The 57,671-nt window shown below is 72.6% G+C and carries 45 protein-coding genes, 1 tRNA gene and 17 pseudogenes (1 of these 63 only partly in view); 45 read left to right on the top strand and 18 right to left on the bottom strand.

All coding sequences use genetic code 11. The annotated features are described in order from the left end of the window. The 9 genes and pseudogenes from HUN58_RS11645 to HUN58_RS11605 form a co-directional block, all read left to right on the top strand. On the top strand, positions 1-296 hold the final stretch of the coding sequence (locus HUN58_RS11645; protein WP_180225607.1) for a hypothetical protein. 625 nt of this gene lie to the left of the window's left edge; the window shows 296 of its 921 coding nt (coding positions 626-921); its start codon lies off the left edge, out of view; the stop codon is at positions 294-296. Between the two features lie 96 nt (positions 297-392). Then, the gene (locus tag HUN58_RS11640; RefSeq protein WP_180225606.1) at positions 393-1,595 is read left to right on the top strand and encodes a sensor histidine kinase; all 1,203 of its coding nucleotides are present in this window, start codon (positions 393-395) and stop codon (positions 1,593-1,595) included. Further along, a complete protein-coding gene (locus HUN58_RS11635; RefSeq protein ID WP_114848895.1) occupies positions 1,592-2,248 on the top strand; it encodes a response regulator transcription factor in 657 nt (218 codons plus the stop codon). Before HUN58_RS11640 ends, HUN58_RS11635 begins: the two co-directional genes overlap by 4 nt. Before the next feature lie 9 nt (positions 2,249-2,257). Continuing rightward, positions 2,258-3,214 carry a hypothetical protein gene (locus HUN58_RS11630; protein WP_180225605.1) on the top strand — a complete coding sequence of 319 codons (957 nt, stop codon included), beginning with the start codon at positions 2,258-2,260 and terminating at the stop codon, positions 3,212-3,214. Between the two features lie 355 nt (positions 3,215-3,569). Then, the gene (locus HUN58_RS11625; RefSeq protein WP_114848897.1) at positions 3,570-4,211 is read left to right on the top strand and encodes a 50S ribosomal protein L25/general stress protein Ctc; all 642 of its coding nucleotides are present in this window, start codon (positions 3,570-3,572) and stop codon (positions 4,209-4,211) included. 31 nt (positions 4,212-4,242) lie between these two features. Continuing rightward, positions 4,243-4,768: pseudogene (locus HUN58_RS11620) on the top strand (aminoacyl-tRNA hydrolase). Beyond that, positions 4,765-4,947: a hypothetical protein gene (locus HUN58_RS11615; RefSeq protein WP_114848898.1), complete on the top strand. Its 183-nt coding sequence runs from the start codon at positions 4,765-4,767 to the stop codon at positions 4,945-4,947. Before HUN58_RS11620 ends, HUN58_RS11615 begins: the two are co-directional and overlap by 4 nt. A gap of 616 nt (positions 4,948-5,563) precedes the next feature. Continuing rightward, positions 5,564-6,319, top strand: a complete 756-nt coding sequence (locus HUN58_RS11610) for a hypothetical protein (RefSeq protein WP_208745515.1) — start codon at positions 5,564-5,566, stop codon at positions 6,317-6,319. Between the two features lie 99 nt (positions 6,320-6,418). After that, positions 6,419-9,645, top strand: a pseudogene (locus tag HUN58_RS11605) (transcription-repair coupling factor). 149 nt (positions 9,646-9,794) lie between these two features. On the opposite strand, the gene nhaA reads toward HUN58_RS11605, so the two are convergent. Next, on the bottom strand, positions 9,795-10,973 hold the full coding sequence (gene nhaA / locus HUN58_RS11600) for a Na+/H+ antiporter NhaA (protein WP_180225602.1): 1,179 nt from the start codon (positions 10,971-10,973) through the stop codon (positions 9,795-9,797). 57 nt (positions 10,974-11,030) lie between these two features. Here nhaA and HUN58_RS11595 point away from each other — a divergent pair, with 57 nt between their 5' ends. From HUN58_RS11595 to HUN58_RS20260, 9 genes and pseudogenes are all read left to right on the top strand, one after another. Next, on the top strand, positions 11,031-11,666 hold the full coding sequence (locus tag HUN58_RS11595; RefSeq protein ID WP_208745514.1) for a MazG family protein: 636 nt from the start codon (positions 11,031-11,033) through the stop codon (positions 11,664-11,666). A 412-nt stretch (positions 11,667-12,078) separates the two neighbouring features. Beyond that, positions 12,079-13,269, top strand: a pseudogene (gene hisS, locus HUN58_RS11590) (histidine--tRNA ligase); the annotation flags it as partial. A 93-nt stretch (positions 13,270-13,362) separates the two neighbouring features. Then, positions 13,363-14,571, top strand: a complete 1,209-nt coding sequence (eno, locus tag HUN58_RS11585) for a phosphopyruvate hydratase (protein WP_208745729.1) — start codon at positions 13,363-13,365, stop codon at positions 14,569-14,571. A gap of 396 nt (positions 14,572-14,967) precedes the next feature. Further along, complete coding sequence (locus HUN58_RS11580) at positions 14,968-15,525, top strand: septum formation initiator family protein (RefSeq protein WP_058743366.1); 558 nt, start codon at positions 14,968-14,970, stop codon at positions 15,523-15,525. A gap of 35 nt (positions 15,526-15,560) precedes the next feature. Beyond that, positions 15,561-16,109 (top strand): DUF501 domain-containing protein, encoded by a 549-nt coding sequence (locus HUN58_RS11575; protein ID WP_058743368.1) that lies wholly within the window; start codon positions 15,561-15,563, stop codon positions 16,107-16,109. A gap of 43 nt (positions 16,110-16,152) precedes the next feature. Continuing rightward, positions 16,153-17,628 (top strand): NAD(P)/FAD-dependent oxidoreductase, encoded by a 1,476-nt coding sequence (locus tag HUN58_RS11570; protein ID WP_114848905.1) that lies wholly within the window; start codon positions 16,153-16,155, stop codon positions 17,626-17,628. An 87-nt stretch (positions 17,629-17,715) separates the two neighbouring features. Beyond that, positions 17,716-17,789: transfer RNA gene (locus tag HUN58_RS11565), tRNA-Leu, on the top strand. A gap of 597 nt (positions 17,790-18,386) precedes the next feature. Beyond that, complete coding sequence (locus tag HUN58_RS20265) at positions 18,387-18,785, top strand: hypothetical protein (RefSeq protein WP_217488520.1); 399 nt, start codon at positions 18,387-18,389, stop codon at positions 18,783-18,785. Beyond that, positions 18,782-19,003 carry a hypothetical protein gene (locus tag HUN58_RS20260; RefSeq protein WP_217488519.1) on the top strand — a complete coding sequence of 74 codons (222 nt, stop codon included), beginning with the start codon at positions 18,782-18,784 and terminating at the stop codon, positions 19,001-19,003. The genes HUN58_RS20265 and HUN58_RS20260 overlap by 4 nt, the downstream gene beginning before the upstream one ends. Before the next feature lie 374 nt (positions 19,004-19,377). Here HUN58_RS20260 and HUN58_RS20545 read toward each other — a convergent pair whose 3' ends face one another. Continuing rightward, the gene (locus tag HUN58_RS20545; RefSeq protein WP_254631461.1) at positions 19,378-19,977 is read right to left on the bottom strand and encodes a hypothetical protein; all 600 of its coding nucleotides are present in this window, start codon (positions 19,975-19,977) and stop codon (positions 19,378-19,380) included. Between the two features lie 293 nt (positions 19,978-20,270). Next, positions 20,271-20,555, bottom strand: a pseudogene (locus HUN58_RS21065) (hypothetical protein); the annotation flags it as partial. Here HUN58_RS21065 and HUN58_RS20535 point away from each other — a divergent pair. Continuing rightward, positions 20,530-21,474: a hypothetical protein gene (locus HUN58_RS20535; RefSeq protein WP_254631459.1), complete on the top strand. Its 945-nt coding sequence runs from the start codon at positions 20,530-20,532 to the stop codon at positions 21,472-21,474. The pseudogene HUN58_RS21065 and the gene HUN58_RS20535 overlap by 26 nt on opposite strands. A gap of 190 nt (positions 21,475-21,664) precedes the next feature. Further along, positions 21,665-22,246 (top strand): LemA family protein, encoded by a 582-nt coding sequence (locus HUN58_RS11550; protein WP_174778750.1) that lies wholly within the window; start codon positions 21,665-21,667, stop codon positions 22,244-22,246. Between the two features lie 41 nt (positions 22,247-22,287). On the opposite strand, the gene HUN58_RS21060 is transcribed toward HUN58_RS11550, so the two are convergent. Both HUN58_RS21060 and HUN58_RS21055 read right to left on the bottom strand, forming a co-directional pair. Continuing rightward, the gene (locus tag HUN58_RS21060; RefSeq protein ID WP_368075742.1) at positions 22,288-22,821 is read right to left on the bottom strand and encodes a crosslink repair DNA glycosylase YcaQ family protein; all 534 of its coding nucleotides are present in this window, start codon (positions 22,819-22,821) and stop codon (positions 22,288-22,290) included. Further along, positions 22,818-23,480, bottom strand: a complete 663-nt coding sequence (locus HUN58_RS21055; protein WP_368075741.1) for a crosslink repair DNA glycosylase YcaQ family protein — start codon at positions 23,478-23,480, stop codon at positions 22,818-22,820. The genes HUN58_RS21060 and HUN58_RS21055 overlap by 4 nt, the downstream gene beginning before the upstream one ends. Before the next feature lie 275 nt (positions 23,481-23,755). On the opposite strand from HUN58_RS21055, the gene HUN58_RS11540 reads away from it, so the two are divergent. The 4 genes and pseudogenes from HUN58_RS11540 to HUN58_RS11530 all read left to right on the top strand — a co-directional run bounded on the left by HUN58_RS11540 (position 23,756) and on the right by HUN58_RS11530 (position 26,450). Continuing rightward, positions 23,756-24,706: an AI-2E family transporter gene (locus HUN58_RS11540; RefSeq protein ID WP_208745512.1), complete on the top strand. Its 951-nt coding sequence runs from the start codon at positions 23,756-23,758 to the stop codon at positions 24,704-24,706. 168 nt (positions 24,707-24,874) lie between these two features. Then, a pseudogene (locus tag HUN58_RS21050) lies at positions 24,875-25,526 on the top strand (threonine/serine dehydratase); the annotation flags it as partial. After that, entirely contained in the window at positions 25,489-25,863 is a 375-nt protein-coding gene (locus HUN58_RS21045) for an ACT domain-containing protein (RefSeq protein WP_368075804.1), read from the top strand. The pseudogene HUN58_RS21050 and the gene HUN58_RS21045, both read left to right, overlap by 38 nt. A 95-nt stretch (positions 25,864-25,958) precedes the next feature. Beyond that, the gene (locus HUN58_RS11530; RefSeq protein ID WP_058742778.1) at positions 25,959-26,450 is read left to right on the top strand and encodes a hypothetical protein; all 492 of its coding nucleotides are present in this window, start codon (positions 25,959-25,961) and stop codon (positions 26,448-26,450) included. 152 nt (positions 26,451-26,602) lie between these two features. On the opposite strand, the pseudogene greA reads toward HUN58_RS11530, so the two are convergent. Together greA and HUN58_RS11520 are read right to left on the bottom strand one after the other, a co-directional pair. After that, positions 26,603-27,042, bottom strand: a pseudogene (gene greA, locus HUN58_RS11525) (transcription elongation factor GreA). Between the two features lie 67 nt (positions 27,043-27,109). Next, entirely contained in the window at positions 27,110-27,433 is a 324-nt protein-coding gene (locus HUN58_RS11520) for a DUF4307 domain-containing protein (protein ID WP_167510018.1), read from the bottom strand. Positions 27,434-27,657: 224 nt separating this feature from the next. Here HUN58_RS11520 and HUN58_RS11515 point away from each other — a divergent pair, with 224 nt between their 5' ends. From HUN58_RS11515 to HUN58_RS11510, 3 genes are read left to right on the top strand one after another with little or no spacing between them, the layout of a single operon-like run. After that, positions 27,658-28,317, top strand: a complete 660-nt coding sequence (locus HUN58_RS11515) for a PIG-L family deacetylase (RefSeq protein ID WP_368075740.1) — start codon at positions 27,658-27,660, stop codon at positions 28,315-28,317. A 28-nt stretch (positions 28,318-28,345) separates the two neighbouring features. Then, on the top strand, positions 28,346-28,504 hold the full coding sequence (locus HUN58_RS21040; RefSeq protein ID WP_368075739.1) for a hypothetical protein: 159 nt from the start codon (positions 28,346-28,348) through the stop codon (positions 28,502-28,504). Then, complete coding sequence (locus tag HUN58_RS11510; RefSeq protein WP_141860508.1) at positions 28,501-28,797, top strand: hypothetical protein; 297 nt, start codon at positions 28,501-28,503, stop codon at positions 28,795-28,797. The genes HUN58_RS21040 and HUN58_RS11510 overlap by 4 nt, the downstream gene beginning before the upstream one ends. Before the next feature lie 136 nt (positions 28,798-28,933). On the opposite strand, the gene HUN58_RS11505 is transcribed toward HUN58_RS11510, so the two are convergent. Further along, on the bottom strand, positions 28,934-29,509 hold the full coding sequence (locus HUN58_RS11505) for a hemolysin III family protein (RefSeq protein WP_208745511.1): 576 nt from the start codon (positions 29,507-29,509) through the stop codon (positions 28,934-28,936). Between the two features lie 143 nt (positions 29,510-29,652). Between HUN58_RS11505 and uppS the strand changes: the two are divergent. The 3 genes and pseudogenes from uppS to HUN58_RS11490 all read left to right on the top strand — a co-directional run bounded on the left by uppS (position 29,653) and on the right by HUN58_RS11490 (position 33,025). After that, a pseudogene (gene uppS, locus HUN58_RS11500) lies at positions 29,653-30,392 on the top strand (polyprenyl diphosphate synthase). A gap of 214 nt (positions 30,393-30,606) precedes the next feature. Beyond that, a complete protein-coding gene (locus HUN58_RS11495) occupies positions 30,607-31,590 on the top strand; it encodes an aminotransferase class V-fold PLP-dependent enzyme (protein WP_208745728.1) in 984 nt (327 codons plus the stop codon). 334 nt (positions 31,591-31,924) lie between these two features. Next, positions 31,925-33,025 (top strand): annotated as a pseudogene (locus HUN58_RS11490) (PhoH family protein). 86 nt (positions 33,026-33,111) lie between these two features. Here the strand turns inward: HUN58_RS11490 and HUN58_RS11485 are convergent. The 5 genes and pseudogenes from HUN58_RS11485 to HUN58_RS11470 all read right to left on the bottom strand — a co-directional run bounded on the left by HUN58_RS11485 (position 33,112) and on the right by HUN58_RS11470 (position 37,211). Next, a pseudogene (locus HUN58_RS11485) lies at positions 33,112-34,304 on the bottom strand (class II fumarate hydratase). Between the two features lie 167 nt (positions 34,305-34,471). Then, positions 34,472-35,086, bottom strand: coding sequence for a carbonic anhydrase (locus HUN58_RS21035; protein WP_141860512.1), 615 nt, complete (start codon positions 35,084-35,086; stop codon positions 34,472-34,474). Positions 35,087-35,124: 38 nt separating this feature from the next. Continuing rightward, a pseudogene (locus HUN58_RS21030) lies at positions 35,125-35,563 on the bottom strand (DUF4245 family protein). A 104-nt stretch (positions 35,564-35,667) separates the two neighbouring features. After that, positions 35,668-35,894 (bottom strand): annotated as a pseudogene (locus HUN58_RS20530) (exodeoxyribonuclease VII small subunit). A gap of 128 nt (positions 35,895-36,022) precedes the next feature. Beyond that, positions 36,023-37,211 (bottom strand): annotated as a pseudogene (locus HUN58_RS11470) (exodeoxyribonuclease VII large subunit). Positions 37,212-37,359: 148 nt separating this feature from the next. Between HUN58_RS11470 and HUN58_RS11465 the strand changes: the two are divergent. Then, the gene (locus HUN58_RS11465; RefSeq protein ID WP_180225597.1) at positions 37,360-38,424 is read left to right on the top strand and encodes a 4-hydroxy-3-methylbut-2-enyl diphosphate reductase; all 1,065 of its coding nucleotides are present in this window, start codon (positions 37,360-37,362) and stop codon (positions 38,422-38,424) included. Then, entirely contained in the window at positions 38,421-39,089 is a 669-nt protein-coding gene (locus HUN58_RS11460) for a DUF6264 family protein (RefSeq protein WP_058741755.1), read from the top strand. Before HUN58_RS11465 ends, HUN58_RS11460 begins: the two co-directional genes overlap by 4 nt. 29 nt (positions 39,090-39,118) lie before the next feature. Here the strand turns inward: HUN58_RS11460 and HUN58_RS11455 are convergent, their stop codons facing one another. Together HUN58_RS11455 and HUN58_RS11450 are read right to left on the bottom strand one after the other, a co-directional pair. Continuing rightward, positions 39,119-40,300, bottom strand: a complete 1,182-nt coding sequence (locus HUN58_RS11455) for a M18 family aminopeptidase (protein ID WP_368075737.1) — start codon at positions 40,298-40,300, stop codon at positions 39,119-39,121. Positions 40,301-40,388: 88 nt separating this feature from the next. Further along, positions 40,389-41,307, bottom strand: a pseudogene (locus HUN58_RS11450) (class II fructose-bisphosphate aldolase). A gap of 211 nt (positions 41,308-41,518) precedes the next feature. Here HUN58_RS11450 and HUN58_RS11445 point away from each other — a divergent pair. After that, a pseudogene (locus HUN58_RS11445) lies at positions 41,519-42,375 on the top strand (fructose-bisphosphatase class II family protein). Positions 42,376-42,476: 101 nt separating this feature from the next. Here the strand turns inward: HUN58_RS11445 and HUN58_RS11440 are convergent. Beyond that, positions 42,477-43,694: a DNA recombination protein RmuC gene (locus tag HUN58_RS11440; RefSeq protein WP_208745510.1), complete on the bottom strand. Its 1,218-nt coding sequence runs from the start codon at positions 43,692-43,694 to the stop codon at positions 42,477-42,479. Between the two features lie 154 nt (positions 43,695-43,848). Here HUN58_RS11440 and iolC point away from each other — a divergent pair, with 154 nt between their 5' ends. The 11 genes and pseudogenes from iolC (at position 43,849) to HUN58_RS11385 (ending at position 55,708) form a co-directional block, all read left to right on the top strand. After that, complete coding sequence (gene iolC / locus HUN58_RS11435) at positions 43,849-44,850, top strand: 5-dehydro-2-deoxygluconokinase (protein WP_180225594.1); 1,002 nt, start codon at positions 43,849-43,851, stop codon at positions 44,848-44,850. Beyond that, positions 44,843-45,838 (top strand): class I fructose-bisphosphate aldolase, encoded by a 996-nt coding sequence (locus tag HUN58_RS11430; RefSeq protein WP_058741750.1) that lies wholly within the window; start codon positions 44,843-44,845, stop codon positions 45,836-45,838. Before iolC ends, HUN58_RS11430 begins: the two co-directional genes overlap by 8 nt. Continuing rightward, entirely contained in the window at positions 45,835-47,379 is a 1,545-nt protein-coding gene (locus HUN58_RS11425; protein ID WP_114848924.1) for a CoA-acylating methylmalonate-semialdehyde dehydrogenase, read from the top strand. The genes HUN58_RS11430 and HUN58_RS11425 overlap by 4 nt, the downstream gene beginning before the upstream one ends. A gap of 8 nt (positions 47,380-47,387) precedes the next feature. Then, positions 47,388-48,290, top strand: a complete 903-nt coding sequence (gene iolB / locus HUN58_RS11420) for a 5-deoxy-glucuronate isomerase (RefSeq protein ID WP_180225593.1) — start codon at positions 47,388-47,390, stop codon at positions 48,288-48,290. Next, positions 48,287-50,182, top strand: coding sequence for a 3D-(3,5/4)-trihydroxycyclohexane-1,2-dione acylhydrolase (decyclizing) (gene iolD, locus HUN58_RS11415; RefSeq protein WP_180225592.1), 1,896 nt, complete (start codon positions 48,287-48,289; stop codon positions 50,180-50,182). Before iolB ends, iolD begins: the two co-directional genes overlap by 4 nt. Before the next feature lie 37 nt (positions 50,183-50,219). Then, complete coding sequence (locus HUN58_RS11410) at positions 50,220-51,140, top strand: sugar phosphate isomerase/epimerase (protein WP_114848926.1); 921 nt, start codon at positions 50,220-50,222, stop codon at positions 51,138-51,140. After that, positions 51,137-52,195: a Gfo/Idh/MocA family protein gene (locus HUN58_RS11405; protein WP_302694873.1), complete on the top strand. Its 1,059-nt coding sequence runs from the start codon at positions 51,137-51,139 to the stop codon at positions 52,193-52,195. Before HUN58_RS11410 ends, HUN58_RS11405 begins: the two co-directional genes overlap by 4 nt. Beyond that, positions 52,195-53,002, top strand: a pseudogene (locus HUN58_RS11400) (sugar phosphate isomerase/epimerase family protein). The gene HUN58_RS11405 and the pseudogene HUN58_RS11400 overlap by 1 nt, the downstream one beginning before the upstream one ends. A 318-nt stretch (positions 53,003-53,320) precedes the next feature. Further along, the gene (locus HUN58_RS11395; protein ID WP_254631458.1) at positions 53,321-54,073 is read left to right on the top strand and encodes a transaldolase family protein; all 753 of its coding nucleotides are present in this window, start codon (positions 53,321-53,323) and stop codon (positions 54,071-54,073) included. After that, positions 54,070-55,290 (top strand): Gfo/Idh/MocA family protein, encoded by a 1,221-nt coding sequence (locus HUN58_RS11390; protein ID WP_180225590.1) that lies wholly within the window; start codon positions 54,070-54,072, stop codon positions 55,288-55,290. The genes HUN58_RS11395 and HUN58_RS11390 overlap by 4 nt, the downstream gene beginning before the upstream one ends. 75 nt (positions 55,291-55,365) lie before the next feature. Continuing rightward, positions 55,366-55,708: pseudogene (locus HUN58_RS11385) on the top strand (tautomerase family protein). A 33-nt stretch (positions 55,709-55,741) separates the two neighbouring features. On the opposite strand, the gene HUN58_RS11380 reads toward HUN58_RS11385, so the two are convergent. After that, a complete protein-coding gene (locus HUN58_RS11380; protein ID WP_114848932.1) occupies positions 55,742-56,500 on the bottom strand; it encodes a GntR family transcriptional regulator in 759 nt (252 codons plus the stop codon). Continuing rightward, positions 56,497-57,139, bottom strand: a pseudogene (locus HUN58_RS11375) (exonuclease domain-containing protein). The gene HUN58_RS11380 and the pseudogene HUN58_RS11375 overlap by 4 nt, the downstream one beginning before the upstream one ends. Before the next feature lie 81 nt (positions 57,140-57,220). On the opposite strand from HUN58_RS11375, the gene HUN58_RS20250 reads away from it, so the two are divergent. Continuing rightward, on the top strand, positions 57,221-57,671 hold a 451-nt coding region (locus tag HUN58_RS20250), incomplete at its 3' end, for a hypothetical protein (RefSeq protein ID WP_217488517.1).

Below are 57,671 nucleotides of genomic sequence, written 5' to 3'. Positions count from 1 at the left end.
AGTCCGAGCCGGAGCCCGAACCACGCGTCGACCCGGCGGCGGAACGCCGGGCGGCCCGCGAGGCGGAGCCCCTCGCCCGCACGGAGCCCCGCGACGCGGACGCCGCGCTCGACGCCGCCGAGACGGACCTGGAGCGCGCGGAGGACCACCGCGCCGACCTCGAGCGGCAGCTCGCCGACGCCACGGCCGAGGTCGAGCGCGCCACCCGTGCCCGCGACGACGCCGAGGCGGCGAGCGACCGCGCACGTGAGCTCCTGCGCGCCGCACAGCGCCACCGCCGCGACGTCGGGCACTGAACCCCGACGACGGCCGGGATCGACCACTCATCCCCTCGGATGAAAGCCACCGCTCCCGCTCGCTCCCGCGCCGGAGCCCGCCCTACGCTCGCCGACATGACCTCCTTCCTCCGCCGCCGGGCACGGCACCTCCTGGCACCCGCCGCGGGCGCCGTGTACCTCGTGCTCTGGATCGTCGCCGAGGCCGGACGCGCCGACCTGACCGGCCACGTGCTCGTCGTCAGTGCGTTCGCCGTCGCGATCGCCCTGGCGTCCTGGATGCCCGCGACGGCCCTCGGCCTCGTGGTGGTCGTCCCGCTGCTGCAGGCGCTCCACCTGCTCGCCCGCCCGCGGGACACGACGTGGCCGGAGTACCTGGCGATCGCGATCGTCGTCGGGGTCGTCGGTGCCGGCCGGTCCGGGCTGCTGCGGTGGCTCGCGGTCCCGGTCCTCGGTGTCGCGAGCGTCGCGGCGGCCTGGGCGATGGCCGTGCCGACCGTGGCCGACCCGGACGTCTGGTCGAACTGGACCGCCTCGGGCGAGGGGACGCGCGGCAGCCTCGTCCTGCTCTCCCTCGCCATCGCGGGTGCGAGCGGCATCGCCTGGGCGGTGGGCGTCGCGATCGGTGCCGCGTGGCGGATCGGGCTCGCCCGCACCAGGGCCGCCGTCGCGGAGCGCGAGACCGCGGTGACGACCGCTGAACTGCGCGCCGAGCAGGACCGCGCCCGGATCGCCCGCGACGTCCACGACTCCCTGGCGCACTCGCTCGCGGTCGTGGTCTCGCAGGCCCAGGGCGCCGCGGCGGTCGCGGGGTCGGACGGCCCGACGGCGACGGCACTGCGCGACATCGCCGACGTCAGCCGCAGCGCGCTCGGGGACGTCCGGTCGCTCGTCGAGCGGATCCAGGGCACCGGTCCGGCCGCGGCGCACGGGCTCGCCGACGTGCCGGACCTCGTCGAGGACATGCGCGAACTCGGCATGCGGGCAACGCTCGAACAGCACGGGGACCCCGTCCGGCTCGGGACCGCGACGGACGGTGCCGTGCACCGGATCGTGCAGGAGAGCCTGACGAACGTCCTCAAGCACCAGGGGCGCACGGCCGAGGCGCGGGTCGTCCTGGACTGGCGCGGGCCGGGACTCGGCGTCGTCGTGACCTCACGCGGGGACGCGCCGCTCGTCGCCCTCGACGGCCCGGGATCCGGGGTCGACGGCATGCGTGAGCGCGCCCGGCTCGCCGGCGGCTGGCTCCGCGCGGGGGACGGCGACGACCCCGACGAGTTCGTCGTGACGGGCTGGCTCCCGACCGAGGCCGGCCGGTGAGCGCGATCCGCGTCGCGGTCGTCGACGACCAGCGCCTGTTCGCGTCCGGCATGCGGATGCTCGTCGACGCGCAGGACGACATGTCCTGCGTCGGCACCGCGGGCGACGGCCAGGCGGCCCTCGACCTCTGTGCCGCCGAGGACCCCGACGTGCTCCTCCTGGACCTCCGGATGCCGGTGCTGAACGGCATCGAGACCACGGCCCGGCTCGCCGAGCGCGGTGGGGAACGCCCGCGGGTGGTCGCCCTCACGACGATCCGGCGTGACGAAGCGGTGCTCGCAGCGCTGCGCGCCGGAGCCGCCGCGTTCCTGACGAAGGACGCGCTGCCGGAGGTCGTGCTCGCGACGATCCGAGACGTGCACGAGGGGCGCCCGGCGCCGACCGAGGCCGAGGCTCTCGACCTGCTCCGCACCGACGGGACCCTCGTCGAGACACCCCGTCCGGACGCAGTGCTCGACGCCCTGAGCGCCCGCGAGCGCGAGGTGTTCCTGCTCGTCGCCAAGGGCCTGAGCAACCAGGAGATCGCGTCCGCCGTGTTCCTCAGCGAGGCCACGGTCAAGACGCACGTCCGCGCGGTGCTGACGAAGCTCGGGCTCCGGAACCGGATCCAGGTCGTCATCACCGCACACGAACGCGGCCTCGTCCGCGCCTAGGGGGAAACCATGCGTCCGACCCAGCGTGCCGCGAAGACCGGCACCCTGCTCCTCGTCGTCGCCGGGCTCGGCGCGGCCGTCCTGCACCAGCTGCCCGAGCCGGCCGACCAGGCGATCCGACCCACCGCCGAGCGGGACCTGGAGACCTGGTCGATGCCGCTCGACGGCTACGTCCAACCCGGGTCCTCCGAGGAGACGTACGCCGTCAACCTGCTCGTGCAGCCGTGCCTGGTCGACCAGGGCATCGACTCCCCGATGCCCTGGGCGACGCTCGACGGTCTGCGAGCCCAGTCCGTCGTCGACGAGACGCCCGAGCGTGGCAACCCGTCGCCGGCGCTCGCCTGGTCACGACCACTGAGCGCTGATGATGCCGCTCGCCGCGGCTACCACGCGCCGTCGACGGACGGTGCGAACGCCTCTGGCATCCTGGCGTGGGGGCAGGACCCTGAGCGCAATGCCGCGTACACCGCGGCTGCCGGGGCGGAGGTCGACCGCTGCTACCGAGCATCTCGCCGGACGCTCGGCACGGGCAACGGTGCGGCACAGAGCGCCTCGCAGACCGCGAAGCGCCTGACGTACCTCGCGGCCGAGGACGCCCGCCGCACGCCCGAGGTCCGCGCCGCGGCGACGCGCTGGCGGCAGTGCCTCGCGCGGACGGCGACGCATGAGCTCCCCGACGACCCGCACGGCATGCCGACGACGGCGATGCGGCAGGCCTTCGCACTCGAGGCGCGGACGGTCGCGGGCGACGACGAGATCGCCCTCGCCGAGCACGACGTGGCCTGCCAGACCTCGTCCGGGTACCGCGCCGCGCTGTACGACGCGCAGTGGAACCGCCTCCTGCACGTGACGGCGACCGACGCCGCCGTGCTCCGGTCGGCGGACGGCGACCAGGCCGCGCTCGCGGACCGCGTCGCCGCGACGATCGAGCGGCTCGCGCCGCCGGCACCCGAGGGCGTCGACTGACGCGTCGCGCCGACGGACCGGCGGACGTGGGCAGGTGGTCCTGGGGGGACCGGCCCGCGTCCGCCGGGTGGGGAGCACCGGACGGGAGGATCGTGGCGGCGCCGCCACGATCCTCCCGTCCGGTCGTGGGCACCCGCGGACCGCAGCCCGGTCCTGGTGCGACACGCCCGGCTGCTCCTGCTAGACTCGCAAACCGACTTCGGCGAGGGCCGCGTACGCGCGGCCGTGATCGACGCGGTAGGGAGACCCGGCCCAGTCCTGGGAGCGTTCCTCACGCGTGCACGCGTTCGAGTTGCAACACCACAGACCCCCCGATGCCGGCACCCCGGCGTCGACCCCGACACCAGGAGGCACCATGGCCGACTACACCAAGCTCGCAGCGGAGAACCGCACCAAGTTCGGCAAGGGCGCTGCGCGCAAGCTCCGCGCTGCCGACAAGATCCCCGCGGTCGTCTACGGCCACGGCACCGAGCCGCAGCACATCACCCTCCCGGGCCACGAGACGATGCTGCTCGTCCGTACCGCCAACGCGGTCGTCGACCTCGACATCGAGGGTGCGGCCCAGCTCGCCCTCGTCAAGGACGTCCAGCGTGACCCGGTGCGCCAGATCATCGAGCACATCGACCTCGTCGTCGTGCGCCGTGGCGAGAAGGTCACGGTCGACGTGCCCGTCGTCGTCACCGGTGAGTCCTTCTCCGGCACCATCCACGTGCAGGACCTCTCCTCGGTCTCCCTCCTCGTCGAGGCGACCGCGATCCCCGAGCACGTGACGGTCGACGTCGAGGGCCTCGAGGACGGCACGCAGGTCCTCGCCTCGCAGCTCGAGCTGCCGGCCGGTGCCGAGCTCGAGACCGACGCCGAGGCGCTCGTCGTCCAGATCGTCACCCCGCGTGCGACCGCCGACGACATCGCCGCCGACGAGGAGTCCGCCGAGGCGGGTGCCGAGGCCGGTGCCGAGGGCGAGGCCGCCGAGTCGACCGACGCCGACTCCGAGTAGTCACTCCTCGCAGGACGTCTGGCCGACGCTGATGACAGGAACGACCCTCGTCGTGGTCGGGCTCGGGAACCCCGGGCCCGGCTACGCGGGGAACCGGCACAACGTCGGCCAGATGGTCCTCGATGAACTCGCCGCCCGCATGGGTGCGACGTTCAAGAAGCACAAGACCCCGAACCAGGTCGCCGAGGGGCGCCTGGTGCCGGGCGGCCCGAAGCTCGTCCTCGCGAAGCCCGGGTCGTTCATGAACACCTCCGGTGGTCCGGTCTCGAGCGTGCTCGGGTTCTACAGCGCCACCCCGGCCGACCTCGTCGTCGTGCACGACGAGCGGCCTCCGCGACATCATCAAGGCGACCGGCACGAACGAGTTCACCCGGGTGCGGATCGGCATCGGCCGGCCCCCGGGACGCCAGGACCCCGCCGACTACGTGCTCCGCGACTTCTCGCCGACCGAGAAGAAGACGCTGCCGAACCTGCTCGCCGACGGCGCCGACGCGGTCGAGGCGATCGCTGAGCTCGGGCTCCTCGCCGCGCAGCAGCGCGTCCACGCTCCTTCGTGACCCCGGTCCTGCTGGCGGCGAACGGGCTCGTGCAGACGATCACGATCGTGGTCGTCGCCGTGGTCGGCCTGACCTTCGTGCTCACGGCCCGAGTCCTCACGCGAGGCGCGGTGCAGCCCCCGGACGACCACACGCGGCTCCCGGAACAGCCCGCGGACCTCGAACCCGGCAAGGACTGACCGCTGCGCCTCGGTCCCCGAACTGGGGGACCACGCCGTCCCCCGCCGATCAGTACGGTCGGCGCCGGGGGAAGGTCCTCCACGAGGGGGCCACCATGCACCGCACCGTCCGCGAGCCCGAGGGCGACGCGACCGTACGACCCAGCACCAGCGGAGGCCATCCCGCCCGTCGCGGTTCCGCCCGTCGCGGTCCGGGCATCCTCCTCGCAGCCGGTGCCGCGGCGGTCGCCGTGGTCCTCGCCGGGGCCGGCGTCGCGCTGGCGGACCCGGGCGCGACCGTCGTCGAGCGCTGGACGCCGCTCCGTGCGGACTCCTCCGCACCGCCCGTCGCGTCGACCTTCGCCGCGCCGAACGACGTCCACGTCGACGCCGACGGCTCCGTCCTGGTCGCGGACTTCGCCGGGAACGGCGTCCTCCGTCGATCGGCCGACGGTGTGTGGAGCGTCGGCACCGGGCCGCGAGACATGTGGAACCCGTCCGCCCTGGCGACGACCGCGTCGCGGAGGCCGGTCGACCCGCCCTGGCGACGGTGGACCCGGGAACAGGGGCCGTCACACGACAGGATGCCCCGCCGGTCCGAGGGCAGGTCAGCGGCCTCGCCGTCGACGGTGCGACCGTGTTCGCCGCGGTGCCCGGCAGCGGTGCCCTGTGGACGGCGCCGCTCGGCTCGGACACGTGGACGACGGTGGACGGCCCGTGGCGGGACCCGTCCGGCGTCGCCCTCTCGGACGACGGCACGGTGCTCACGGTGGCGGACGCCGGTGTCGACGACGTCTGGCAGGTCGACCGCGAGACCGGGTCCGCGGTGGCGCTCGGGTTCCCGGGCGAGCCGGGCAGCACCCTGCGCGGCGTCGCCGTCGACCACGGCGACGTGTTCGTCGTGGACAACGGCGAGGGCAGTGTGTGGGCGAGGGTGCAGGGCTCGTGGCGGGTCGCCGTCTCTACCGCGCCGGACGGGTCGCCGCTCGTCGACCCGACCGGCGTCGCCGTCGGAGCGGACCGCTCGCTCGTCGTCGCCGACTACAACCGGCAGCGGATCGTGACGGCGGCGTCCTCGGGACGGGTGGCCCCCGCGCCGACCGCGGTCCCGACGTCCTCACCCACCGGCACCCCGACCACCACCGTGCCGGACGGTGACCCGACGACCGCGCCGCCCGTCGGTGCGACGAGCCGTCCGACGGGTGACGCGGGACGGGCCGGTCCCGTGCCTCCCGGCTCCGGCCCGTCGCGGCCGGCACCCACCGACGGGCCGGACCACGCGCGTGCCCTGGCCTGGACCGGCAGTGCACCGGTGGTCCCCGTTCTCGTGGTCTCCGGGCTCCTGCTGCTGCTCGGGGCGGCCGGCGTCGTGATCCGCCGCCGCCGGGCATGAGGCGCGGCCGGCCCATCGCGACGTGGGTCGGACGCGCTCCGTGTTCGCCGATCGCGCACGCCCCGACGCCTGTCGGAGGGCGCCGCTACCATCGTCTGAGTGACGATCTCGGGCATCATCCCTGCGCTCTCGCGCGCCTCCGCGTTCGATCGCGTCCTCCGCGCCGCCGGGCGTGACGCCGACTTCTCCGTCGTCGACGGCCTCCGCGTGCCGCTGCTCGCGGCGCTCCTGGCCGAGCGCGACGGCCCCCAGTGCCTCTTCGTGATCACGGCGACCGGGCGCGAGGCCGAGGCGGTCCGCGGTGCCTTCACGTGCACCGTGCCCGACGCCGAGGTCCTCGAGTTCCCGGCGTGGGAGACCCTGCCGCACGAGCGGCTCAGCCCGAGCGCGCAGACCGTCGGCACGCGCATCGCCACCCTCCGGAAGCTCGCCGCGTGGCAGGACGCCGCGCCGGCCGAGCGCCGCACGACCGTGGTCGTCGCGAGCGTCCGCGCGGCGCTGCAGCCCATCGCCGGCAACCTCACGTCGCTCGCACCCGTCGCGCTCCGCAGCGGTTCCCGCGGCAACGACCTCGGGCAGATCGCGTCGCAGCTCGTCGACCTGGCCTACGCCCGCGTCGACCTCGTGACCCGTCGGGGTGAGTTCGCCGTGCGCGGTGGCATCCTCGACGTCTTCCCCCCGGGGGCCGACCACCCGGTGCGCGTCGACTTCTTCGGCGACGAGATCGAGGCGATCAAGGCCTTCTCCGTGGCCGACCAGCGCACGACCGACGACCGACGACGTGCGGCAGCGGGCGCGCGAGATGCTGCACGAGTTCCCGAACCTGTCCCAGATGCTCGCGAAGATCGCGGAGGCACCGGCGCTCGTGCAGGACCTCGTCCCCGTCACGAGCTACCTGCCGGACGCCGCGACCGTGGCCGTGCTCTCCCCGGAGCGGGTCGCCGGGCGCGCGCACAGCCTGGCCGAGACGAACACCGAGTTCCTGCAGGCCGCGTGGAGCGCCGCGGTCGCCGGGGCACAGGCGCCGATCGACCTCGACGCGGGCAACTTCCTCACCGTGCAGCAGCTCAAGAACGGCCGCGGGGAGCGCACCTGGTGGACGGTCACGCCCTTCGACTCCGGGCTCGACGAGGGCGACCGCGACCGCGTGCTCACCGACGCCGAGGCCGCGGCCGAGGCGGGGGAGTACATCCGCGTGCGCCGTCAAACACCTGGTCGACGACGGCTGGGCGGTCGTCGTCACGGCGCAGGGCAAGGGGCTCGTCGAGCGCGCGGTGCAGGTCCTGGCGGACGCCGGGGTCGCCGCCCGTGCCGGCGAGCTCACCGCCCCGCCGGAGCCGGGCGTCGCCGTCGTCACGACCGCCTCGGTCGAGGCCGGCTTCGCCACGCCGGACCCCCGGATCGCGCTCCTCAGCGAAGCCGAGTTCTACGGCCGCAGCGTCCAGCAGGGCGCCCGCACCGTCAAGAAGCTCGCGGCCCGCCGCAAGAACGTCGTCGACCCGCTGCAGCTCAAGGCCGGCGACGTCGTCGTGCACGCCACGCACGGCATCGGCAAGTTCGTGGAACTCGTCAGTCGCGAGGTCTCGAGCGGCGGCCGGAACGCCGTGAAGACGCAGCGCGAGTACCTCGTGCTCGAGTACGCGCCGTCGAAGCGCGGCTACCCGGGCGCGGCGAGAGCCCGACGCTGTCGAAGATGGGCGGCTCGGACTGGGCGGCCGCGAAGTCGAAGGCGCGCAAGGCCGTCCGCGACATCGCGGTCGACCTGGTCAAGCTGTACTCCGCGCGCATGGCGTCGAAGGGGCACGCGTTCGGCCCCGACACCCCGTGGCAGCGCGAGCTGGAAGAGGCGTTCCCGTTCGCCGAGACCGCCGACCAGCTGGACCGCCTGCTGTCCGGCGACGTCGGCTACGGCAAGACCGAGGTCGCGATCCGCGCCGCGTTCAAGGCCGTGCAGGACGGCAAGCAGGTCGCCGTGCTCGTCCCGACGACCCTGCTCGTCCGCCAGCACATGGAGACGTTCCAGGAGCGCTTCGCCGGGTTCCCGGTGCACCTCCGCGCACTGAGCCTCTCGCCGACGGCACCGTCGACATCGTCATCGGCACGCACCGGATCCTGTCGCAGAGCATTCAGTTCAAGGACGTCGGCCTCGTCATCATCGACGAGGAGCAGCGGTTCGGCGTCGAGCACAAGGACCAGCTCAAGAAGCTCAAGACCAACGTCGACGTCCTGGCGATGTCCGCGACGCCGATCCCGCGCTCGCTCGAGATGGCGGTCACGGGCATCCGCGAGATGTCCACGCTCGCCACCCCGCCGGAGGACCGCCACCCGATCCTGACCTTCGTCGGACCCCAGTCCGACCTGCAGGTCGCCGCGGCGATCCGGCGCGAACTGCTGCGCGAGGGCCAGGTGTTCTACCCGACGCCCGCATCCAGGTCGCCCACGGGCAGATGTCCGAGGGCGCCCTCGAGCAGGTCATGGTCGACTTCTGGGAGCGGAAGTTCGACGTCCTCGTGTCGACCACGATCGTCGAGACCGGCCTGGACATCGCGAACGCGAACACGCTCATCATCGACAAGGCGGACAAGTACGGCCTGTCCCAGCTGCACCAGCTGCGCGGTCGCGTCGGTCGTGGGCGGGAGCGCGGCTACGCGTACTTCCTCTACGACGCCGACAAGCCGCTGTCCGAGACCGCGCAGGACCGCCTCGAGACCATCGCCGCGAACAACGAGCTCGGCGCGGGCATGCAGGTCGCCATGGCGGGCGTCGGGTTCGACCTCTACCTGCGGATGATCGGCGAGGCGGTGTCGCAGTTCCGCGGGGACGTCGCCGAGGGGCAGACAGAGCTCCGGCTCGAGATCCCGGTCGACGCGCACATCCCCGAGGACTACGTCGAGTCCGAGCGGCTCCGGCTCGAGGCGTACCAGAAGCTCTCAGCGGCCTCGGCCCCGACGGCGCAGCCCGAGGCGATCGACATGGTGCTCGACGAGCTCACCGACCGCTACGGTCAGCCGCCGCAGGCCGTGCTCACGCTGGTCGAGGTCTCCCGGCTCCGCCGCATGGCGCAGCAGGTCGGGCTGTCCGACGTCGTCGTGATGGGCTCGAACCTCCGGGTCGCCGGCAAGGAGCTCGCTGACTCGGCACAGGTCCGGCTCAAGCGGATGTTCCCGGGTGCGCGCTGGTTCCCGCAGCAGAACGCGTCGAGCATCCCGCTCCCCAAGCCGCACGGCGAGTCCCTGCCCGACGACGGCCTCATCCAGTGGGTGGAGAGCATCCTCACCGCCGTCTACGGGGCGTCGAAGACGCCGGCCGAGGCACCGGCCGCCTGAGCGGCGACCTCTGGACGACCGGGAGGCACGGTGCCAGCTGGCACCCCTTCCTCGCAGGCTCGGTCGGCGCGCCCCGCGCAACGCTTCGCGTTGCCGCTGAGCGGGGCGCGCCCGTCCGTCAGTGGGTCACCACCCGTGGGTCGTGACCGCTACTCGGTCGCCTCCGCCTCGAACAGTTCGCGCCGAGCGCGGTACCGCCGCGCACGCAGGCTGACGACGACCGCGGAGGCGACCATCGCGATGCCCGAGCCGACGAGGACGGCGAGCACGCCCTCGTCCAGGACCTCCTCGCTCCGCGCGAAGGCCAGTTCGTTCATGAGCAGCGAGACCGTGAAGCCGATGCCCCCGAGCACCCCGACGGTGACGATCGAGCCGAACGACAGCGTCGAGCGGCCGGGCGCGCGGAAGACCCGCGTCGCGGTGGCGCCGAAGACGGTGATGCCGATCAGCTTGCCCACCGGCAGGGCCAGGACGACCGCCCAGAACGTGGGGGAGAGCTCGCCGAGGCCGACGCTCGGCACCACGACCGCAGCCGAGGCGAACGCGAAGAGCGGCAGCACGACCGCGTTCGACCACGGCTCCACGCGCTCGTGCAGCACGTGGCCGGGCCGACGCGGGAGCACCAGGCCGAGGGCGACGCCGGCGATCGTCGCGTGCACGCCGGAGTGGTACACGAGCCACCACGTGACGACGCCGACCGCGACCATCGCGACGATGATCCACGACTGACCGGTGCGTCCCGGGCGGAGCAGCCGCCCGAGCAGGGCGAACACGAGGAGTGCGACGACCGCGCCCCCGAGGGCGGCGAAGTCAGTGCCGTGTGCGAACACCACGGCGATGATGACGATCGCGATGAGGTCGTCGAGCACCGCCAGCGCGAGCAGGAACACCCGGACGGTCGAGGGGAGCCCGCGGCCGAACATCGCGAGGACACCGAGGGCGAACGCGATGTCCGTCGCGGTGGGGATCGGCCAGCCGTGCTGGTACGACGTGCCCGTGGTCACGGCGAGGTACACCAGGGCCGGGACGACCACGCCGCCGACCGCTGCGATCGCCGGGATCACCGCCGTCCTCGGGTTCGAGAGCTCACCCTCGAGCAGTTCGTGCTTCAGCTCGATCGCGACGAGCAGGAAGAACACGGCGAGCAGGCCATCGCTGATCCAGTGCGACACCGACAGGTCGAGACCGACCACACCCCACGGCGAGTGGGCGTCGAGCAGTCGTTCGAGGCCTGGACCGAGCGCGGTGTTCGCGACGACGAGGCCGAGGACGGCGGCGGTCAGGAGCGCGATCGCGCTGAAGCGGGGGGAGCGGACGAGTGCCAGCATGGATCTCCGGGTTCGGGGTACGGGTCGACGACCGTCGACCAGACTTCCCGACACACCATGGCCAGGCTACCGGACCTCGACCGACTGCTCGCGCCAGAGGGTGGGTGCGTCTGGAACCGGGCGCAGACCCACGCCTCGCTCGCGCGGTACGTCGTCGAGGAGTCGTACGAGCTGGTCGACGCGATCGACGCCGACGACCGCGATGAACTCCGGGAGGAGCTCGGCGACGTGCTGTACCAGGTGGTGTTGCACGCGGGGCTGTCGGCGGCCGCCGGGGGCTTCGACCTCGAGGAGGTGGCCGCCGGGGTCCGGGACAAGATGGTCCGCCGGCACCCGCACGTGTTCGGGGACGAGCGCGCCGACACCGAGGACGAGGTCGTCCGCGTCTGGCGAGCGGCGAAGGCGGCGGAGAAGGCCGGGCGACGGAGCGCGTTCGACGGGGTGCCGCGTGCGATGCCGCCGCTCGAGCGGGCCGTGAAGCTGCTCGAGCGGTTGGACGAGCGGGGGGACGCGGGGGCGGTGGTCGAGCGGGTCGGAGCCGGCGGTTCTGCTGCTCACCCCGGCCCGGACGAGCGGTGGGGGATCGAGATGCTCGCGCAGGTCGCGGCGGCACGGGCTGCAGGGGTGGACCCGGTGGCGGGACTCCGTGCTGCGGTGGCGCGGCTCGAGGAGGTCGGGCGCGAGGGGGAGTGACGGGCGTGTGCAGGCCAGGGCGATGCTCGCGACCGGGCGTCGCGCCGGCGACTGACGCGTCCGGGAACGACGGGCCCGGGAACGACGTGCTCGGGAACGACGCGTCCGGGAACGACGTGCTCGGGAACGACGCGTCCGGGAACGACGCGTCCGGGAACGACGCGTCCGGGAACGGAGAAGCGGGCGTCCTCCCAACCCGAAAAAGGAGGACGCCCGCGAGCGGGCCACGGCGCGCCAGGGAACGCGCCGACAGGGACACCCGCTCGAACCGCGGGGCCTGTTGCAGCACATCGGCCCCGCGAACGGCCCGGTGATCGGATCAGGAGACCACCGGACCGAGGTTCTGCATGCAGAGTATCAGTGGGTCGGCACTCGTGCAAGCGCGGCGTCGGACTCTGGCAGGATTGCGGGCATGGCGACGACCGTGACGGCTCCCCGTGGCATGCGTGACTTCCTCCCCGCGGAGAAGGCCCGTCGGGAGCACGTCCTCGGCGTGATCCGGGGCGTGTACGCGCGACACGGGTTCGACGAGATCGAGACGCCCGTGGTCGAGGACGCCGCACGCCTGCACTCCGGTCTCGGCGGCGACAACGAGAAGCTCGCGTTCGCGGTCATGAAGCGCGGACTGTCCACCGAGGACCTGCAGCAGGCTGAGGCGCCGCTCGACCTCGCCGACCTCGGGCTGCGGTTCGACCTCACGGTCCCGCTCGCCCGCTTCTACGCCTCCCACCGTTCGGAGCTGCCCACGGTCTTCCGCTCGGTGCAGATCGCGCCCGTCTGGCGTGCCGAGCGCCCCCAGAAAGGCCGCTACCGCCAGTTCGTGCAGTGCGACATCGACGTGCTCGGCGAGCCCGGGCAGCTCGCCGAGATCGAACTGATCCGTGCGACCACGGCGGCGCTCGACGCCCTCGGGATCGCGGGCACGACGATCCGGATCAACGACCGTCGGATCCTGCTCGGGCTCCTCGCCTCGTGGGGCATCACCGAGCCGGCGACGGCGGACCGGGCCCTCATCACGATCGACAAGCTCGACAAGATCGGAGCCGACGGCGTCGCAGCCGAACTGCGCGAGGTCGTCGGGGCCGAGCTGCCCGGGCTCGAGGACACGATCCGTGCGCTCGAGTCCGCCGACTGGGACGCGGTCCGGGGTGCTGCCTGGCTGGAGCCGGACGCGTTCGCCGACCTCCTCCGCCTGCGGGAGGCCCTGCCGGGGGTCGACCTGCGCTTCGACCCGACGCTCGTGCGCGGCATGGGGTACTACACGGGGACGATCTTCGAGGTCGCGCACCCGGACTTCGGCTACAGCCTCGGCGGCGGCGGCCGGTACGACGGCATGATCGGCCGGTTCCTCGGCCAGGACGTCCCGGCGGTGGGCTTCTCGCTCGGCTTCGAGCGGCTCGTCGACCTCGTGACGCTCCCGGAGTCCGCCGAGTCCGACGCCGTCGTGCTCGTGCACGACAAGGACGTCGACCCGGTCCGGCTCGCCGCGCTCAAGGCCGAGGCGCTCGGGTCGCACCGTCGGGTCCGCCTGGAGCGCCGGACGAAGAACACCAAGAACCTGCTGGCCGGACTCGCCGCCCAGGGCTTCGACGCCTTCGCCACGGTGCGCGCCGACACCGAGACGCTCGACGGCGTCGAGTTCCGTCCACTGGCCTGGACCCGCAAACACCACCACCGAACTCGTAGGGAGTACCCCGTGGCCCAGATCGATGCCGTAGGAGCACGCGAAGTCCTCGATTCCCGAGGCACCGGCGCGTTTGAGGCGTACGAGCTCCGTGACGGCGACGCGAACCGCTACGGCGGCAAGGGCGTCCTGAAGGCCGTCGACGCCGTCCTCGACGAGATCGGCCCGGCGCTCGAGGGCTTCGACGCCACCGACCAGCGCCTCGTCGACGCCGCGCTCATCGAGCTCGACGGGACCGAGAACAAGTCGCGCCTCGGTGCGAACGCGATCCTCGGTGCCTCGCTCGCCGTCGCCCGCGCCGCCGCCGACTCGGCCGACCTGCCGCTGTTCCGCTACCTCGGCGGCCCGAACGCGCACACGCTGCCGGTCCCGCTGATGAACGTCGTCAACGGTGGTGCCCACGCGGACACCAACGTCGACATCCAGGAGTTCTTCCTCGTGCCCTACGGCGCCGAGAGCTTCTCCGAGGCGCTCCGCTGGGGCGTCGAGACGTACCACGCCCTCAAGGGCGAGCTGAAGAAGCAGGGCCTCGCGACCGGCCTGGGCGACGAGGGCGGCTTCGCCCCCGAGCTCGCCTCGAACCGCGCCGCGCTCGACTTCCTGCTCGCCGCGATCGAGAAGGCGGGCTTCACCCCGGGCAAGGACATCGCGCTCGGCCTCGACGTCGCCGCGACCGAGTTCTTCCACGACGGCAAGTACGCGTTCGAGGGCAAGCAGCTCTCGAGCGAGGAGTTCACCGGGTACTTCTCGGACCTCGTCGCGAACTACCCGCTCGTCACCATCGAGGACGCCCTGGCCGAGGACGACTGGGAGGGCTGGAAGCACCTCACGGCCGAGCTCGGCTCGAAGCTCCAGCTCGTCGGCGACGACCTGTACGTCACGAACCCGAAGCGCCTCCAGCGCGGCATCGACGAGCAGGCCGGCAACTCGATCCTGGTCAAGGTGAACCAGATCGGCACGCTGACCGAGACCCTCGACGCCGTCTCCCTGGCGCACCGCCACGGCATGACCGCGATCCTGTCGCACCGCTCGGGCGAGACCGAGGACACCACGATCGCGGACATCGCGGTCGCCGTCGACGGTGGGCAGATCAAGACCGGTGCCCCGGCCCGTTCGGACCGTGTCGCGAAGTACAACCAGCTCCTCCGCATCGAAGAGGAGCTCGGCGACGCCGCGGTCTACGCCGGCCGCACGGCGTTCCCGCGTGCAGCCGCGCTGTAACCCACGACACCACCGAGACGCCGTCCTCCTCCGGGAGGGCGGCGTCTCGTCGTTCCCGGGCTCCGCCCCCGCCCGTCGCGCGGGCCACATCTGGCACGCTCGGCCCCGAGCGGCGACAGGTTTCGCCCGCTCGACGGACCACCGGCGGCGTGTTGTGCCCGCTCGGGCCGACGGGGGTGACGGGGGCGACGGCGCGGCGGGGAGCACGGGCGGGAGCACGGGCCACGGAGCGACAGGGTGACAGGACGATGGCGAACGCGGTCGGCGGAAGCGACCACACGCCGGGACGGGACCGGCGGGGCGGGCCGGCACCGCGCCTCCAGGCCGGCTGGGAGGCGACCCCACGCCCGCGTGCCGGTCCCGGTCCGACCCGCCCAATCGGGTTATCGTCGTGACGTGCCCAGCCAGAAGCCCCGCGTCCGCCGCGTCCCCGTGGCCATGCCGGCGTCCGGTGGCCACGAACAGCCCTGGTACCGGACCATCCGGTTCTCCGGCTTCAGCCTGCTCATGCTCGCGATCATCGTGCTGTTCGTCGTGGTGCTCGCACCCTCGCTCCGGACGCTCGTGCAGCAGCAGGAGCAGATCGCCCAGCAGCAGCGCGAGGTCGCCGCTCAGAAGGCCGACGTCGCGCAGAAGAAGCAGGACGTGGCCCGCTGGGACGACCCGGCGTACATCGAGGCGCAGGCCCGCGACCGGCTGCTCTACGTCTACCCGGGCGAGGAGAGCTACCTCGTGATGGGGTCTGGCGAGGGCTCCGGGGACACGAAGGCCCGCACCGACTCGGGCAGCCCGGTGAGCTCGACCGTGCAGACGCCGAAGGTCGACTGGGTGCAGGCGATGCTGTCCTCGGTGCTCGAGTCCGGGCTGACGAAGAAGACCACCGACCAGCTCGTCGCACCGGACGTCTCGGGCACCGGCGACCCCACGGGCGCGGCCACCAGCGACACGAAGTAGGCCGAGCGCCGCGACTCGGGTAGGCTCACGTGCCCGTGACGACCCCTCCCTTCGACCCGCCCTCCGAGCACGACGTCCTGGTCGTGTCGGCGCAGCTCGGCCGACCGGCGCGCGACGTCATCGGGATCGCGGCACGCTGCGTCTGCGGCAACCCCACCGTCGTGTCCACGAAGCCGCGGCTGGGCAACGGCACCCCGTTCCCGACGCTCTACTACCTGTGCCACCCGGCGGCCACCGCCGCCGTGAGCACCCTCGAGGCGAACCAGGTCATGCCGGAACTGGCGGCCCTGCTCGAGGACGAGACCGTGGCGGCGCAGTACCGTGCCGCGCACGAGTCCTACCTGGCCGACCGCGAGTCGATCGAGCACGTCGACGAGATCGACGGCATCAGCGCCGGTGGCATGCCCACCCGCGTGAAGTGCCTGCACGCGCTCGTCGGCCACGCCCTCGCTGCCGGACCCGGCGTCAACCCCATCGGCGACCTCGCGCTCGAGCGCATCGAGTGGTCGCCCTCCCGGTGTGAGTGCCGGGCGTATGATGGCATGGCAGACGCTGGAGTCGGGGCGGGTGGCGGCGAACTCTGACCAGCCTCCCGGCAACCACCCCACTCCAAGGAGATCATCCCCCGTGCCCAAGATCCTCGTCGTCGGCGGCGGTTACGCCGGTTTCTACACCGCCTGGAAGCTCGAGAAGCACCTTCGTCAGGGCGAAGCCGAGGTCACCATGGTGGACCCGCTGCCCTACATGACGTACCAGCCGTTCCTGCCCGAGGTGGCCGCCGGCTCGATCGAGCCGCGTCACGCGGTCGTCTCGCACCGTCGTCACCTCAAGAAGACCCGCGTCGTCACGGCGAAGGTCACGAAGGTCGACCACGCCACCAAGACCGCGACGATCACCCCGGCCGAGGGCGAGGCGTGGGAGGAGTCCTACGACCAGATCGTCATGACCGCCGGTGCCGTCTCCCGCACCTTCCCGATCCCGGGCGTCGCGGACGAGGCCATCGGGCTGAAGACCATCGAGGAGGCCGCGGCGATCCGCGACAAGATCCTCGTGAACTTCCACAAGGCAGCGACCCTGCCGGCCGGTCCCGAGCGTGACCGCCTGCTCACGGTCGTCGTCGTCGGTGGTGGCTTCGCCGGCATCGAGGTGTTCGCCGAGCTCCGCTCCTTCGCGTCCGACCTGCTCAAGAGCTACCCCGAGCTGTCCTTCGACGACACGCACTTCCACCTCGTCGAGGCGATGGGCCGCATCATGCCCGAGGTGTCGCTCGAGACCTCGCACTGGGTGCTCGAGAACCTCGCGTCCCGCGGCGCCACCGTGCACCTCGAGACGCAGCTCGCCTCGGCCGAGGGCGGCGTCTGCCAGCTCAAGGCGAAGGACGACTCGATCGAGACCATCGAGTCCGACCTCATCATCTGGACCGCCGGCGTCATGGCGAACCCGATGGTCAAGGGCACCGACTTCCCGCTCGAGCAGCGCGGCCGCATCCGCGTCCAGCCCGACCTGCGGGTCGTGGACGACGAGGGTGTCGTCGCCGACGCGTGGGCCTGCGGCGATGTCGCGGCCGTGCCGGACCTCACCGGCGGCGGCGTGGGCGGCTTCTGCGTCCCGAACGCCCAGCACGCGGTCCGTCAGGCCAAGCAGCTCGCGAAGAACCTCGTCGCCGTGCTCCGTGGCGAGGCGACGAACGACTACAAGCACGAGAACCTCGGCGCCGTCGCGGGCCTCGGTCTCGGCATCGGTGTCTTCCAGTCCGGCAAGTTCGCGATGAAGGGCTTCCTCGCCTGGGGCGCCCACCGCGGCTACCACGGCCTGGCGATGCCGTCGTGGGAGCGCAAGTGGCGCGTCATCGGCGACTGGGTGGGTGGCTTCTTCCTCGGCCGCGACATCGCGTCGCTCGACGACCGCGAGACCCCTCGTGCTTCGTTCGAGGCCTGGGCCTCGCGGCCGAAGCCCGCGGTCGAGGCGTCGGCTCCGGCCGCCGCGGCGCCGGCCCCGGAGGAGGGCAAGCCCGCCGACGCGGCCGGCCCCGCGTACGCGACGCCCGCCGAGGACGTCTCGAAGGACGCGCAGCCGGTCGAGGCCGCTGCCGACGCCAAGTAGGCGTCGCACCGCACGCACGCACGACACGACGGCCGTCGCCCCGGTGGGGCGGCGGCCGTCGTCGCGTCGGTAGGCTGTTGCGGCTGCGCCCCCGTGGCCCAACCGGTAGAGGCATGCGACTTAAAATCGCCGAGTTGTGGGTTCGAGTCCCACCGGGGGTACGGAACGTCGCCACTGCGAGGACCACCTAGCATCGTGTCCGTGGTCGGACTCGGAAGCGCCCTCGCGAACCTGCGCAACGCCCTCGGACGCCCCGAGGCCCACGTCGAGGTCGTCGACGGCGAGACCGTCCCCACCGGCATGCTCCTCGGCACGCTCGGCGCCCTGCTCCTCGACGCCGGCAGCTCCGTCACCGACGTCCGCTCGGCGCTCGAGAAGGCCCGCGACGCCGCCGGGGTGGGGCCGACCCTCGCCGTGGGGGTCCTGCCCGCGCTCGTGATGGTGAGCGAGGTCGCGACGGGCGCCGCCACGATCGTGAACGCCGAGGGCATCGAGCTCTCCTCGCGCCAGGCAGCCCGCGCGAACCGGCTCGTGCTCGGCCTGGAGAGCGGGTCGATCGGCCTCGCCGAGATCCCCGCCCGCGTCCGGGCCATCCGCGCGGGCACCGTGCCGCCCCCGGCCCTGCCGTGGATCGTCGGCAACGCCCTGAGCGGTCCTGCTCGCGCTCGGCGTCGGCGCCCTCGTCGGGGTGATCAGCTTCGTGCTGCGCCGCTTCCGCGAGGCCGTCGCGATCATCCCGTTCCTCCGGCTTCGACCACGTGCCCCTGTTCGCCGTGTGCGCGCCCGTCGCGGTGTTCGTCCCGGGTGCGCTCATCACGAACGCGCTGCTCGAGCTCACCGCGGCGGACATCGTCACCGGGTTGGCCGCGGGCATCGCCGCCGGCAGCGCGCTCACCGGACTGCGGGTCGACCCGGCCTCCGCGGCGCTCGTGGGGGAGGTCGCCGGCGTCGGCACGGACCGCGGCGGGTGGGAGGCCGTGCCGTCCTACTGGGTGTCGTGGGTGGCGGTCGTCGGGCTCGCGGTCGGCCTCGGCCTGGTCTTCCGGTCCGGGTGGCGGCTGACACGACGCCGGTGTGGGGAAGCGTCGTCGCGACGGGAGCGGCGGCGGCCCTGCTGTTCGTCGCGACCCGACTGCTCGAGCGGCTCGTGCCCGTGATCCCGGCGACCGTGTCGTTCTTCCCCGCGTTCCTGCTCCTCGTCCCCGGGACGGTCGGGCTGGTGGCGGTCGCGACGTTCGACCCGCAGGCGCTCGGCGTCCCCCTCGCGACGTTCGTGTCGCTGTGCATCGGGACGAAGATCGGCGGCCTCCTGCCCGGGCTCTTCGCACGTAACGCACCACACCCGCGCGCGGACGCGACCGACGCGGCCCGCTGAGTGCGGCGGTCGCCGGGACGGGACGGACGACGGACGGGAGGCGCGTGACGGGCCCGCCCCGTGCCTCCCGTCCGGTGTCCACGCACCACGTGACGGACGTCGCGGTTCAGCGTGCCGTGTCGCCGCCGACGGCGGCGCCGGGTCGGCGACCCCGGGACCCGTCGGCCGGATCGCCGAGCCGGCGTAGACCGCGGCCGCCAGGGCGAGGGACGCGACCGCGAGACCGACGTACCGGCCCCGGGCCGCGTCGAGCAGCGTGGCACCCGCGGAGCCGGCGAGCGGGACGAGCGAGACGACCAGCGCACCGATGCCGCCGACGCAGAGCGTGGTGGTGAACTCGGAGCCGAGCGCGGTCCAGAAGCCGGTGTCCGGGGTCACGGAGTGCAGCACCCAGCCGCCCGCGGCCAGACCGGACCCGAGACGGAGTGCGCCGGTGTCGGCTCCCGGGCGGCCGACCGGGACGAGGACGGCGCCCACGACCAGGGCGGGGGAGACGTCCGTCGTCCGGGTGAGCGCGCAGGCGACGAGCGCGGCGAGGACGAGCCACGGCGAGACGCGGAAGCCGACCGTGCCGCGGTCGCGCCCCGCAGCCCAGTGGGTCGCGGGGTCGCGACCACCACGGCCGCGGTGAGCACGGCCGAGCAGCCGGCGAGCACGGCGACGGCGAGGCGGACGTAGCGGGCCTCGAGACCGACCCCGACGCCGAGCAGCGTCGCGACCGTGACGATCCCGACACCGAGCGCGACGGCTGCCCAGGTGGGCAGCACGTCGTCGCCGAGGCGACGCTCGGCGCGCGTGCGGTTCCGGCCGAGGACGCCGGCGAAGGGGTTGCGGAGCCACGCGGTCCGGAGGCGTCCCCGCGCCGCCGCACCGACGAGGGCGAGCGGCGTCGTGACGAGGACCAGGAACCCGGCGGCGACCGCGGTCGCCACGAGGACGGTGCCCCACGAGAACGACGCTGCCAGCGACGGCACCCCGCGGTCGGGTCGCCCGCGGTGCCGCTGCCACCCGTCGTGCCGCCGGGGCCGCTGCTCGCGCTGCCCGGCGCGCCGACGCCGCCCGCGGTCGGCGTCGTGCCGGGCGTGGCGCCCGCGGTCCGGCCCGGGGGACCGGTCGGCGATGCGTCCGACGCCGTGCCCGACGGGGTGCCCGGTGCCGTGCTCGGGGACGTGGTGGAGCCGCTCGCCCGGACACGGATCGCGGGGGAGGACGGGGACACGTTGCCCGCGGCGTCCTGCTGCAGGGCGGTGACCGCGTGCGTGCCCCCGCTCAGGACCGAACCCTCGGTCGAGCAGCGCCAGCGGCCGTCGTCGCCGACCCGGGTGCGGCAGACCGGAGCGCGGTCGACGTACGCCGTGACGGTGGCGCCCGGCTCGCCCGAGCCCGCGATCGTGGTCCCCGCGGCGTCGATCGTCGACCCGGACCGCGGCGTCTCGATGCGCGGGGCGGACGGCGGCGTGCGGTCGAGCGTGACGGTGCGCGGCGTGGACGCGGCACTGCGGAGGTCCGATCGGTAGCCGCCCGCGGTGCTCGCCGTCTGCGAGCCCGTCACGGTGAGGCGGCCGTCCTGCGCGGCGACCGACCCGAGCGCCACGGTCCAGGTGCCGTCGGCGCGCACGGTGGCGACCGCCTCGCCGCGGGCGCCGACGACGCCGACGGTGACCGTCGCGCCGGGCAGGCCCGTGCCCGAGAGCGGACCCGCGGTCGGACCGGCGGTGGTGACGGACGGCGGGACGACGACGTCCGAGGCGGGGGCGCTCGACGAGCCCAGTGCGGTGTCGTCGCGGTCCGTGACGCTGAACACCTGCTGCGGACCCGAGCGGACCGTCGCCATGCAGGCCCAGGAACCGTCGGTGCCCACCGTGGTCGTGCAGCCCGTCCCGCCCGGACCGGTGATCCGGACGGTGTGTCCGGGGGTGCCCGTCCCGTGCAGGCGGACGGTCGCGGTCGTGACGTCGCCCGGGTCGGCGATGGTCGGGCGGACGGCGGGGCGGTCGGTGGGGGTCGGTGTCGGGGAGCCGGAGCCCGAGCCGCCGGCGTCGGGTGGGAGCGAGCCGAGCAGGGGCGCCGGGGTGCCCGTGGGGGCGGGTGTGGCGGTGCGCTGCGCGGGTGTGGCGGCTGCTGCGGCTGTCGTGTCGGCTGTGCCGTCGGTCTCGGTGGTGGTGGCTGCGGGTCTGGTGGCGTCCGGCGTGGCTCCGTCGGGCGTCGCGGTGCTGGTCGTGGACGTGGACGTGGACGTGGTCGTGGTGGCGGCCGTCGCCTCGGCCGGGGTGCCCAGCACGAGTGCGCCGGACAGGGCCAGCGCCGCCGCCGCGGACAGGGCGGCGACCGTGCCGACGAGTCGCCGGGCGCGGGGTCGACGGACGCGGCCGTCGCCCCCGACGGCCGTCTCGTCCACGTTGTCCCCGAGCGTGTTCACCGCCTCCATCAGACGTGATCCGCGCGCCGTGGTCAATCCGCCGCACGGATGATGTGTCCGACGGTGCACGAGCCCGCACGGCGCCCGGGCGCCCGGTGGACGCCACTCGGGAATCACCCGTGAACCGTGGCCGCGGTCGGTCCTCCCGGGAGCGCCTCGGTAGGATCGTGGGCGGCCCTCGCACGGCCACGCACCGCCCGCGGCACGCCGCGCGGTACCCGACGCGCAAAGGAGTACGCCCGATGGACACCGGACTCGTCACGACGCTCATCGTCGTCGCCGTGGTGGTGGTCCTGCTCGTCGTGGTCGGGATCGCCCTCTGGTCGAGCTACCGGTCGCTGATGTCCCTCACGGGACGGGTCGACGCCTCGTGGAACGACGTCGCCACCCACCTGCAGCGTCGCGCGGACCTCATCCCCACGATCGTCGAGACCGTGCAGGGCTACGCCACGCACGAGAAGGCCGTCTTCGCGGACGTCACGAAGGCCCGGGCGGAGACGCTCAGTGCCGCGGACGCCCCGAGCGCCTCGGTGGCCGAGGGCCACATGCAGAAGGCCCTGAAGAGCGTGTTCTCCGTCGCCGAGGGCTACCCGCAGCTCCAGTCGAGCCAGGCGTTCCTGCAGCTGCAGTCCGAGCTCGTCGAGACCGAGGACCGCATCCAGGCCGCGCGACGCTCGTACAACGGCGGCGTCCGCGAGCTGAACACCAAGATCAAGCACTTCCCCACGTCGACGTTCGCGAAGAGCAAGGGCGTGCAGGAGGCGTCGTTCTTCGAGACCGCCGAGCCCTCGGCCATCGCCGAACCCCCGCGCGTCCAGTTCTGACCGGGTCGGTCCCGGTCGCCCCGCAGCGCGACCGGTGACCGTCAGGCCGCGTCGTCCGTCGGCGTCGACTCGGGAGCGTCGGCGTCGTCCGCTGCGACGTGCGGCACGAGCGGCAGACCGAGCGCCCCGGCAACGGCTGCCGCAGCGGTGCCGCGGTCGGTGACCTCGACGCCGTCGAGTCCCTGCCACGCCGCGGTCCGCCGCAGGGTCTCCGCGAGCCGCTCGGCGTCCAGGTGCTCCCCGGGCTCCTGCCACGCCGTCCGGACCCGGAGCACCCCGCGTTGCCGGTCGCTCTTCAGGTCGATCCGCCCGGTCAGCCGGTCGTCCTGCAGGACCGGCAGCACGTAGTATCCGAACACCCGCTTCGGCGCCGGCGTGTAGATCTCGATCCGGTAGTGGAAGCCGTACATCCGCTCGGCCCGGCGACGGAACCACACGACCGGGTCGAAGGGGCTCAGCACGGCGTCCGCGGCCGCGCGCCGCGGGACCCGGGCATCGGCGTGCAGCCAGGCCCGATCCTTCCACCCCTCGACCGTCACCGGCACGAGCTCGCCGCGTTCGACGAGCTCGGTCACGGCCGCGGCAGTGTCGTCCGAGCGCAGTCGGAAGTAGTCGGCGAGGTCCGCGCGCGTCGCGACCCCGAGCGCACGGCCCGCGCGCCGCACGAGCTCGGTGACGGCGGAGGTCCGGTCGGGGGCGGTCTCGAGGGCCCGAAACCGGACCGTCCGGCGCTCACGACCTCGCCCCAGCGGAACAGCTGCTCGAGCCCGGTCTTCACGTCGCTCCACCCCCACCACGGGCCTCGGCGGACGTTCGCCTCGTGCTCGAGCAGGGCGAGCAGCTCGCGTCGGACACCGGCGGTCCGCTCGACGCCCTCGACCCGGTTCGGCCGAGCGTCGCGCTCCCGGAACGCGTCCATGCGCCAGCGGAACAGCGGCAGGTCGGTGCGGGCGACGAACGCCGCCTCGTGCGCCCAGTACTCGGCGTACGGACCGCGACGGGTCATGGTCAGACGGTCCAGCGTGGCCCGGTCGTACGACCCGAGCCTGGCGAAGAGCGGCAGGTAGTGGCTCCGCTCGAACACGTTCACAGAGTCGATCTGCAACAGCCCGAGCCGCGCGAACCCGGCCGTGAGCGTCCGGGTCGACACGGTGTCGGCGGGGGCGGCGCCGAAACCCTGCGCCGCGAGCGCGACCCGTCGTGCCTCGGCGGCGGAGAGCGTCGTCCTGACCATGAGGACGACGCTACCGAGCCGCGCCGACACGGCCCACTGACGGGTATGCCGCATCTGGAACGTCCGATGTGCCGCGTCGGTACACTCGCTGGCATGGCCTGGGGCAAGAAGACGCATCCTGATCCCGTCGTCGAGGACTCGGTGCCCACCGGCATGCGGATCGCCGGCGGTGGTCATCTACCTCGTCACGCTGTTCAGCGAGGTGCTCATCCCGTTCCTCATCGGCATCGTCGTGGCGGCGGCAGCGGCACCACGTCCCGAAGTGGATCGCGGTCGTGGTCAGCCTGGTCGGCGGGCTCGCGGCGGTCGCTGGTCTGATCTTGCGCGACCGGACGCTGTCGCAGTACGACACCATCCGCGAGTTCGTCACCAACTCCGGACTCGGGATCAGCCAGGGCGACCTCAACAAGTACCTCAGCCAGGCCACCGACTGGCTCTCGAGCAACTCGGGGTCGATCCTGTCCGGCGTCGCCAGTGCCGGGTCGTCGCTGACGCACCTGCTCGCCGGGCTCTTCGTCGTGATCTTCACCGTGATCTTCCTGCTGATCGACGGCAAGAACGTCTGGCGCTGGACCGTCCGGCTCTTCCCGAAGAAGGCGCGCGCGGCCATCGACGGCGCCGGGGTCGCGGGGTGGACCACCCTGACGAGCTTCATCCGCGTGCAGATCTTCGTGGCGTTCGTCGACGCCGTCGGCATCGGCATCGGTGCGGCCGCTCTGCAGCTGCCGCTCGTCATCCCGATCGCGGTGTTCGTGTTCCTCGGCGCGTTCATCCCGGTCGTCGGCGCGATCGTCACCGGCTTCCTCGCCGTCTTCATCGCGCTCATCTTCAACGGCTGGGTCGCCGCGGTGATCATGCTCGGCGTGATCCTCGTCGTGCAGCAGGTCGAGGGGCACATCCTGCAGCCGCTCGTGATGGGCAGCGCGGTCAAGGTGCACCCGCTGGCCGTCGTGCTCGGTGTGACGGCGGCGTCCGGGCTCGCGGGCATCGCGGGGGCGTTCTTCGCGGTGCCGCTCATCGCGACCGTCAACTCCATGGTGACGACGATCGCGAGCGGGCGGTGGAAGGGCCTCGACTCGGACCACGTGCTCGAGGCGAAGCAGCGCGACCACCACGCGAGTGTCGAGGCGAAGCGGAAGCGGCGCTGGCGGAAGCGGCACCCCGACGGCGTGCCCGCTCCCGGCAGCGACGAGCAGCCGACCGCGGCGAAGGGCACCGCGGGCTGAGCGCCTCCACAGGCCGCTCGTCACGAGTTCGCCGTGCGGCCCGGGAGCGACGATGATGGTCCCGTGACCGACACCACCACGCCCCGACCGCAGACCGCCGCGTACCCGACGCTCGCGGACATCGAGGCAGCGCGGGAGACCATCGCCGGGGTCGCACGCGTCACGCCGATGGAGACGTCGCAGTTCCTCGCCGAGCTGCTCGGCTCACCGGTGCACCTGAAGTGCGAGAACCTGCAGCGCACCGGCGCGTACAAGGTCCGCGGCGCGTACAACCGCCTCTCCGCGCTCAGCCCCGAGCAGCGTGCAGCGGGCGTCGTCGCCGCCAGCGCCGGCAACCACGCGCAGGGCGTCGCGCTCGCCGCCCGGGAGCTCGGCATCCCCGCCACCATCTTCACGCCGGTCGGCGTCGCCCTGCCGAAGCTGCAGGCGACCAGGCACTACGGCGCCGAGGTCGTCCTGCGCGGGCACTCCCCGGCGCCGTGTTCATCCCGCCGTTCGACCACCCCGCCGTGATCGCGGGCCAGGGCACGCTCGGCCTCGAGATCATCGACCAGGTGCCGGACGTCGACACCGTGGTCGTGCCGATCGGCGGCGGCGGCGTGATCGCCGGCATCGCCCTGGCCGTGAAGGGCACGGCGGAGCGGCTCGGCCGCGAGATCAAGGTCATCGGCGTGCAGGCCGAGAACGCCGCCGGATCGCCGACGGCATCGCCGTGGCCCGCCCGGGCGACCTCAACTTCCCGATCATCCGCGACCACGTCGACGAGATCGTCACGGTCTCCGATGACGACACCGCCCGCGCGCTGCTCGTGCTGCTCGAGCGGGCGAAGCTCGTCGTCGAGGCAGCGGGCGCGGTCGGCGTCGCGGCGATCATGTCCGGCGCGGTCAGGGACACCGGCCGTCGTCGCGGCGTCGCGGTACATCGGCATCCGGATCATGCTGCCGGACCGTCCGGGACAGCTCGCCCGTGTCGCGCAGGTCATCTCCGAGGCCGGCGCGAACGTCGTCGAGGTGCTGCACACCCGGCACGGCCAGGGCCTCGTCATCAACGAGGTCGCGCTCGACCTGTCGATCGAGGCCCGCGGCCCCGAGCACGCGCAAGAGGTCATCAAGCGCCTGCACGAGGTCGGGTTCCGCCCCGAGCTCCTCGAGCACTAGAGAACCCGTCAGCGGTCCGCACGGACCGCGCGCGTGGCCGTCAGCGTTCCGTCTGCGACGGGGCGGACGGCCGGGAGGCGCGTGATGCTGCCGTCATGACCCTCACGTCGATCCTCCCCTCGCTCCGCGCTTCGCTCCCCGATCCCCTCGACCCGGTGCTCTGGCCGGCGAGCACCGAGGCGACGACCGACGACGTCCGGGTGCGTGCGGTGTCCATGCAGCGACTCGCGGCGGTCGCGGGGACACCCTGCGTACACACCGCGGAGCAGGCACCGCCGCGGTACCGCCCGCGCGACTGGGTGCCGCGCGACGTCTGCGTCGCCGTGGCCGCCGTCACCCGGGTCCGGCGGCCCTGGGGCGTGCTGCTCGTCGAGCTCGACGCGGTGCTGCCCGACTGCGCCGTGCTCACCGAGGCCCGGCTGATCGGCCGCCGGTCGGTGGCCCCGGCCGCGGCGGTCACCGTGACGACGAACCCGACGGGGACCGCCGGCCGGGACGCGGTGCTGCCCGGGGACGTCGCGGTGGGGGACCTGGTGTGCTTCCCGTGCGCCCGAGCGCTGACGCACCGCGAGGTCGCGACGCTCTGACGCGCGCGCCGGGCGCCGACGCTCCCGCGTCGATGCCCGTCGAACCGGAGATGCCCGTCGAACCAGAGAACCGACGTGGAACCAGGGCGGGTGCCCGGTTCGACGTCGGTTCTGTGGTTCGTCACGTCCCGCACGGTGCGGGGCCGATCGGGCTACGGCTCGTAGCGCTCGACCTTCGTGACCGTGACGGCGATCTCCTTGCCGTTGGGCGCCGTGTACGTGGTCTCGTCGCCGGCACGCATGCCCACGATGCCGCGACGATCTCGCGGTTGCCGACGAGGAACGTCGACTCGTCGCCGGCGATCACGGCGGTGACGACCGTGCCGGGTTCGACGGTGCCGTCGAAGTCCGCTTCGCCGACCGTGGCGTGCTTGAGGAGCTCGGTGAGCTGGCGGATGCGCGCCTCGATCTTGCCCTGCTCGTCCTTCGCGGCGTGGTAGCCGCCGTTCTCCTTGAGGTCGCCCTCTTCACGTGCCGCCTCGATGCGGTCCGCGATCTCCTTGCGGGCGGGGCCGGAGAGCTGCTCGAGCTCGGCCGTCAAGCGGTCGTGCGCCTCCTGGGTCAGCCAGGTGACCTGGGGGTCGTTGCTCATGTGGGTTCCCTTCGACAGAGAACGAGACCGGCCGGTGTGGCCGGTCTCGCTCGCGAATCAGACGAGTCTAGGGAACCCAGCAGTCGTGGATCAAGCCGGTCACGCCGCGCGTCGTGGTGTTCACAGGCGTCGTGATGCTGCGGGTGCGTTCGTTCGACGGCGGCAGCGTGACGACCTTCCACCCGACGATCGAGTACGACTTGTCGAGGGCCTGCACGGCGCACTTCGCCTCGGTCCCGGGGTCGACGGACACCTGGGAGTGCACGACGGTCTCGTGGTCGGAGACGACCTGGTAACCGACGTCCGTGCTGTCGAGCCCGTGCGAGCTCTGGTCGAGCCCGGCCCAGACCACCCAGGCGGCGAACACCACGACCACGGCGGCGGCGGCCACGATCGCGAGCAGTCGGGAGCGCTTCCGGTTGCCCGCGGTGCGACCGTAGCGGTCGTCCAGGGTCGCCGCGGTGGCGCCGGCCGGAGCGGTGCGGGTGGCGTCGGGGGCGACGGGGGGAAGCGGTTCGGACAGTTCGGGGCTCCTGGGGTGATTATCCTGGTCCCAGGGTAGGCCACGCCCCGCTGTGCACCGCCCGAATCCCACTCGTCTCCGAAGGGACCCCCGTGCCGTTCCGCCTGCTGGCCGTCCACGCCCACCCCGACGACGAGTCGAGCAAGGGAGCGGCCACCGCGGCGAAGTACGTCGCCGAGGGCCACCAGGTCATGGTCGTCTCGTGCACGGGCGGCGAGGCCGGGGACATCCTCAACGACCAGCTCGGCGAGCCGGCGACGAGCCGCGCGCACCGCGACATGGCCGGGTACCGCCGCACCGAGATGGCCGCCGCGCAGGCCGCGCTCGGGATCGAGCACGTCTGGCTCGGGTACCACGACTCCGGGTTGCCCGACGCCGAGCAGGGCGAGACGGTCCGTCCGGGCACGTTCTCCACCGTCCCGCTCGAGTACTCGACCGAGACGCTCGTCCGCGTGGTCCGTCGGTTCCGTCCGCACGTGCTCGTCACCTACGACGAGAACGGCGGCTACCCGCACCCGGACCACATCCGCACGCACGAGGTCTCGGTCGCCGCCTGGCGCGACGCCGCGGACCCGACGAGGTACCCGGCGGCCGGCCCGGCGTGGGCGGTGTCCGATCTACGACGCCATGCGGGAGCGGAACCCGGAGGACACGGCGCTCGTGCAGCTCGGCGAGTGGGTCGAGCGCTTCGCGGACCGACCGGACCTGTCCACGTCGCACGTCGACGTCCGCGACCACTTCGACGCCCGTGACGCCGCGCTCCGTGCGCACGCGAGCCAGGTGCCGCCGGACAGCGCCTTCTTCTCCTGGCCGAACGACCTCCTCGCGACGGTGTGGCCCACCGAGGACTACCAGCTCGTCGAGGCACGCGTGCCCACCGACCTGCCGGAGTCCGACCTGTTCGCGGGGATCCCCGAGGACGAGGACACCACCGCGTGAGCACCATCACGGCGACGATCATCGCCGCCACGAACCCCAGCCCGAGCCCGTCGACCGTCCCGGACGTCGACGTCACCCCCGGCGTCGCGGGCTTCATCGCCATCGCGGTCGTCGCCGTGGTGACGATCCTGCTCGTGGTCGACATGACCCGTCGCATCCGGCGGACGCGCTACCGCGCCGAGATCCGGGAGCGCCTGGAGCAGGGCGACGCCGGGACCGCGACGGACGAGCCGGAGCGGCGGTCGGCCGAGGACGGCCGCACCGACGTGGGCGACGACACCGAACGCGGGTAGAAGGCACCACCGACGGACTGGCGCGGCCCGCTCAGCGGTGACGCGCCAGCGGCACGCGGGCCGCGCCGACCGAGCTTGCGAGGGAGGCGTGGCGGGACCGCCACGCGCCTCCCGTCCGTGACGCGCCCCGGAACGGTCAGCGCACCGGGTGCAGCGCCACGATGAGCACACCCACCCACTGTGCGGCGAACGCCACGACCGTCAGGGCGTGGAAGACCTCGTGGAACCCGAACACCGTCGGGGCGGGGTCGGGACGCTTGAAGCCGTACACGAGCGCCCCGAGGATGTAGGCGAGCCCGCCGGAGAGCACCAGGACCGTCATCGGGACGCTCGCGGCGAAGAACTGCGGCAGCAGGCCGAGCGCGGCGCACCCGAGCACGAGGTAGATCGGGACGTACAGCCAGCGCGGCGCACCGATCCACAGGACGCGGAACGCGATGCCCAGCGCCGCGCCGGACCACATCACCCAGAGCACGACGACCATCAGCGTGTGCGGCAGGGCGCAGATCGCGATCGGCGTGTACGTCCCGGCGATGAGCAGCAGGATGTTCGTGTGGTCGATCCGCTTGAGGACCTTCTTGACCGTCGGCCCCCACGGGAACCGGTGGTACGTCGCGGAGACGCCGAACATCAGCAGGGACGACGCCATGAAGACGGCGCTGCCGGCCTTGGCGGCCGCGCTGTCGGCGAGGGTGATGAGCACGACGCCCATGCCGGGCGGGGCGGCTCGGTGGCGGCTTCCTCGGTGAACGGGACGTGGGGGAGGGTTGCGGTCTCGTCCTGCATGGGACGACAGTAGGAGGCCTGCCCGAACGGGAGCCGAACATCCGAAGATCGGTGCACTACAGTCGTGCCGTGAGCGGCAGGGTGCAGTGGGCCGGGCGCGGGATCCTCTACCGCGCCTACCAGCGTCGTATCCGTCGCCAGATCGACGGACAGGCGATGCCGAAGCACGTCGCCATGATCGTCGACGGGAACCGCCGCTGGGCGAAGCAGCTCGGACTGGAGTCCGCGGCGCACGGGCACCGGGCCGGCGCGGCGAAGATCCCCGAGTTCCTGGACTGGTGCGACGACCTCGGCATCGAGGTCGTGACGCTGTACCTGCTGTCGTCGGACAACCTGACCGGCCGTGGCGGCGAGGAACTCGAGCAGCTCATCGGCATCATCGCCGACCTGGCCGGCACGCTCGCCGACCACCGCGACTGGCGCGTGCAGCACGTCGGGGCGGACGAGGGGCTGCCCACGGCGCTCGTCGACGCACTCGAGACCGCCGAGGCGGAGACCGCGGAGCACGCCGGCCTGCACGTCAACCTGGCCGTCGGGTACGGCGGCCGCCGTGAGATCGCCGACGCCATGCGGAGCATCGTGCGGGCGCACGGCGAGGGTGGCGGCACGCTCGACACCCTGGCCGAGGTGCTGACCCCGGAGCTCATCGGCGACCACCTGTACACGCAGGGGCAGCCGGACCCGGACCTCGTGATCCGGACGTCGGCGAGTTCTACTTCGTCGAGGCCTTCTACCCGGACCTGCGCGAGGTGGACTTCCTCCGCGCCGTCCGCGACTTCGGTCTGCGGTCCCGACGCTTCGGCGGCTGAGGGCGCGCCGGAGCCGTCCTGCGGTCGCCGCTCGTGCCGCGTCCTCCGGTGCGTCCGGTGGCCTGCGTTCGCCCGCGCCCGGGCATCCCAGTACACTCACAGGGTTCTCCACCCACGGAAGGTTGCGCCCGGCTACCTCGACCACGCCGCGTTCGGTCCCGTGCAGACCGCGGTGCTCGAGGAGCAGCGCGTGCTCGGGACGATCCAGGAGCACATGCGCTTCGGCGCCATGGAGACGCTCGACGAGCAGGACGCCCGTGTCCGGACGGTCGCCGCGCGGCTGGTCGGCCGGCGTGAGGACCAGGTCGTCTCCCAGACCGCGACGACCCCGGGGCTGCTGCACACCGCGTTCGGCCTGACCGGTGGCGTGCTCGTCGCCGCGGACGAGTACCCGTCGCTGCCCCTCGCCCTCGCGAGCGCCGCCTCGGCCACGGGCGGCCGCGTGCAGCCCGTCGTCGTCGAGTCCGGCGCCGGGTGGATGACGCCGTCGCTCATCGCGTCGCGGCTCTCGGACGACGTCACCGCGGTCGCGGTGTCCCTCGTGGACTGGCAGACCGGGTACCTCGCCGACCTCGCCGCGATCCGCGAGGTCATCGGCGACCGGCTCCTGATCGTCGACGCGATCCAGGGCTTCGGCGTCGTGGACGCCCCGTACGAGCTCGCGGACGTCGTCGCGACCGGCGGGCAGAAGTGGCTGCACGCCGGCTGGGGCACGGGCTTCACGGCCTTCAGCGACCGCGCCCTGAACCGCCTGCGCCCGGCGCTGTCCGGCCCGCAGGGCACCACCGGCTGGCCGACCGAGGTGCCCTCGGTGAAGCCCGGGGCCGCCGGGTTCCAGATGACCAGGACCGACCCGGTCGCCCAGGCCCGCACGGCCGTCGCGCTCGAACGGCTCGTGTCCGTCGGCGTGGCCGCGGTGCAGGAGCGGGTCGCCGAGCGGGTCGAGCGGGTCTTCGACATCGCCGACGAGTTCGGGCTGTCCGTCGAGTCGAGCCGCGACCCGCGCGAGCGCGCCGGGATCGTCGTGCTCCGGCCGCCGCAGGGCCGCCTCACCGCGCTGTCCGCCGCCTTCCACAACCACGGGGTCACCGCCACGACGCGGCTCGGGGTCGCCCGGGTGTCGGTGTTCGCGTCCACGACGGACGAGACGCTCGACATGTTCCGCGACGCCTGCCTGTCCTACGCGACCATGCAGTGACGCCGGTCGCGCAGGTGCGCGCGGACCGACGCGAGCCGCGCGGCGGCGTCGCCACGAGCCTCCAGGCCGGAACTGTCCCGTTCACGTGACCGTAACCTGCCGAACAGCGTGTCGGGATGCCGCTGTCGGAGGGCGGACGTAGCTTGGCCCCATCGGGCACCGCGCCCGATCGAAGCGGCCACAGTCGGTGCTTCGGGACCCGCTCCACGGCCGCGTCGAGGACAGTGACCGGGCCGCGCGCGGCCCGGGGATGGAGTGGTCGTGACCTCTCAGAACGTCTCTCGCGGAACTCAGCAGCACCACACCGCGGACTCGCCTCAGCGATCCGCGGGCGTTGTTCCGCTTCGCCGAGCACGCGGTCGTCCTGCCCGTCGTCGTCGTCAGCGAACTGGAGGCCAAGCGGAACGACCCGGAGATCGGGTACTTCGCGCGGCAGGCCCTCCGGCTCCTCGACGAACTGCGCATCGAACACGAACGACTCGACTTCCCGATCGCCCTCGCTGACGGCGGGTCGTTCCGGGTCGAGCTGAACCACTCCAACCAGTCCGGTCGCGATGAACCTGGCGAACGATGGGCTCGACGTCGTCGTCGTGTCGAAGGACCTGCCGCTCCGGGTCAAGGCGTCGTCGATCGGCATGGCGGCCGAGGAGTACCGCGCCGAGCTCGCCGTCGACTCGGGCTACACCGGCATCACCGACCTGCAGGTGTCCGGCGAGCAGATGGCCGACCTGTACGAGCGCGAGGAGATCCCGTCGTCGCAGCTCGCCGGCGTCCCGGTCAACACCGGGGTCGTCATCCACTCGGAGCGCGGGTCCGCCCTCGGTCGCGTGCACACCGCCGGGTCCGTCGCCCTGGTGCGCGGGGACCGCGAGGTCTTCGGGCTCCGCGGGCGCTCGGCGGAGCAGCGGCTCGCGATCGACGCCCTGCTCGATCCGGAGATCGGCAGCACAAGAAGATCATGGTGTTCCGGCCGCTCTACGCGGTGGGCGGCCAGGAGCTCGGCTTCCTGCCGGGCGACGCCAACGAGAAGATGAACCCGTGGGCGCAAGCGGTGTTCGACACCCTCGGCGCGCTGGTGTCCGACAACGTCCTGGACGAGGTCGTCGAGCGCGGCATGCTCGAGGTGCTCCCGCTGACGCACATCCGCGGGCGCTCCCTGCACGACGCGTTCGTGATCGTCGACGAGGCACAGTCCCTGGAGCGCAACGTCCTGCTCACCATGCTCTCGCGCATCGGGCAGAACTCGCGGGTGGTCCTGACGCACGACGTGGCGCAGCGGGACAACCTGCGGGTCGGGCGGCACGACGGGGTCGCGTCGGTCATCGAGCGGCTGAAGGGGCACCCGCTGTTCGCGCACGTCACGCTGACGCGCTCCGAGCGCTCGGCGATCGCAGCGCTCGTGACGGACCTGCTCGACTCGCCGGACCTGGTGTAGCGCGCGGGGCGGACGCGACCCCGGGACGGACGGGAGGCACGGTGCCAGCCGGCACCGTGCCTCCCGTCCGTCGGTGGGTGCGCCCGTCAGTTCGGGTGCGTCATCGACAGCACGTCCAGAGCGCTGTCGAGCTGCTCCTCGGTGACCTCGCCCCGCGACCTTCGCGGCGGCCTCGTAGCCGATGACCCGGTTGAGCGGCGTCACGATCGACGGCGAGGACTCGGCGAAGGCCCGCGCGCGCTCGAGGTTCGCCTGGAGCCCGTCGATCGTCTTGTCGGCGAGGACCCGCGAGCTGTTCGCGAGCAGGCGGATCGACTCGGCGCCCGAGGCGCCGGCCCACGCGATGGTGGCGTCGTTGCCGATCACGCGCGCGGCGACCATGAGCGTGGCCTCGGGGATGACCGGGTTGACCTTGCCGGGCATGATCGACGACCCCGGCTGCAGGTCGGGGATGTGCAGCTCGCCCAGGCCGGTGTTCGGGCCGGAGCCCATCCAGCGCAGGTCGTTGTTGATCTTCGTCAGGCTGACCGCGATGACCTTGAGCGCGCCGGACGCCTCGACCAGGGCGTCACGCGCGCCCTGCGCCTCGAAGTGGTCGAGCGCCTCGGTGATCGGCAGCCCGGTGTCGGACGCCAGCTGCGCGATGACGCGCTGCGGGAAGCCCTTCGGGGTGTTGATGCCCGTGCCGACCGCGGTGCCGCCGAGCGGGACCTCGGCGACGCGGGGGAGCGTCGCCTGCACCCGCTCGACCCCGAGCCGGACCTGGCGCGCGTACCCGCCGAACTCCTGGCCGACAGAGCGTCGCCTTGGCCTCGAACGACTCGGCGAGGTGCTCGAGCGCCGGGACGAGGGTGCGGATGAGCGCCTCGGTCACGGCGACGTGCACGGAGGTCGGGAACACGTCGTTCGAGGACTGCGACGCGTTGACGTGGTCGTTCGGGTGCACGTCCGACCCGGCGATCCGGGTGGCGAGCGTCGCGAGGACCTCGTTCATGTTCATGTTCGACGAGGTGCCGCTGCCGGTCTGGTAGACGTCGACCGGGAACTGGTCGTGGTGCTGCCCGCCGATGATCGCGTCCGCAGCCTGCGCGATCGCGTCCGATACGGCCGGGTCGACGATGCCGAGCTCGCCGTTGACGACCGCGGCGGCGCGCTTGATCCGGGCGAGCGCGACGATCTGCGCCGACTCGAGGCCGGCACCGGAGATCGGGAAGTTCTCGACGGCACGCTGGGTCTGGGCGCGGTAGAGCGCCGACGCCGGCACCCGGACCTCGCCCATGGTGTCGTGCTCGATGCGGTAGTCGCCCTCGGGGATGCTGTCCGGGGCGGTGGTCGCGGTGGTGTCGGTCACGTCGTCGTGGTCCTTCCTGTCGTGCTCGCCGGCGCGGTCGCGTCGACGCGGTCGTACGGTCCCGTCGGTGTCGGGGCCTGCGTCGTCGGGGCCGGTCAGGCCTGCCCGACGACGGTGTCGATGGAGACCTCGCCGGTCCCCAGGTCGTAGGTCGCGCCGACGACCGCGAGCCGTCCCTCGGCGATCGCGTCCGAGACGGCGCCGGAGCGCTCGATCACCTGGCGGAGCGTGGCCTCGAGGTGGGCGGCGCCGACGGCTTCCTGCGGCAGGTCGGCGTCGGTGGTGCGGACCTGCTCGACGCTCGGCGCGATGGCGTCGACGAGGGCCTGCAGGTGCGGCGCGGGCACCGGCTCACCGGACCGGGCGGCGGCGACCGCTCCGCAGCGGGTGTGGCGGAGGACGACGACGAGCGGCGTGCCGAGCGCCACGACCGCGAACTCGATCGAGCCGAGGACGACGTCGTCGACGATCTGCCCGGCGTTGCGGATCGCGAAGAGGTCGCCGATGCCGGCGTCGAAGACGTGCTCGAACGGCACGCGCGAGTCGGAGCACCCGAGGACGGTGGCGAACGGTGCCTGCGAGCCGGTGAGCTCGCCGCGGCGGTCCGGGTCGATCCGGCCGGTGCGGCGCTTGTCGGCGGCGAAGCGGGCGTTGCCCTCCACGAGCAGGCGGAGGGCCTCGGACGGGGTGGCGGCGGCGCGGTCGGGCATGGGCTTCCTCGGGGTCGGGTCGGGCTGCGTCGGGTGGGTCACTGCTGCGTGAACTGCTTCGACACGGCCGCGGCGACGGTCGTGAAGGACGCGTCGTCGGCGGTGCCGGACAGGACGATGGTGTTCCGGTCGAAGGTACCGACCAGCGAGTACGCGTGGTTGCCCGCGTTCTTGCCCTCGGCTCGCCGGTCGTACACGGTCCACTTCGTGCCCGCGATGGTGCGGTGCGTTCGCGTCGATGCCCTGCTGCAGGCCGATGTACTGCTTGTCGGGCGTGATCAGGCCGACCGTCCAGACCTTGACCCCGTCGGAGGTCTTGTCCTGGAAGTCGGCGCGGTTGGCGCTGTAGTCCTTCGGCAGGTCCGGGGCGGCGAGGGTCACGCCGGGGACGTTCGCCTGCGACGCGATCTGCTGGTAGTCGACGGTCCGGTCCACGGTCTGGTCGGGGCGGACCACGACGAGCACCAGGAACAGCACGATGCCGAGCGAGGCGATGAGGGCGAGCACGAGGTTGAACGCCGTCTGGTGCTCACGACGGGTGCGGCGTGCGGCGTCCTTGCGCGCCCAGGTCTCGGCGTCGGTCACCGGTCCGCTCCGTCCTGGTCGCCCGCACCGTCAGCGTTCGGACCGGCGGTGGACGCACGGGCGGCGTCGAGCCGGGCACGGGCGCCGACCAGCCACTCCGCGAACGCTCGAGCGTCGCGGACCCCTGCTCGAGCTCCGTGACGACGCGCACGAGTTCGTCGCGCGCCGCTTCGTAGCTCAGCGACTGCACGTCGGACGGCACGGGTTCCTGCTGGGTCGACACCACTCGATCCTACCGAGCACCCTCCGACGCGGCGTACCGGCGGCCGGACCGGTGGAGAACGGTGCGGCGCCGGATCTCGCGGCCCGCGGCGCCGGGCGCGTCCGGCTCGGCGGCAGGCCCCGGACCCGTCAGGCCCCGGACCCGTCCGGCCCCGGCCCGTCGGGCTCGAGCGTGCCGGTCGCCGTGCCCGCCCCGAGCGTGACGTGCACGGGCGTCGGTCCGGACAGGTCGTCGGTGCCGCGGACGACCCCGCCGTCCGCGGTCTGCACGATGGCGTAGCCCCGGCGCAGCGTGTCCCGGGGGGAGAGGGCGCGGAGCCGGCCGGTCAGGTGCCCGACGTCGCTGTGCGAGCGCTCGAGTCGACGGTCGAGCAGCTCGCGGGCGCGGGAGAGGTCGCGCGCCACTTCCTCTGCCCGGGTGTCCACGAGCCACGCGGTCGACGCCAGGGCGGGGCGGGAGCGGAGCGCGGCGATCCGGTCCGCCTCGACGGACAGGGTGTGCGACAGCCGCAGGCCGAGGCGTGCCCGGGCCTGCCGGACGTTGGCGAGCTCCTCGGCCACGTCGGGCACGACCCGCTTCGCCGCGTCCGTCGGGGTCGAGGCTCGGAGGTCCGCGACCTCGTCGAGGATCGGTCGGTCGGCCTCGTGCCCGATCGCCGAGACGATCGGCGTCGACGCGGCCGCCGCGGTGCGGACCAGCCCCTCGTCGCTGAAGCCGAGCAGGTTCTGGAAGTCGCCGCCGCCGCGGGCCACGATCGCCCACCGCCCGTTCGCCCTGCACAGCGGTGTGCACCGTGCGGAACTCCACCTGCGGCCACCGCAGCTGCGCGTTCCGCTTGACGTCCTTCTCGGCGTCGGAGTCCTTGCCGGTGATCAGGCCGATCCGGTGCGGCAGGAACGGCAGGCGCTTCTTGCGGGCGGGGTCGAACAGCCCCTCGGCCGCCAGGGTCCGGCGCAGCCGTTCGAGGCGCTCGAGCAGGTCACCGAGCCCGACGTGCTTCATCTCGACGACCTGCATCGTCAGCGAGCCGCCCTTGACCCAGTAGTTCGGCTTGACGGCCGCGACGACGCGGGCGCCCTGCTTCAGGTCCGCCGGCACCCGGGAGCGCACGCTCGACCAGATCGAGAAGGACACGGTCGCGTCGACCTCGACGTCCTTGAGCTTGCCGTAGACGTTGCCGCCGGCGACGTTCCACTGGGTGATCTCGCCCTCGACCCAGGCGACGCCGAGCCGGTCGATCCAGTCGCGGATCTTCGCGCCGAGCAGCGCGACGGGCCACGGGTTGTCGGCCGTCGGTGGGCCCTGCTCGATCGCCATGCCCCCATGCTGCCGCATCCCGGCGACACCGCCGGGCAGAGCGACCGCCGACCGGCGACACCGCGTGGCCGCGCGTCCGGCGACACCGCCCGGCCGCGCACCCCGCCGTCCCAGGCCCCGTGCCGCCCGCGCACCTATCATCGGGGGCGTGACGATCACCAACGGCCGAACGGTCCCGCTCGCCCCGCCGCGCGTGCACGCAGCGCGGGGTCGCCTGCGGGACGAGCCGGTCCCGGGCGACAAGAAGGTCCTGCTCGCCGCCCCGCGCGGCTACTGCGCGGGGGTCGACCGGGCGGTCGTCGCGGTCGAGAAGGCGTTGGAGCAGTACGGCGAGCCCGTCTACGTGCGCAAGCAGATCGTCCACAACGTCCACGTCGTCTCGACGCTCGAGCAGCGCGGCGCGGTGTTCGTCGACGACGTCGCCGAGGTCCCGCACGGCGCCCACGTCGTCTTCAGCGCCCACGGGGTGTCCCCGGCGGTCGTCGCCGGCGCCGCCGAACGTGACCTGCACGCCATCGACGCGACCTGCCCGCTCGTCACGAAGGTGCACCGAGAGGCCACCCGGTTCGCGAAGGCCGAGCGCACGATCATCCTCATCGGCCACGCCGGGCACGAGGAGGTCGAGGGCACGATGGGCCACGCCCCCGAACGCACGATCCTGGTGAACGGCCCCGAGGACGTCGCCGTGCTCGAGGTCCCGGACCCCGACAACCTCGTCTGGCTGTCGCAGACCACGCTGAGTGTCGACGAGACCATGGAGACCGTCCGCCGGCTCCGCGAGAAGTTCCCGTCCATCGAGAACCCGCCGTCGGACGACATCTGCTACGCCACCCAGAACCGCCAGGTCGCGGTGAAGAAGGTCGCCCCCGCCGCCGACCTGGTCATCGTGGTCGGCTCGGCGAACTCCTCGAACAGCGTCCGACTGGTCGAGGTCGCGCTCGAGCACGGCGCGAAGGCCGCGCACCGGGTCGACTACGCCGAGGAGATCCGCCAGGAGTGGCTCGACGGCGTCGCCACGGTCGGTGTGACGAGCGGCGCCTCGGTGCCCGAGGAACTCGTCGCCGAGGTGCTCGAGCAGCTCGCGGACGCCGGCTACGGCACCGTCGAGGAGATCGTCACCGCGCACGAGGACCTCATGTTCTCGCTCCCGAAGGAACTGCGCACCGACGCGTCGGGCAACCCGACGCGTGCGCTCGGCGGGCGTCGCCGGTGAGCGGCGGGGACTGGTCCGCGGCCCCGGCCCGCGAGCCGGGTCACGTCGACGAGACGGCGCTCGGCCGGGAGGCACGCCCCGCCTCCGCCGGGTCGGCTGCCGGTCCCGCGGTCGGCCGGGTCCACGGCCGTCCGGCACCGGAGTACGGCGAGTACGCCCCGGAGGGGTGGGTGAACCCGGTCCTGGAGGCCCAGCGCCGCGAGGACGAGCGTCGAGCCCAGGAGCGCCGCGAGGAGCAGCCGATCGCGACGGCGAAGTCCGCGGCGGCCGCCCAGCAGGTACCGCGCAGCCGGTTCGGCGCGTCCCCGCTCGACTTCGTGCTGACGGTCGGACTGCTCGTCACCGGGCTGTTCTCGACCGTGCAGTCGCTCTCGGTGTCGCAGGTCGCGTCCTCGGTGCGCGAGACCTTCGAGCAGCAGTACACGACCTTCGCGGACCCAGCAGCCCTGTCCACCGCGGCCGTGGTCGGTGCGATCGGCAGCGTCGTCGTGTTCGCGCTGGTGACGTGGTGGTCGATCCGTCGCCTCCGGGCACGCCGACGGACCTTCTGGGTGCCGCTCCTCGGCGGGGTCGTCGCCACGGCGATCAGCGTCACCGCGTTCATCGTGGTCGTGCTGCAGGACCCCAGGTTCCTGCAGGCCGTGATGCAGCACTCCGGCGGCTGAGCCCGCCCGACGAGTGCGCCCGACGAGCCCTACCCGGCCAGGAAGGCGGCGACCGCGCCGTGCAGTGCCGCGAGGTCGTCGACGTGCACGAGCTCACGGACCGAGTGCATCGACAGCAGGCCGACGCCGATGTCGATCGTCGGGATGCCGAGCCGCGTCGCCGCGATCGGGCCGATCGTCGAGCCGCCCGGGATCGTGTTCACGTTGACGAACGGCTGCCACGGCACGCCGGCGGTGTCGCACGCGGCAGCCCAGACCGCCTCGCCCTTCGCCTCGGTCATGTAGCGCTGGTTCGCGCTGATCTTCAGGAGCGGACCGCCGCCGGGACGCGGGCGGTTCGTCGGGTCGTGCTTCTCCGGCTGGTTCGGGTGCACGAGGTGCCCGGCGTCGCTCGACAGCAGCCACGAGGCACGGAACGCCCGGGCAGCCTCGGACCGCGAGGCGCCGAGGCCCTCCTGCAAGCGTCCGAGCACGTTCTCGAGGAACGGACCACCGGCACCGGACGGCGTCGAGGAGCCGATCTCCTCGTGGTCGAACGCGGCGAACACGGGGATGTGCGCGCCGTCCGCGGGGGCGTCGACGATCCCGCGGAGTCCCGCGTGCACGCTCGTCAGGTTGTCCATCCGTCCGGACGCCAGGAACTCCCGCTCGATGCCGATCCGCGCCGGGGCCTGCGTGTCGGCCAGGAAGAGGTCCCACGACACCGCGTCGCCCACCCGGGCACGCAGCCACGCGGTGACGTCCGTGCCGCCGTCGTCGCCGCCCACGCCGACGATCGGGATCGTGTGGCGCTGCCGGTCGATCTCCTTGCCGTCGTTCACCCCGCGGTCGAGGTGGATCGCGAGGTTCGGGATGCGCGCGACGGGCCCGGTGGACACGAGCCGTACGCTGCCGTCGGCGTCGACCACCCGGCCGGCGATCTGCAGGTCGCGGTCGAACCACGTCGACAGGAGCGCTCCGCCGTAGACCTCGACGTTGAGCTGCTCCCACCCGAGGGTCCGCACGGCGGGGTTCGGCTTGACGCGGAACGTGGGGGAGTCGGTGTGCGCGCCGAGGATGCGGAACGGGGTCGTCGCGGTCGCGCCCTCCGGCAGTCGCCAGGCGACGCGTCGAGCTCGGACAGCTCGGTGAAGCCCGCCGCGACGAGTCGGTCGCGGGCCGCCGCTGCCGCGTGGAACGCGGTGGGGGACTCGGTGACGTACTGGTGGCACGGCCCGCGGTGCACGACGCCCAGTGGTGACCGGACGCAGGACGGGGCGCGTCCGTCGGACGCGCCCCGTGCCTCCCGTCCGGTGTGGACTAGCCCTTGGTGTGCCCGGCCGAGCCGAGGACCTTCGCCGCCTCGCCGACGCGGGCCGACCTCGCCGTCGACCTTCAACACGCCCTCGTAGTTCCGGAACATCGAGTCGGCGATCGAGCGCGTGAACGCGTACTGCGTGTCCGTGTCGATGTTCATCTTGATGACGCCGTTGCGGACGGCCTCGTGGATCTCGTCGTCGGTCGAGCCGGAGCCGCCGTGGAAGACCAGGTCGAGCGGGTTCTCGCCGGTGCCGTGCTTCTCGGCGACGGAACGCTGGATCTCGCCGAGGAGCTCCGGACGCAGCTTGACGCCCCCCGGCTTGTACACGCCGTGCACGTTGCCGAAGGTGAGCGCCGCGATCCAGCGACCCTGGTCGCCCAGGCCGAGCGCGTCGACGACCTTCTCGACGTCGTTCGGGGTCGTGTAGAGCGCGTCGTTCGTGCCCTCGTGCTGGACGCCGTCCTCCTCGCCGCCGACGACGCCGATCTCGACCTCGAGGATCGCGTTGATGTTCCGCGTCTTCTCGATCCACATGTGCGACTGGAAGATCGGGTTGCGGCCCTGGCGGACCTCTTCCTCGCTCGCGGCGATGAGCGGCAGGACGAAGCCGTCGAGGGCGTCCTTCGGGCAGTGGTCGGTGTGCAGCGCGACCGTGATGTCGTAGTTCTTCGCGACCTCGTGGGCGAAGCGCGCCATCGCGAGGGCGCCGGCAGCGCGGTTCTTCACGGTGTGGCCGGCGAAGTAGTCGGCGCCGCCCGTCGTCACCTGGAGGATGCCGTCCGAGCCGGCTTCCTGGAGTCCCTGGAGGACGGCGTTGATCGTCTGCGAGGAGGACACGTTCACCGCGGGGTAGGCGAACTTGCCGGCCTTCGCTCGTTCGAGCATCTCGGCGTACTGTTCCGGCGTTGCGATGGGCACTGCGATCTCCTTCGACGTGGTGGTGTCCACGCCGAGCCTAGTCAGGCGGACTGGAGGCGTTACGGGTGCACGTCCGTGCACCCGGTGTGGCTCCTGTGAGGGCGGTGGGTAGGCTCTGGTCGTGACTCCCACGACTGAGACCGGCTCCCTGTTCCTCCAGCCCGACCGCAACCTGGCGCTCGAGCTCGTGCGTGCGACGGAGGCCGCCGCGATCCGTGCGCAGCCGTGGGTGGGTCGGGGTGAGAAGAACCTCGCGGACGGTGCCGCCGTCGACGCGATGCGCAAGTTCCTCGGCACCGTGAACTTCGACGGCGTGGTCGTCATCGGTGAGGGCGAGAAGGACAACGCCCCGATGCTCTACAACGGCGAGCACGTCGGCAACGGCCACGGCCCGGCCTGCGACATCGCGGTCGACCCGATCGACGGCACCTCGCTGACCGCCGCCGGCCGTCAGAACGCGATCTCGGTGATGGCCGTCTCGGACCGCGGCTCGATGTACGACCCGTCGGCCGTGTTCTACATGGACAAGATCGCCGCCGGACCCGAGGGTCGCGGGGTCCTCGACCTGGAGAAGCCGATCGGCGAGAACATCCGCGCGCTCGCGAAGGCGAAGCACAAGGACATCGAGGACATGCAGATCGCCGTCCTCGACCGTCCCCGCCACGACGAGCTGATCCGCGCGATCCGTGCGACCGGTGCCGGCACCCGGCTGCTGCTCGACGGTGACGTCGCGGGCGGCATCTCGGCGGCGCTGCCCGGCTCCAAGATCGACATGTGCGTCGGTGTCGGCGGGACCCCGGAGGGCATCATCACGGCGTGCGCGATCACGACGAGGAACGGCAGAAGGCGATCGACGCCGGGCACGACCTGGACAAGGTCCTCGACCAGGACGACCTCGTCACGGGCGACAACACGTTCTTCGTCGCGACCGGTGTCACCGACGGTGTCCTCGTCGACGGCGTCCGCCGTTCACGCGGTGTCATCCACACGGACTCGCTCGTGCTGCGGTCCCGCTCGAACACGATCCGCCGGATCCAGGCTGACCACCGCGCCGAGAAGTGGTTCTGATCCGCCGCACGTGACGGGGATCGCACCCCCAGGCTGACATCGCACCCCGTCTCGGCGGGGTGCGATGTTCGTTCCCGGGTGCAACGCGCCGCAGCGGCCGCTCAGTCCTCGTCGAGCGCCCCGACCAGCTCCGGCGCCGTGAGCAACCGCGGCTCGTCCTCGATCGACACGGGGTCGGCGATGACCTTCGACTCGTCGAGCAGCGACAGCCGCCGGGCACTCGGCAGCACCTGGCGCTCGAGCGACCCCACGAACCGGTTGTAGTCGACCACGGACCCCCGGATGGCCCGTCCGAGCTTGTCCACGTGCCCACCGAGGGTCGCGAGTCGGCCGTACAGCTCGCGCGACACCGTGAGGAGCTCGCGCGCCTCGGCGGTGACGACGTCCTGCTGCCAGGAGAACGCCACGGTCTTCAGGACCGACCAGAGCGTGACGGGCGAGGCGAGGGCGATCCGCTTCCGGAAGGCGTGGTCGAGCAGCCCGGGGTCGGCGGCGAGGGCACTCGAGACGTCGTACCCGGACCAGTACTCGCGCGCAGCGAGGGCGTCGACGTGCGCCCGGAGCGCCTTGACGTGCTGCGCGACGAGCTGGTCGCGCCGCGCGCCCTCGGCGCCGGTGGCTCCCGCCGGGATCTCCGCCGCCTGCAGGTAGGCGCTGAAGGGCACCTTGGCGTCGACGGCGATCGTCTTGCCGCCGGGCAGGTGCACGACCATGTCGGGTCGAGCCGCGCCGGCCGACGTGGTGACGGCGGACTGCACGTCGAAGTCCACGCGCTCGAGCAGCCCGGCCGCCTCGACCACGTTCCGCAGCTGGGTCTCGCCCCAGACGCCCCGCGTGCTGTTCGAGGACAGGGCGCTCGCGAGCGTGTCGGCGGTGGCGCGCAGCCGTTCCTCGGACTCGGCGGCGGACCGCAGCTGTGCGGAGAGCGCGCCGTACTGCTCGCTGCGGGACTGCTCGAGCTCGGCGATCTTGGCGCGCATGACGTCGAGGGTCTGCGCGACGGGGCTCAGCGCCGAGAGCACCTTCGACTCGCCCTGCTGGCGCGCCGCGTCCACCCCGTGCATCCGCTGCAGCAGGTGCTCGAGCTCGGCGGCCCGGCGTTCGAGCGAGTCGACCTGCCGCCGGTACTGGGCGTCCTGCGCGTCGAGCCGCTCCTCGGCGTCGGAGCGGACCGTGTCGAGCTGCGCGCGCAGCGCGTCGGCCGTCGCATGTGCGGCGGCCGCGTCGACGCCGGCCCGGGAGCGGGCGAGCGACCAGGCGACGACGGCGCCGACGGCGGCGCCGAGCACGAGACCGATGACCAGCGCGAGGATCTGCATGACGCAACCGTGGCAGTGCCCACCGACACCGTGCCTCCAAGCCGGCGGTGTGGCGTCGCCAACCTGGGCCGATCCATGTAATGACATTCGGCCAAACGCGGTGTACAGTCGTGACCGTCCGACGATGAAGCCGCACGGAAGGTCCCCGCGTCGCATGACCGATGAAGCCCCCCACGCACACGACGTGATCACCATGGGCCGCGTGTCCGTCGACATCTACCCGCAGCAGACCGGCCCGCTCGAGGATGTCACGACCTTCTCGAAGTCCGTCGGCGGCAGCGCCACGAACGTCGCCATCGCCGCCGCACGGCACGGTGCCGACGCCGCCGTGATCACCCGCACGGGCGACGACCCGTTCGGTCGCTACATCGCTCGGACACTGCCCGAGTTCGGCGTCGCGAACACGTTCGTGGAGACCGTCGCGGGGCTCAACACCCCCGTCGCGTTCTGCGAGGTGTTCCCGCCGGACGACTTCCCGCTGTACTTCTACCGGGCCCCGAAGGCGCCGGACCTGATGATCACCACGAAGTCCCTGCCGCTGCACGAGATCGAGCGCGCGCGGGTCTTCTGGACCACGGTCACGGGCCTCAGCGAGGAGCCGAGCCGCAGCGCCCACCACGCGGCATTGAGGGCGCGGAGCGAAGCGGAGCTTGCCCGAGGGATGTATACAGTGCTCGACCTGGACTACCGGGCGATGTTCTGGTCGAACCCCGCGGCGGCGACGCGCGAGGTCGCCGTCGCCCTGGAGCACGCGACCGTCGCCGTCGGCAACCGCGAGGAGTGCGAGGTCGCGGTGGGGGAGACCGACCCGGTCCGTGCCGCCGACGCCCTGCTCGACCGCGGGGTCGAGGTCGCGATCGTGAAGCAGGGCCCGAAGGGCGTGCTCGCCAAGACCCGCGACGAGGTGGTCGAGTTCCGCCCGCACACCATCGACGTCGTCAACGGCCTGGGGTCGGGCGACGGGTTCGGCGGCGCGCTCGTGCACGGACTGCTGCAGGGGTGGTCGCTCGACCGCACCCTCGCGTTCGCGAACGCCGCCGGGGCCATCGTCGCCACCCGCTTCGAGTGCTCGACGGCGATGCCGACGAGCGACGAGATCGAGCAGTTCCTGCAGGAGAACCCCGTGCAACCCACCAAGGAGGACGTCGATGCCTGAGATCAGCTCCGCCGACTTCGCCCGCCTGCGCGACCTGCGGGCCGGTGCACCGGAGCGGGTCGCGGACGTGCTCCGCACCCGCACCCGTCGCCCGCTGCTCGCCGACGACGGCAAGCTCTTCATCGTCGCCGCCGACCATCCGGCGCGCGGCGCCCTGGCGGTCGGGTCCGACGCCACGGCCATGGCCGACCGCTACGAGCTGCTCGAGCGGCTCGTCGTCGCCCTCGGTCGGCCGGGTGTCGACGGGGTGCTCGGGACGCCGGACGTCCTCGAGGACCTCGCGCTCCTCGGCGCACTCGACGGCAAGGTCGTCGTCGGGTCGATGAACCGCGGCGGACTCCGCGGCGCGACGTTCGAGCTCGACGACCGCTACACCGCGTACTCTGCGCAGGCGATCAAGGACGCCGGGCTCGACTTCGCGAAGCTGCTGGTCCGCGTGGCCCTCGAGGACGCCGGTACCGTCGCGACGCTCGAGGCGACGGCGAAGGCGGTTAGCGAGGCCGCCGCGCTGCAGCTGCCGATCATGCTCGAGCCGTTCATGTCCTCGTGGCGTGACGGCAGGGTCGTCAACGACCTGTCGGCCGACGCGGTGATCACGTCGATGGCCATCGCCGCCGGACTCGGCGAGTCGAGTGCCTACAGCTGGCTGAAGATCCCGGTGGTCGACGACATGGCGCGCGTGATGGCGGCGACCACGCTGCCGACGCTGCTGCTCGGCGGCGACCCCTCCGGCAGCCCGGACGAGACGTACGCGACGTGGGCCGACGCCCTCGCGCTCCCCGGGGTCCGCGGACTGGTCGTCGGGCGCACCCTCCTCTACCCCCGGGACGGCGACGTGGCCGCGGCCGTCGACGTCGCCGCGTCCCTCGTCCACGGCCTGGAGGACCGGGGCCGGTCCGCCGCACCGGCGCACGTCCCGCACTCCTCGACCCCGGCACCCGCCCAGCAGCCCTCGCCCCTGTCCGTCCCGGAAGGAAGCAACGCATGACCACCACCGAGTCGACCGACCAGCGGTCCGGCACCACGACCGTCGGCCACTGGATCGACGGGGAGCACGTCACCTCCACCTCCGGTCGGACGGCGCCCGTGTACGACCCGGCGCTCGGCGTCGTGACGAAGCAGGTCGCCCTCGCCGACCAGGCCGAGATCCAGCGCGCGATCGCCAGCGCCAAGGCGGCCTTCCCGGCGTGGGCCGACCTGTCGCTCACCAAGCGCCAGCAGGTCCTCTTCGCCTTCCGCGAGATCCTGAACCGCGACAAGGCCGAGCTGGCCGAGATCATCACCAGCGAGCACGGCAAGGTCGTCTCGGACGCGCTCGGCGAGATCGCCCGCGGACAAGAGGTCGTGGAGCTCGCGACGAACATCCCGTCGCTCATGAAGGGCGAGTTCTCCGACCAGGTCTCGACCGGGATCGACGTCTACTCGATCCGGCAGCCGCTCGGCGTCGTCGGCATCATCTCGCCGTTCAACTTCCCGGCGATGGTCCCGCTCTGGTTCCTGCCGATCGCGATCGCAGCCGGCAACACCGTCGTGCTGAAGCCGAGCGAGAAGGACCCGTCCGCGGCGATCTGGCTCGCGCGGAAGTTCCAGGAGGCCGGGCTGCCCGACGGTGTCTTCACCGTGCTGAACGGCGACAAGGAGTCGGTCGACGGCCTGCTCACGAGCCCCGACGTCGAGTCGATCTCGTTCGTCGGCTCGACCCCCATCGCGCAGTACGTCTACGAGACGGGCACGAAGCACGGCAAGCGCGTGCAGGCCCTCGGCGGCGCGAAGAACCACATGCTCGTGCTGCCGGACGCCGACCTCGACCTCGTCGCGGACAACGCGATCAACGCGGGCTTCGGCTCCGCGGGCGAGCGCTGCATGGCGATCTCGGTCGTCGTCGCCGTCGAGCCGGTCGCCGACGAGCTCATCGCGAAGATCACGGAGCGCGCGGCGACGCTGCGCATCGGGGACGGGCGCCGTGGCTGCGACATGGGCCCGCTCGTCACCGAGCAGCACCGCGACAAGGTCGCCTCGTACATCGAGGTCGCCGAGCAGGACGGTGCGGTGGTCGTGGTGGACGGCCGCACCGTCCGACCCGACGGCGACGAGAACGGCTTCTGGCTCGGGCCGACGCTGATCGACCGGGTGCCGACGACCAGCCGCGTGTACACCGAGGAGATCTTCGGCCCGGTGCTGTCGGTCGTCCGCGTGCAGTCCTACGAGGAGGGCCTCGAGCTCATCAACTCCGGCGCGTACGGCAACGGCACGGCGATCTTCACGAACGACGGCGGCGCCGCCCGGCGCTTCCAGCGCGACGTGCAGGTCGGCATGATCGGCATCAACGTCCCGATCCCCGTGCCGGTCGCGTACTACTCGTTCGGCGGCTGGAAGAACTCGCTGTTCGGCGACCACAAGGCGTACGGCGCCGACGGCGTGAGCTTCTTCACGCGGCAGAAGGCGATCACCTCCCGTTGGGCAGATCCGGCCGAGAGGGGTGGTCCCTCGCACGGCGGGATCAATCTCGGCTTCCCGTCGAACGGCTGACCCAACCGATGGCTGGACAGCACTGGTTCAACCCGCGCGGCAGCCGGCCGGAGGCCGGCTGGACCGACGTCGTGGACGGACGCATCGCGGGGTGGGAGCACACGGGTCTGCGGACCGGCACGGTGTCCGACGGGGCCGAGCTGCGCCTCCCGGCCGCTGCCGTGGAGCGCATGGTCGTGCCGCTCTCGGGGAGCTTCCACGTCACCTGGTCCCGTGCCGAGAACGGCGAGCAGGGCCTGGAGGGACGTGGCGGGGTCTTCGAGGGACCGACCGACGTCCTGTACCTGGGGTCCGGACTGCAGGCGCAGATCACCGGATCCGGACGGGTCGCGGTGGCCGAGGCGCCCACCGACGTCGTCAAGCCGGTCGCGTACATCGCGAAGGCCGATGTCCCCGTCGAGCTCCGCGGGGCCGGACAGTCGTCGCGGCAGGTGCACAACTTCGGCACCCCGGCCGGGCTCGACGCGGTGAAGCTCCTGGCGTGCGAGGTGATCACGCCGGCCGGCAACTGGTCGTCGTACCCGCCGCACAAGCACGACACGCACCGTGACGGCGAGGAGTCGAACCTCGAGGAGATCTACTACTACGAGGTCGACGTGGCCCGCGGCGTGGACGCCCCCGCCGGCGCCGAGCCCTTCGCCCTGCACCGCACGTACGCCTCCGACGACCGTCCGATCGACGAGTTCCGTCAGGTCCGCACCGGCGACGTCGCCCTGGTGCCGTACGGCTGGCACGGTCCCGCGGTCGCCGCACCGGGCTACGACATGTACTACCTGAACGTGATGGCCGGGCCCGACCCGGAGCGCGTCTGGAACATCACCGACGACCCCGCGCACGGCTGGGTCCGCCAGGTGTGGGACACCGAGACGATCGACCCGCGCCTGCCCTACGGAGAGGAGACCGCCCGATGAACACCCGTCGGATGACCGTCGGCCAGGCCCTGGTCGAGTTCCTGGCGAACCAGTGGACCGTCGACGGCGACCACCGCGAGCGGACCGTCCCCGGGATCTTCGGGATCTTCGGGCACGGCAACGTCGCCGGGCTCGGGCAGGCGATCAAGCAGCTGCACGTCGAGCAACCCGGTCTGCTGCCGTACCACCAGGCGCGCAACGAGCAGGCGATGGTGCACCAGTCCGTCGGCTTCGCCCGCATGCACCGCCGCCGCGCGACCTTCGCCGCGACGGCCTCGGTCGGCCCCGGTGCGGCGAACATGCTGACCGCCGCGGCGCTCGCCACGACGAACCGGCTCCCGGCACTGCTGCTGCCGTCGGACACCTTCGCGACGCGGACCACCGACCCCGTGCTGCAGCAGATCGAGCTGCCGCACGACACCTCGCTCCAGGTGACGGACGCGTTCCGCCCGCTGTCGCGCTACTTCGACCGGGTGGAGCGACCTGAGCAGCTGTTCTCGATCGCCCTCGCGGCGATGCGCGTGCTGACCGACCCGGCCGAGACCGGCGCCGTGACCATCGCGCTGCCCGAGGACGTCCAGGCCGAGGCGCTCGACGTCCCGGTCGCGTTCCTGCAGCCCCGCGAGTGGCACATCCGACGGCCGCTGCCCGAGCGCGGGCCGCTCGCCCGCGCGGTCGCGGCCATCCGGGCGGCGGAGCGCCCCGTGGTCGTCGCCGGCGGCGGCGTGCTCTACGCCGACGCGGCCGACGCGCTGCGGGAGTTCGTCGAGGCGACGGGCATTCCGGTCGGCACGTCCCAGGCCGGCGGTGGTGCCCTCGCGTGGGACCACCCGCAGTACCTCGGCGGCATCGGCGCGACGGGCACGGCCGCGGCCAACGCCGTCGCGGCGCAGGCCGACGTCGTGATCGGGATCGGCACGCGGTACAGCGACTTCACGACCGCGTCCCGGACCGCGTTCCAGGACCCCGACGTCACCTTCGTCAACGTGAACGTGGCGTCCTTCGACGCCTACAAGCACGGGTCGCAGCTGCCGGTGATCGCCGACGCCCGCGAGACCCTGACCGCCCTGACGGCCGAGCTCGCGTCGTACTCGGTGGACGCCGGGTACGCCGACGAGATCGCGACGCGCAAGGCCGAGTGGGACGCGGTCGTCGACGCCGCACTCGCACCGTCCGGCAACGCGCTGCCCGGGCAGGCCGAGATCATCGGCGCCGTCCAGCGCGCGTCCGACCCGCGGGACGTCGTCATCCAGGCGGCCGGGTCGCTCCCGGGCGACCTGCACAAGCTGTGGCGGGTGCGCGACGAGCTCGGCTACCACGTCGAGTACGCGTTCTCGTGCATGGGCTACGAGATCGCCGGCGGGATCGGTGTCCGACGTGCCGCCCCCGACCGCAACGCGATCGTGATGGTCGGCGACGGCTCGTACCTGATGCTGCACACCGAGCTCGTCACCGCCGTGGCCGAGGGCATCAAGATCGTCGTCGTCCTCATCCAGAACCACGGGTACGCGTCGATCGGGCACCTGTCCGAGACCGTCGGGTCCGAGCGGTACGGCACGAAGTACCGCTACCTGGACGAGACGCAGTCGTTCGAGAACGGCGACCCGCTGCCCGTCGACCTCGCCGCGAACGCCCGCTCGTACGGCGTCGACGTGATCGAAGTGCAGCCGGGGCCGGACGTGATCGCCGACCTCGAGGCCGCCGTCCGCCAGGCCAAGGCGAACGACCACACCACGCTCGTGCACGTCGACTCCGACCCGCTCGTCTACGCCCCGGACGGCCACGGCTGGTGGGACGTCCCGGTCGCCCAGACCTCGACCCTGCCGAGCACCCAGCAGGCCCGCGCCGAGTACGAGCAGCAGGTCGCCGCCCAGCGCCCGCTGCTCGGCTGAGACACCCGCCCACCACTGCAGAGAGACACCACCCGCCATGACCGAAACCCCTGCCGCCTCGATCCGCATCGGCACCGCTCCCGACTCGTGGGGCGTGTGGTTCGCGGACGACCCGAACCAGGTGCCGTGGCAGCGCTTCCTGGACGAAGCCGCCGCCGCCGGGTACCGGTGGATCGAGCTCGGCCCCTACGGCTACCTGCCGACCGACCCCGCGCAGCTGTCCGACGAGCTCGAGTCCCGCGGACTCCGGCTGTCCGCCGGCACCGTGTTCACGGGCTTCCACAAGGGCGAGGACCAGTTCCAGCGCGCATGGGACCAGGCGGTCAAGGTCGCCGGGCTCGCCGCCGCGCTCGGTGCCGAGCACCTGGTCACGATCCCCGACCTGTGGCGCTCGGACGCCACCGCCGAGGTGCTCGAGTCCCGGACGCTGACCGACGAGCAGTGGGAGCGGCTCGGGAAGGGGCACGACCAGCTCGGCAAGGCGCTCCTCGAGGAGTACGGCGTCCACCAGCAGTTCCACACCCACGCCGACAGCCACGTCGGGACCTACCGCGAGACCGTGCGGTTCCTGTCGGAGACGGACCCCGCGTACACGAACCTCTGCCTGGACACGGGTCACTTCGCCTACTACGGCGGCGACAACCTCAAGCTCATCGCCGAACACCCCGAGCGCATCGGCTACCTGCACCTCAAGCAGGTCGACACCGACCTGCTGTTCGACGTCCTGAAGAACGACGTCCCGTTCGGCGACGCCGTCGCGCAGGGGATCATGACCGAGCCCCCGCACGGCACCCCCGAGCTGGCACCGATCATCGAGGCCGTCGCCGCGATCAACCCGCAGATCTTCGGGATCGTCGAGCAGGACATGTACGGCTGCTCGGTCGACGCCCCCGGCCCGATCGCCGAGCGCACGTTCCAGCACATCTTCGGCTCGACCGCCGCCGCCCGCGTCTCCTGACGCACCGCCACCTCCGCGTCGCCGTCGTCGGCGCCGGCATGATGGGCGCCGACCACGTCCGTCGGATCACCGCGAAGATCTCGAACGCCGACGTCGTCGCCGTCGTCGAGCCCGACCAGGTACGCGCGCAGGCCGCCGCCGCCCTCGCCCCCGGCGCGGTCACGGCCGCGTCCTTCGACGAGGCGCTCGCCGCGACCGAGATCGACGCCGTCGTGATCGCGACGCCGGGCTTCCTGCACGAGCCGATCCTGGTGACCGCGCTCGAGCGCGGGCTCACCGTGCTGTGCGAGAAGCCCCTGACGACGAGCGCCGAGGACTCGCTGCGCATCGTCGAGCTCGAGCAGCAGCACGCCGACCACCCGGTCATCCAGGTCGGCTTCATGCGCCGGTTCGACGCCAGCTACCAGGAGCTCCGGGCGCTCCGGGAGTCCGGGGCGAACGGCGCCCTGCTGGCCCTGCACCACGCCCACCGCAACCCGACGACCCCGCCGAACTTCAGCGAGTCGATGCTCATCCACGACTCGGTGATCCACGAGATCGACATCATCCCCTTCCTGACCGGCGAGGCGATCACGAGCGTCGAGGTCAAGAAGCCGCGGAAGAACTCGCTCGCGCCGGCGGACCTTCCCGAGCCGCAGTTCGTGCTGTTCACCACCGAGTCGGGGACGATGGCGATCGTCGAGATCAACGTGAACGCTCAGTTCGGCTACCAGGTCACGACCGACGCGGTCTTCGAGTCCGGGGTCGCGTACATCGGCCGGGACAACTCGCCGACCATCGTGTCCGCCGGCCAGTCGTCGCAGGGCGTCACGCCGTCGTACAAGGAGCGCTTCGGTGCCGCCTACGACGAAGAGGTGCAGCGCTGGGTGGACGCCGCGCGGAACGGCGGCATCGACGGGCCGAGCGCCTGGGACGGGTACACGGCGTCCGTCGTGGCCGAGGTCGCCGTGCGCGCCCAGCAGTCCGGCGCGCACGAGACGGTCGAGTACGCGCTGACGAAGCCCGCGTTCTACGACACCGCGGCCGAGCGCGAGCCGGCGACCGCGGAGGCCTGATGCCGAAGATCGCTCTCGACCCCACTCCGTTCCACCACGACCTGTCGCTGCTGGAGTTCCCGCAGAAGGTCGCGGACCTCGGCTACGAGTACCTCCAGCTGACACCGCACAAGGACTTCATCCCGTTCTACCGGCACCCGAAGGCGGACGACGACCTCGTCGACGCGTTCGCCGCAGCGTGCCGCGACGCCGGGGTGCAGGTGGCGAGCGTCCTGCCCGTGCTCCGCTGGTCCGGCCCGGACCGCGACGCCCGAGAGGCCGCGGTGACCAAGTGGAAGCGGGTCATCGAGATCACGAAGCGGCTCGGCGTCGACACGATCAACACCGAGTTCTCTGGGCGACCGGAGCGTGCGGAGGAGTCCGAGGACGCCTTCTACCGCTCGATGGAGGAGCTCCTGCCGATCATCGAGTCGTCCGACCTGCGCGTCCTCATCGACCCGCACCCCGACGACTTCGTCGAGGACGGCCTCGAGGCCCTACGGGTGATCCGCGGGCTCAACTCGAAGCACGTCGGCTTCGTCTACGTCGCCTGCCACACCTTCCACTACGGCGGCGACATGGACGCGATCATGGACGCCGCGGGGGACTATCTCGAACCCGCCGGGGAACACCGCGCGCGTGCACCAGCACCTGCCGGTCGGACAGGCCGACGTCGACTTCGACGCCTTCTGGGCGGGCCTGGCACGCATCGGTTTCACCGACCGGGACGACACCGTCGCCGTGTCGAGCGTCTTCGCCGAGGACGAGAACGCCGACGCGGTGTCCCGCTCCCAGCTCGACGCGATCACGAAGGGACTCACCCGATGACCACCACGCTCGAGACGGCTGCCGACCGGGCCGCCGCGGACCCCCGCCCGGTCACCCTGCAGGCCGCGACCGCCACGCCGACGGCGCTCTGGAACGACTCCGCCGACCCGCGCGAGCTGTCCACCGCGATCCACGAGTACGGCGCGGCGGCGCCACCTGCAACCCGGTCATCGCGTTCACCTGCATCCAGCAGGACCCCGACCGGTGGGTGCCCCGCATCCGCGAGATCGCCGCGGAGCACCCGACCGCGGGGGAGTCCTGGATCGGCTGGAAGGCGGTCGAGGAGCTCTCGATCGCGGCCGCAACGGTCGCCTCAGCATGCAGACCGACCCGCGACTGCACCGTGACCGAGACGCGCTGGTGGAGCAGGCCGTCCGGTTCTCCGGGCTCGCGCCGAACATCATCGTGAAGATCCCCGCCACGAAGGTCGGGATCGCCGCGATCGAGGAGGCCGCGTACCGCGGGGTCTCGATCAACGCGACCGTGTCGTTCACGGTGCCGCAGGTGGTCGCCGTCGGTGAGGCGATCGAGCGCGCCCTGGACCGCCGGGCCGCCGACGGACTGCCGGAGCAGGAGTTCGGGCACGTCGTGACGCTCATGGCCGGCCGCTTCGACGACTGGCTGAAGACCGTCGTGGGGCGCGACCACGTGCTCGTCGACCCGGGGATCCTCGAGTGGGCCGGGGTCGCCGCCGTCAAGCAGGCGTACCGGGTGTTCCGCGAGCGCGGGTTCCGGTCGCGGGTGCTCGTCGCGGCCTTCCGGAACGCCCTGCATTGGTCGGAGTTCCAGGGCGGGGACCTCGTCGTCTCGCCGCCGTTCCAGTGGACGAAGGACATCAACGACAACGCGTTCCCCTGGCGTCCGGACGCGATCGACGACGAGGTCCCCGCACACGTCCTCGACGCCCTGCGTGCGGCCACGCCGGAGTTCGCCCGCGGGTACGACGTCGACGGTATGACGATCGACGAGTTCGACCGGTTCGGCGCGACCGTCACGACGCTGCGGCAGTTCCTGGACGCCGACGCGAAGCTCGACGCCCTGGTCCGCGACATCGTGGTCCCGGCGGCATGACCGCGGACACGATCGGCGTCGGTCTCATCTCGGTCGGCTGGATGGGCCGCCTGCACTCCCGCGCCTACCGCGCCCTGCCCGACCACTTCCCGGAGCTCGGTGTGCAGCCGCGCCTCGTCGTCGCGGCGGACCCCGTCGAGGCCGCCCGCGACCAGGCACTCGAGCGTCTGGGGTACGAGCGCGCGGTCGCCGACTGGCACGAGGTCCTCGCCGACCCCGAGGTCGACGTGGTGTCGATCTGCTCGCCGAACTTCCTGCACCGCGAGGTGGCCGTCGCCGCGGCCGAGGCGGGCAAGCCGTTCTGGATCGAGAAGCCGATGGGCCGGTACGCGAGCGACTCGCGGCAGATCCACGAGGCCGTCCAACGCGCGGGCGTGATCACGAGCGTCGGCTTCAACTACCGGCACGCCCCCGCGATCCAACGGGCCCGCGAGCTCGTCCGGAGCGGTCGGCTCGGACGGATCACGAACGTCCGCGGGGCGTTCCTGGCCGACTACTCGTCCGACCCCGCAGCGCCGCTCACCTGGCGCTTCGAGCGTGAACGGGCCGGCTCCGGGGTCCTCGGCGACCTGCTGTCGCACGGCCTCGACCTGGCGCAGTACGTCGTCGGTCGGATCGCGAGCGTGAGCGCCCTCGCCGAGACGTTCATCGAGACCCGTCCGCGCCCCGGGCGGGGGATCGTCGACCGGACGGCGGCGGCGACGGGTGAGCACGGCCCGGTCGAGAACGAGGACTACGCCGCCCTGCTGTTCCGCTTCGAGGACGGCGCGGTCGGCACGATGGACTCGAGCCGGGTGATGCGCGGGCCGCACGCCGAGTACGCACTCGAGGTGTACGGGACGAAGGGGTCCGTCCGCTGGGACTTCCAACGCCTGAACGAGCTCGACGTCTTCCTCGACGGACAAGAGGTGGCGGGCTACACGACGCACCTCGTCGCTCCGGGGGACGGCGAGTTCGCCCGCTTCCAGCCGGGCGCCGGGACCGCGATGGGGTACGACGACCTCAAGACGATCGAGGCCGCGCAGTTCGTCGCGAGCGTCCGCCGCGGGGAGCAGCTCGCCCCGTCTGTGGCCGACGGCCTGGCGGCCGCGTCGATCGTGGAGGCGGCGGAGGCCTCGCTCGCCGACGGGGCGTGGCACGACGTGGCGCGCGTCGACGGGCCGCTCACCTACCGGGCGGCGACACCGGTGCTGGAGACGCACCGAGAAGCGGACTGAAGGCGTGGTGCAGGCTGGCACCGCGCCTCCAGTCCGTCTCGGGGAGACTTCTGGACCGGCGCTTGTTAGTATGTAATGACAAAGTCCCTCGTCCGTATCGACCTCGCCACCGGCCGCACCCCCGAGCAGGTCCGCCGCCGACGCGATCCACACCGCCATCGTCTCGGAGTACGGCATCCCGGAGCGCGACCGCTTCCAGGTGATCACCGAGCACCCCGCACAGCAGATCATCGCGCAGGACGCCGGCCTCGGCTTCGAGCGGACCGAGGGCGTCGTCATCATCCAGGTCTTCACGCAGCGCGGCCGCAGCGACGAGGCGAAGCAGGGCCTCTACGAGAACGGCCCGCAGGACTGGTCGTTCGGGTTCGGCCGCGCCCAGTACGTCACCGGCGAGCTCGGCGTCCCCTCCGCGAGCTGACCCGTCCCGGCTCTGTCGGGACAGTCGCACGACCTACTTGTCGACGAGGGTGACCTCGAACGAGTAGCGGTCCGGGCGGTAGCAGTGCACGCCGTACTCCACCGCCCGGCCCGATGCGTCGTAGGCCGTCCGGCTCATCGTGAGCACCGGGTCGCCGTCCTCGATCTCGAGCAGGTCGGCCTCGTCGCCGGTCGCCGCACGGGCACCGATCCGCTGCTTCGCGACCCGCATCGTCACGCCCCGGCCGCGCAGCAGCTGGTACAGGCCGTGCGCCTGCAGGTCGGTGTCGGTGATGTCGGTGAACTCCGGCGGCAGGTAGTTCTCGAGCACCGCCATCGGCACGTCCTCGGCGAACCGCACCCGGCGGATGTGGGCGACGACCGTGCCGGGGGCGACGCCGAGGGCCTCGGCCACGACGTCCGAGGCCGGCACGTCGTTCCGTTCCAGCAGCTTCGTCGTCGGCGCCTGCGACCCCTGCGCCAGGTCGTCGTACAGGCTGGTCAGCTCGACCTTCCGCGTGACCGGGCCGTGCACGACCTGCGTGCCGATTCCGCGCCGACGAACGAGCAGCCCCTTGTCGACGAGGTCCTGGATCGCCCGGCGGATCGTCGGCCGCGACAGGCCCAGGCGTTCCCCGAGGGCGATCTCGTTCTCGAGCCGGGCACCGGGGGGCAGGACACCCGAGCGGATCGTCTCCTCGATGCGCGAGGCGACCTGGAAGTACAGGGGCATCGGACCCGACCGGTCCAGGTCCAGGAACAGGTCGGACGGCAGCTGGCCCTCGTTGGTCATCGCGGTCCTTCGGGAAGACGGGGTCGGCGACAGCGCCGGACGGATTGTCGTGACAATACCACCCGGTTCGACAGGCGCGGCTGCCGCGGCTGCGTCGTCGCCCGTGGCTGCTCGGCACGCGGTCGGACCGGCGCGATGTGCACGCGCGTCGCCGCCCCGAGCGCCTCGACCGTGTCGCACCCGTGCTGGCCGGCGGCGTGCACGACGATCGCGGCGCAGGCCTCGGCGTCCGCGGCCGCGTCGTGGTGCTGGCTCGAGCGCGTAGGTCTTGCGGGCCACCTGCAGGGAGCACAGCGAGTGGTGCTCGGCCAGCTCGGTGCCCGTGGCGGAGCACCCGCCGGCGATCACGCCCATGTCGAAGCGGGCGTTGTGCGCGACGAGGACGTCCCCCTCGGCGAAGGCCACGATGTCCGCGTACTGCTCCGCCCAGCCCTTCGCGCCGACGACGTCCGACGCGACGATGCCGTGGATGCGCGTGTTCCACTCCAGGAAGGCGTCGTGCCCGTCCGGCGGCTGGATGAACCACGACGCCCGATCGACGACCCGGCCGCCGCGGACCTTGACGAGTCCGACGGAGCAGGCGCTGGCGGGCGAGCTGTTCGCGGTCTCGAAGTCGATCGCGGTGAAGTTCAACGGCACGGGCCCGATCGTCGCACGGGGTTCCGACATCCCCCCGTCGTGCCCTCGGCGTTGCGGCCACCGGGCGGTAGCGTCCGGAGCGTGACCGCGACCACCACGCCCCCGCTCGTCCTGCTGCTGCCCGGCGCCGGCTACGGCCGTCAGGCGCCGCTGCTGTGGTGGTCGCACGCGATAGCCGCCGGGTACGGCGCCGAGGTCGTCGCGCCCACCTGGGCGGTCGACGCCGCCGCGAAGGCCGACCCGGTCGCGTTCGTCGAGGGCGCCATCGTGACTGCGCTCGACGGCCGCATGCCCGACCTGGTCGTCGCGAAGTCCTTCGGCTCGTACGCGCTCCCGTGGGCGGTCCGCCACGGCGTCGACGGCGTCTGGCTGACCCCTGTCCTCACCGACGGCACGGTGGCCGCCGCCCTCGCTGGATGCGGCTCTGGATCCCTCGCGGTCGGCGGCTCCGCCGACCCGCTCTGGGTGCCGTCCGCGGTCGGCACGACCCGTGCCGGGCTGCACACCGTCGACGGGGCCGACCGGGCCGACC

Source organism: Curtobacterium sp. Csp1 (genome assembly GCF_013347185.1).
Note: the sequence above shows the minus strand (reverse complement) of the source record. Positions and strands in the feature narration are given on the sequence as shown.

Coding starts and splice junctions, on each gene's coding strand:
- HUN58_RS11640 (WP_180225606.1), top strand. CDS start 393: ATGACCTCCTTCCTCCGCCGCCGGGCACGGCACCTCCTGGCACCCGCC.
- HUN58_RS11630 (WP_180225605.1), top strand. CDS start 2,258: ATGCGTCCGACCCAGCGTGCCGCGAAGACCGGCACCCTGCTCCTCGTC.
- HUN58_RS11625 (WP_114848897.1), top strand. CDS start 3,570: ATGGCCGACTACACCAAGCTCGCAGCGGAGAACCGCACCAAGTTCGGC.
- nhaA (WP_180225602.1), bottom strand. CDS start 10,973: ATGCTGGCACTCGTCCGCTCCCCCCGCTTCAGCGCGATCGCGCTCCTG.
- HUN58_RS11595 (WP_208745514.1), top strand. CDS start 11,031: ATGGCCAGGCTACCGGACCTCGACCGACTGCTCGCGCCAGAGGGTGGG.
- HUN58_RS11550 (WP_174778750.1), top strand. CDS start 21,665: ATGGACACCGGACTCGTCACGACGCTCATCGTCGTCGCCGTGGTGGTG.
- HUN58_RS21055 (WP_368075741.1), bottom strand. CDS start 23,480: ATGGTCAGGACGACGCTCTCCGCCGCCGAGGCACGACGGGTCGCGCTC.
- HUN58_RS21045 (WP_368075804.1), top strand. CDS start 25,489: ATGACGACACCGCCCGCGCGCTGCTCGTGCTGCTCGAGCGGGCGAAGC.
- HUN58_RS11530 (WP_058742778.1), top strand. CDS start 25,959: ATGACCCTCACGTCGATCCTCCCCTCGCTCCGCGCTTCGCTCCCCGAT.
- HUN58_RS11505 (WP_208745511.1), bottom strand. CDS start 29,509: ATGGGCGTCGTGCTCATCACCCTCGCCGACAGCGCGGCCGCCAAGGCC.
- HUN58_RS11495 (WP_208745728.1), top strand. CDS start 30,607: ATGCGCTTCGGCGCCATGGAGACGCTCGACGAGCAGGACGCCCGTGTC.
- HUN58_RS21035 (WP_141860512.1), bottom strand. CDS start 35,086: ATGCCCGACCGCGCCGCCGCCACCCCGTCCGAGGCCCTCCGCCTGCTC.
- HUN58_RS11440 (WP_208745510.1), bottom strand. CDS start 43,694: ATGCAGATCCTCGCGCTGGTCATCGGTCTCGTGCTCGGCGCCGCCGTC.
- iolC (WP_180225594.1), top strand. CDS start 43,849: ATGACCGATGAAGCCCCCCACGCACACGACGTGATCACCATGGGCCGC.
- HUN58_RS11430 (WP_058741750.1), top strand. CDS start 44,843: ATGCCTGAGATCAGCTCCGCCGACTTCGCCCGCCTGCGCGACCTGCGG.
- HUN58_RS11425 (WP_114848924.1), top strand. CDS start 45,835: ATGACCACCACCGAGTCGACCGACCAGCGGTCCGGCACCACGACCGTC.
- iolB (WP_180225593.1), top strand. CDS start 47,388: ATGGCTGGACAGCACTGGTTCAACCCGCGCGGCAGCCGGCCGGAGGCC.
- iolD (WP_180225592.1), top strand. CDS start 48,287: ATGAACACCCGTCGGATGACCGTCGGCCAGGCCCTGGTCGAGTTCCTG.
- HUN58_RS11410 (WP_114848926.1), top strand. CDS start 50,220: ATGACCGAAACCCCTGCCGCCTCGATCCGCATCGGCACCGCTCCCGAC.
- HUN58_RS11395 (WP_254631458.1), top strand. CDS start 53,321: ATGCAGACCGACCCGCGACTGCACCGTGACCGAGACGCGCTGGTGGAG.
- HUN58_RS11390 (WP_180225590.1), top strand. CDS start 54,070: ATGACCGCGGACACGATCGGCGTCGGTCTCATCTCGGTCGGCTGGATG.
- HUN58_RS11380 (WP_114848932.1), bottom strand. CDS start 56,500: ATGACCAACGAGGGCCAGCTGCCGTCCGACCTGTTCCTGGACCTGGAC.